General features: G+C 63.8%; 55 protein-coding genes and 1 pseudogene (2 of these 56 running past the window's edge). 35 read left to right on the top strand and 21 right to left on the bottom strand.

The genetic code is table 11. The annotated features are described in order from the left end of the window. Positions 1-579 carry the 3' portion of a TonB-dependent receptor gene (locus tag HWV67_RS22895; RefSeq protein WP_175652906.1) on the top strand. Its footprint begins 1530 nt before the window's first position, so 579 of the gene's 2109 nt are visible here — the last part of the coding sequence; the start codon falls outside the window, past its left edge; the stop codon is at positions 577-579. 62 nt (positions 580-641) lie between these two features. Here HWV67_RS22895 and HWV67_RS22900 read toward each other — a convergent pair whose 3' ends face one another. The 3 genes from HWV67_RS22900 to HWV67_RS22910 form a co-directional block, all read right to left on the bottom strand. After that, positions 642-842 carry a hypothetical protein gene (locus HWV67_RS22900; RefSeq protein WP_110972025.1) on the bottom strand — a complete coding sequence of 67 codons (201 nt, stop codon included), beginning with the start codon at positions 840-842 and terminating at the stop codon, positions 642-644. Positions 843-1034: 192 nt separating this feature from the next. Beyond that, positions 1035-2144, bottom strand: coding sequence for an agmatine deiminase (gene aguA / locus HWV67_RS22905; protein ID WP_175652907.1), 1110 nt, complete (start codon positions 2142-2144; stop codon positions 1035-1037). Positions 2145-2324: 180 nt separating this feature from the next. Next, positions 2325-5225: an aminotransferase gene (locus HWV67_RS22910; RefSeq protein WP_175652908.1), complete on the bottom strand. Its 2901-nt coding sequence runs from the start codon at positions 5223-5225 to the stop codon at positions 2325-2327. Between the two features lie 211 nt (positions 5226-5436). Here HWV67_RS22910 and rfbB point away from each other — a divergent pair, with 211 nt between their 5' ends. Genes rfbB through HWV67_RS22945 form a run of 7 tightly spaced genes read left to right on the top strand, consistent with a single transcriptional unit; the run spans position 5437 to position 12506 of the window. Continuing rightward, positions 5437-6519, top strand: a complete 1083-nt coding sequence (rfbB, locus tag HWV67_RS22915; protein WP_175652909.1) for a dTDP-glucose 4,6-dehydratase — start codon at positions 5437-5439, stop codon at positions 6517-6519. Beyond that, positions 6516-7397 (top strand): glucose-1-phosphate thymidylyltransferase RfbA, encoded by an 882-nt coding sequence (gene rfbA / locus HWV67_RS22920; RefSeq protein ID WP_175652910.1) that lies wholly within the window; start codon positions 6516-6518, stop codon positions 7395-7397. Before rfbB ends, rfbA begins: the two co-directional genes overlap by 4 nt. Next, positions 7394-7933: a dTDP-4-dehydrorhamnose 3,5-epimerase gene (gene rfbC / locus HWV67_RS22925; RefSeq protein ID WP_175652911.1), complete on the top strand. Its 540-nt coding sequence runs from the start codon at positions 7394-7396 to the stop codon at positions 7931-7933. The genes rfbA and rfbC overlap by 4 nt, the downstream gene beginning before the upstream one ends. Beyond that, on the top strand, positions 7930-8790 hold the full coding sequence (gene rfbD, locus HWV67_RS22930) for a dTDP-4-dehydrorhamnose reductase (protein WP_175652912.1): 861 nt from the start codon (positions 7930-7932) through the stop codon (positions 8788-8790). Before rfbC ends, rfbD begins: the two co-directional genes overlap by 4 nt. A gap of 37 nt (positions 8791-8827) precedes the next feature. Beyond that, entirely contained in the window at positions 8828-10642 is a 1815-nt protein-coding gene (locus HWV67_RS22935) for a sensor histidine kinase (protein WP_175652913.1), read from the top strand. Further along, a complete protein-coding gene (locus HWV67_RS22940) occupies positions 10639-12051 on the top strand; it encodes a sigma-54-dependent transcriptional regulator (RefSeq protein ID WP_175652914.1) in 1413 nt (470 codons plus the stop codon). Before HWV67_RS22935 ends, HWV67_RS22940 begins: the two co-directional genes overlap by 4 nt. Then, complete coding sequence (locus tag HWV67_RS22945; protein WP_175652915.1) at positions 12051-12506, top strand: YiiD C-terminal domain-containing protein; 456 nt, start codon at positions 12051-12053, stop codon at positions 12504-12506. Before HWV67_RS22940 ends, HWV67_RS22945 begins: the two co-directional genes overlap by 1 nt. On the opposite strand, the gene cysQ is transcribed toward HWV67_RS22945, so the two are convergent. Beyond that, complete coding sequence (gene cysQ / locus HWV67_RS22950; RefSeq protein ID WP_175652916.1) at positions 12495-13322, bottom strand: 3'(2'),5'-bisphosphate nucleotidase CysQ; 828 nt, start codon at positions 13320-13322, stop codon at positions 12495-12497. The two genes, HWV67_RS22945 and cysQ, sit on opposite strands and share 12 nt — an antisense overlap. Continuing rightward, complete coding sequence (gene nudE / locus HWV67_RS22955) at positions 13319-13885, bottom strand: ADP compounds hydrolase NudE (RefSeq protein ID WP_175652917.1); 567 nt, start codon at positions 13883-13885, stop codon at positions 13319-13321. The genes cysQ and nudE overlap by 4 nt, the downstream gene beginning before the upstream one ends. A gap of 73 nt (positions 13886-13958) precedes the next feature. Here nudE and yrfG point away from each other — a divergent pair, with 73 nt between their 5' ends. Further along, entirely contained in the window at positions 13959-14621 is a 663-nt protein-coding gene (gene yrfG / locus HWV67_RS22960) for a GMP/IMP nucleotidase (protein WP_095159494.1), read from the top strand. Positions 14622-14631: 10 nt separating this feature from the next. Here the strand turns inward: yrfG and lysM are convergent, their stop codons facing one another. Next, positions 14632-15072, bottom strand: a complete 441-nt coding sequence (lysM, locus tag HWV67_RS22965; protein WP_095159493.1) for a peptidoglycan-binding protein LysM — start codon at positions 15070-15072, stop codon at positions 14632-14634. A gap of 80 nt (positions 15073-15152) precedes the next feature. Between lysM and HWV67_RS22970 the strand changes: the two genes are divergently transcribed. From HWV67_RS22970 to HWV67_RS23030, 14 genes and pseudogenes are all read left to right on the top strand, one after another. Further along, positions 15153-16040: a LysR family transcriptional regulator gene (locus HWV67_RS22970; protein WP_175652918.1), complete on the top strand. Its 888-nt coding sequence runs from the start codon at positions 15153-15155 to the stop codon at positions 16038-16040. 94 nt (positions 16041-16134) lie between these two features. Then, complete coding sequence (gene fdhD, locus HWV67_RS22975; RefSeq protein WP_175652919.1) at positions 16135-16971, top strand: formate dehydrogenase accessory sulfurtransferase FdhD; 837 nt, start codon at positions 16135-16137, stop codon at positions 16969-16971. Further along, complete coding sequence (locus HWV67_RS22980) at positions 16968-19304, top strand: FdhF/YdeP family oxidoreductase (protein WP_175652920.1); 2337 nt, start codon at positions 16968-16970, stop codon at positions 19302-19304. The genes fdhD and HWV67_RS22980 overlap by 4 nt, the downstream gene beginning before the upstream one ends. A gap of 705 nt (positions 19305-20009) precedes the next feature. Then, positions 20010-20483, top strand: coding sequence for a YMGG-like glycine zipper-containing protein (locus HWV67_RS22985; protein WP_175652921.1), 474 nt, complete (start codon positions 20010-20012; stop codon positions 20481-20483). A 555-nt stretch (positions 20484-21038) separates the two neighbouring features. Further along, positions 21039-21905 (top strand): methyl-accepting chemotaxis protein, encoded by an 867-nt coding sequence (locus tag HWV67_RS22990; protein ID WP_256680191.1) that lies wholly within the window; start codon positions 21039-21041, stop codon positions 21903-21905. 17 nt (positions 21906-21922) lie between these two features. After that, positions 21923-22288, top strand: a complete 366-nt coding sequence (locus HWV67_RS22995; RefSeq protein ID WP_175652922.1) for a response regulator — start codon at positions 21923-21925, stop codon at positions 22286-22288. After that, entirely contained in the window at positions 22288-22596 is a 309-nt protein-coding gene (locus HWV67_RS23000; protein WP_175652923.1) for an STAS domain-containing protein, read from the top strand. The genes HWV67_RS22995 and HWV67_RS23000 overlap by 1 nt, the downstream gene beginning before the upstream one ends. 3 nt (positions 22597-22599) lie before the next feature. Next, complete coding sequence (locus HWV67_RS23005) at positions 22600-24651, top strand: chemotaxis protein CheA (RefSeq protein ID WP_175652924.1); 2052 nt, start codon at positions 22600-22602, stop codon at positions 24649-24651. Positions 24652-24659: 8 nt separating this feature from the next. Further along, positions 24660-25181: pseudogene (locus HWV67_RS32240) on the top strand (MCP four helix bundle domain-containing protein); the annotation flags it as partial. A 12-nt stretch (positions 25182-25193) separates the two neighbouring features. Further along, positions 25194-26264, top strand: coding sequence for a methyl-accepting chemotaxis protein (locus HWV67_RS32245; RefSeq protein WP_444851805.1), 1071 nt, complete (start codon positions 25194-25196; stop codon positions 26262-26264). A gap of 11 nt (positions 26265-26275) precedes the next feature. After that, complete coding sequence (locus HWV67_RS23015; protein ID WP_095159483.1) at positions 26276-26779, top strand: chemotaxis protein CheW; 504 nt, start codon at positions 26276-26278, stop codon at positions 26777-26779. A gap of 1 nt (position 26780) precedes the next feature. Beyond that, on the top strand, positions 26781-27593 hold the full coding sequence (locus HWV67_RS23020) for a CheR family methyltransferase (protein ID WP_175652926.1): 813 nt from the start codon (positions 26781-26783) through the stop codon (positions 27591-27593). Then, entirely contained in the window at positions 27590-28657 is a 1068-nt protein-coding gene (locus tag HWV67_RS23025; RefSeq protein ID WP_175652927.1) for a protein-glutamate methylesterase/protein-glutamine glutaminase, read from the top strand. The genes HWV67_RS23020 and HWV67_RS23025 overlap by 4 nt, the downstream gene beginning before the upstream one ends. A gap of 154 nt (positions 28658-28811) precedes the next feature. Further along, entirely contained in the window at positions 28812-29468 is a 657-nt protein-coding gene (locus tag HWV67_RS23030; RefSeq protein WP_175652928.1) for a response regulator, read from the top strand. Between the two features lie 12 nt (positions 29469-29480). Here HWV67_RS23030 and HWV67_RS23035 read toward each other — a convergent pair whose 3' ends face one another. From HWV67_RS23035 to HWV67_RS23050, 4 genes are all read right to left on the bottom strand, one after another. Next, positions 29481-29906 carry an acyl-CoA thioesterase gene (locus HWV67_RS23035; protein ID WP_095159479.1) on the bottom strand — a complete coding sequence of 142 codons (426 nt, stop codon included), beginning with the start codon at positions 29904-29906 and terminating at the stop codon, positions 29481-29483. 116 nt (positions 29907-30022) lie between these two features. Next, positions 30023-31564, bottom strand: a complete 1542-nt coding sequence (locus HWV67_RS23040) for a phosphoenolpyruvate carboxykinase (RefSeq protein ID WP_110972051.1) — start codon at positions 31562-31564, stop codon at positions 30023-30025. Between the two features lie 179 nt (positions 31565-31743). Continuing rightward, a complete protein-coding gene (gene hslO / locus HWV67_RS23045; protein WP_175652929.1) occupies positions 31744-32646 on the bottom strand; it encodes an Hsp33 family molecular chaperone HslO in 903 nt (300 codons plus the stop codon). A 206-nt stretch (positions 32647-32852) separates the two neighbouring features. Next, complete coding sequence (locus HWV67_RS23050) at positions 32853-33251, bottom strand: RNA-binding S4 domain-containing protein (protein WP_175652930.1); 399 nt, start codon at positions 33249-33251, stop codon at positions 32853-32855. 108 nt (positions 33252-33359) lie between these two features. On the opposite strand from HWV67_RS23050, the gene rimB reads away from it, so the two are divergent. Together rimB and rimK are read left to right on the top strand one after the other, a co-directional pair. Next, on the top strand, positions 33360-33842 hold the full coding sequence (gene rimB / locus HWV67_RS23055) for a retropepsin-like aspartic endopeptidase RimB (RefSeq protein ID WP_175652931.1): 483 nt from the start codon (positions 33360-33362) through the stop codon (positions 33840-33842). Then, positions 33839-34744 (top strand): 30S ribosomal protein S6--L-glutamate ligase, encoded by a 906-nt coding sequence (rimK, locus tag HWV67_RS23060; protein ID WP_095159475.1) that lies wholly within the window; start codon positions 33839-33841, stop codon positions 34742-34744. Before rimB ends, rimK begins: the two co-directional genes overlap by 4 nt. Here rimK and HWV67_RS23065 read toward each other — a convergent pair. Beyond that, positions 34741-36054, bottom strand: coding sequence for an ATP-binding protein (locus HWV67_RS23065; RefSeq protein ID WP_095159474.1), 1314 nt, complete (start codon positions 36052-36054; stop codon positions 34741-34743). The two genes, rimK and HWV67_RS23065, sit on opposite strands and share 4 nt — an antisense overlap. Positions 36055-36180: 126 nt before the next feature. Then, positions 36181-36921 carry an osmolarity response regulator transcription factor OmpR gene (gene ompR, locus HWV67_RS23070; RefSeq protein WP_095159473.1) on the bottom strand — a complete coding sequence of 247 codons (741 nt, stop codon included), beginning with the start codon at positions 36919-36921 and terminating at the stop codon, positions 36181-36183. Positions 36922-37164: 243 nt separating this feature from the next. Between ompR and HWV67_RS23075 the strand changes: the two genes are divergently transcribed. The 4 genes from HWV67_RS23075 to HWV67_RS23090 all read left to right on the top strand — a co-directional run bounded on the left by HWV67_RS23075 (position 37165) and on the right by HWV67_RS23090 (position 42275). Then, positions 37165-39483 carry a Tex family protein gene (locus tag HWV67_RS23075; protein ID WP_175652932.1) on the top strand — a complete coding sequence of 773 codons (2319 nt, stop codon included), beginning with the start codon at positions 37165-37167 and terminating at the stop codon, positions 39481-39483. Then, positions 39483-39866 carry a PaaI family thioesterase gene (locus HWV67_RS23080; protein WP_075805926.1) on the top strand — a complete coding sequence of 128 codons (384 nt, stop codon included), beginning with the start codon at positions 39483-39485 and terminating at the stop codon, positions 39864-39866. Before HWV67_RS23075 ends, HWV67_RS23080 begins: the two co-directional genes overlap by 1 nt. A 197-nt stretch (positions 39867-40063) precedes the next feature. Continuing rightward, the gene (gshA, locus tag HWV67_RS23085; RefSeq protein ID WP_175652933.1) at positions 40064-41647 is read left to right on the top strand and encodes a glutamate--cysteine ligase; all 1584 of its coding nucleotides are present in this window, start codon (positions 40064-40066) and stop codon (positions 41645-41647) included. Between the two features lies 1 nt (position 41648). After that, on the top strand, positions 41649-42275 hold the full coding sequence (locus HWV67_RS23090; RefSeq protein ID WP_175652934.1) for a TetR/AcrR family transcriptional regulator: 627 nt from the start codon (positions 41649-41651) through the stop codon (positions 42273-42275). A gap of 85 nt (positions 42276-42360) precedes the next feature. Here HWV67_RS23090 and HWV67_RS23095 read toward each other — a convergent pair whose 3' ends face one another. From HWV67_RS23095 to ssuE, 6 genes are all read right to left on the bottom strand, one after another. After that, the gene (locus HWV67_RS23095; RefSeq protein WP_009400132.1) at positions 42361-42576 is read right to left on the bottom strand and encodes a TOBE domain-containing protein; all 216 of its coding nucleotides are present in this window, start codon (positions 42574-42576) and stop codon (positions 42361-42363) included. Between the two features lie 28 nt (positions 42577-42604). Continuing rightward, positions 42605-43417, bottom strand: a complete 813-nt coding sequence (gene ssuB, locus HWV67_RS23100) for an aliphatic sulfonates ABC transporter ATP-binding protein (protein WP_175652935.1) — start codon at positions 43415-43417, stop codon at positions 42605-42607. Then, on the bottom strand, positions 43414-44211 hold the full coding sequence (gene ssuC / locus HWV67_RS23105) for an aliphatic sulfonate ABC transporter permease SsuC (RefSeq protein WP_095159469.1): 798 nt from the start codon (positions 44209-44211) through the stop codon (positions 43414-43416). Before ssuC ends, ssuB begins: the two co-directional genes overlap by 4 nt. Before the next feature lie 10 nt (positions 44212-44221). Continuing rightward, the gene (gene ssuD / locus HWV67_RS23110) at positions 44222-45370 is read right to left on the bottom strand and encodes an FMNH2-dependent alkanesulfonate monooxygenase (protein WP_110972056.1); all 1149 of its coding nucleotides are present in this window, start codon (positions 45368-45370) and stop codon (positions 44222-44224) included. Positions 45371-45428: 58 nt separating this feature from the next. Beyond that, entirely contained in the window at positions 45429-46394 is a 966-nt protein-coding gene (locus tag HWV67_RS23115; protein WP_175652936.1) for a sulfonate ABC transporter substrate-binding protein, read from the bottom strand. A 98-nt stretch (positions 46395-46492) separates the two neighbouring features. Next, a complete protein-coding gene (gene ssuE, locus HWV67_RS23120; RefSeq protein WP_175652937.1) occupies positions 46493-47086 on the bottom strand; it encodes an NADPH-dependent FMN reductase in 594 nt (197 codons plus the stop codon). A gap of 312 nt (positions 47087-47398) precedes the next feature. On the opposite strand from ssuE, the gene ycaC reads away from it, so the two are divergent. Further along, positions 47399-48028 carry an isochorismate family cysteine hydrolase YcaC gene (gene ycaC / locus HWV67_RS23125; protein WP_175652878.1) on the top strand — a complete coding sequence of 210 codons (630 nt, stop codon included), beginning with the start codon at positions 47399-47401 and terminating at the stop codon, positions 48026-48028. A 187-nt stretch (positions 48029-48215) separates the two neighbouring features. Here the strand turns inward: ycaC and HWV67_RS23130 are convergent, their stop codons facing one another. Together HWV67_RS23130 and HWV67_RS23135 are read right to left on the bottom strand one after the other, a co-directional pair. Then, positions 48216-48854: a peroxiredoxin gene (locus HWV67_RS23130; RefSeq protein ID WP_095159464.1), complete on the bottom strand. Its 639-nt coding sequence runs from the start codon at positions 48852-48854 to the stop codon at positions 48216-48218. A gap of 170 nt (positions 48855-49024) precedes the next feature. Beyond that, positions 49025-50353, bottom strand: a complete 1329-nt coding sequence (locus HWV67_RS23135) for an OprD family porin (RefSeq protein ID WP_175652938.1) — start codon at positions 50351-50353, stop codon at positions 49025-49027. 344 nt (positions 50354-50697) lie between these two features. Between HWV67_RS23135 and tauA (HWV67_RS23140) the strand changes: the two genes are divergently transcribed. From tauA (HWV67_RS23140) to tauD, 5 genes are all read left to right on the top strand, one after another. Then, complete coding sequence (gene tauA, locus HWV67_RS23140) at positions 50698-51672, top strand: taurine ABC transporter substrate-binding protein (protein WP_175652939.1); 975 nt, start codon at positions 50698-50700, stop codon at positions 51670-51672. Between the two features lie 322 nt (positions 51673-51994). Further along, a complete protein-coding gene (gene tauA, locus HWV67_RS23145) occupies positions 51995-52972 on the top strand; it encodes a taurine ABC transporter substrate-binding protein (RefSeq protein WP_175652940.1) in 978 nt (325 codons plus the stop codon). 14 nt (positions 52973-52986) lie between these two features. Further along, positions 52987-53781 carry a taurine ABC transporter ATP-binding subunit gene (tauB, locus tag HWV67_RS23150; RefSeq protein ID WP_110971650.1) on the top strand — a complete coding sequence of 265 codons (795 nt, stop codon included), beginning with the start codon at positions 52987-52989 and terminating at the stop codon, positions 53779-53781. Then, positions 53778-54614, top strand: a complete 837-nt coding sequence (gene tauC / locus HWV67_RS23155) for a taurine ABC transporter permease TauC (RefSeq protein WP_175652941.1) — start codon at positions 53778-53780, stop codon at positions 54612-54614. Before tauB ends, tauC begins: the two co-directional genes overlap by 4 nt. A gap of 23 nt (positions 54615-54637) precedes the next feature. Continuing rightward, positions 54638-55471, top strand: a complete 834-nt coding sequence (gene tauD / locus HWV67_RS23160; protein WP_110971652.1) for a taurine dioxygenase — start codon at positions 54638-54640, stop codon at positions 55469-55471. 129 nt (positions 55472-55600) lie between these two features. Here the strand turns inward: tauD and HWV67_RS23165 are convergent, their stop codons facing one another. After that, positions 55601-55991, bottom strand: partial view of a sulfonate ABC transporter substrate-binding protein gene (locus tag HWV67_RS23165; protein ID WP_175652942.1) — the 3' portion only. Its footprint extends 533 nt past the window's final position; only the last 391 of its 924 coding nucleotides appear in the window; its start codon lies off the right edge, out of view; it ends in the stop codon at positions 55601-55603.

Raw genomic sequence — 55991 nt, forward strand, 5'->3', positions numbered from 1 at the left:
CCGGAGCACACCAAACAAAAGGAAGTCGGGGTCAAGAGCGACTGGCTGGACGAGCGCCTGAGCACCACCCTGGCGGTGTATGAACTGGAGCTGGCCAACCGTCGCAACCTCGATCCGCTGGACCGCAACCGGGTGATCCTCACCGGCCTGCAACGCTCGCGCGGTATCGAGCTGACCGCCAGCGGCAAGCTGGGTGGCAACTGGTACGTGCGTGGCGGTATTGGTGTGCAGGACGCCACCATCGTCGACGACAGCGAAGGCAACGCCGGCAACCGCATTGCCGATGTGGCCAAGCGCAATGCCAGCGTGTTCCTGACCTGGAAACCGGAAATGGGCTGGTACGCCGAGACCGGCCTGACCCTGGTCGGCCAGCGCTATGCCGATACCCGCAACACCATCGCCCTGCCGGGCTATGGCACCTGGGATGCCCTGGCCGGCTACCGCACCAAGGACTGGGACCTGCGCGCAGCGCTGAGCAATATTGCCGACAAGACCTATTACGCGTCGGGGACCAGCGCATCGCAGATCCAGTTTGGCGATCCGCGCAGCCTGGTGGTGACCGGGACTTACAGCTTCTGATCAATGAAAAAGGGCGGCACCGTTAACCGGTGCCGCCCTTTTCTCTTTCAACCGTCGTCCTATCAGCCGTGCCAGATACCCACCAGAGCATCGAGCTCCGCGTCGGTAATCAGGCCTGCTGGGTAGCGTTCTACCAGCATGCGCCGTGGATCGGTCTTCCTGACCCGGGTTGGTCCATTGTGTTTCAACCACCGCGCCAATACCTGAAGCGCTTCGTGGTTCATCACTGTCGGGTGCGAAGCCAACTCACGTGCTGCATTCATTTCACACGTACTCCCCCAGAGGCGTGAGCGGCTACCTTACTCAAGCTTTATGACAGATCCGTGCGGTGCATGACCGCCCGTCTACTTCATAACACCTGAATCAAATACAAGAGCTGTGCCATCCGGGGGTGCCGGCCGTCGTCCGGCCAATAAAAAAGCCCGTCACGGGACGGGCTTTTTTTTGACGTCAGATCAACGAGTTGCGGGTGCAGGCTGCTGCTGGGTCAGGCAGTGGATGTTGCCGCCGCCGAGCAGCAACTCGCGACCGGGCACCATGACCACTTTGTGATCCGGGAACAGGCGCGCCAGGATCGCTCTAGCTTCGGCATCCGCCGGATCGTTGAAGCTCGGGGCAATGATGCCGCCGTTGACGATCAGGAAGTTCACATAGGAACCGGCCAGGCGCGAGGACGGGCTGCGCTCCTGGCTGCCGGCGACCGGGTCGACGCCATCGCACTCTTCCTCGGTGGCGAACATCGGGCCCGGAATCGGCATTTTGTGCACCACGAACGTGCGCCCCTTGGCATCGCGCTGGCTTTCCAGCACCGCCATGGCCGCGCGGCAACGCGCGTAGTTGGGGTCATTGGAATCATCGGTCCAGGCCAGTAACACTTCGCCCGGGCTGACGTAACAGCAGAAGTTGTCGACGTGGCCGTCGGTCTCGTCGTTGTACAGGCCGTCCGGCAGCCAGACGATGGTGTCCACGGCGAGGTTCTCGCGCAGGATTTCTTCGATCTGCTCGCGGTTAAGGTGCGGGTTGCGGTTGGCGTTGAGCAGGCACTCTTCGGTGGTGATCAGGGTGCCTTCACCATCGACGTGGATCGAGCCGCCTTCGAGCACGAAGCCTTCGGTGACATAGCGCGCGTTGCGCTCGATACCGAGGATCTTGCCGGCCACTTGCTCGTCACGGTTCCAGGGGGCGTACAGACCGCCAAGGAAACCGCCCCAGGCGTTGAAGCCCCAATCGACGCCGCGCACATCGCCGTTGTCGTTGATGACGAAAGTCGGCCCGGTGTCGCGGACCCAGGCGTCGTCGTTGCTGATTTCCACCACGCGAATGTTCGGCTCATCGGCCAGGCGTGCGAGGGCGTTCTCGTATTGGCCGGCGGAAACGCCGACGGTCACCGGCTCGAAGCGGGCGATCGCCTTGGCCACGGCAACGTGGGCGGCCTGCGCCGGCTTGCCGCCCAGGCGCCAGTTGTCCGGACGCTCCGGCCAGATCATCCAGACCTGGGTTTGTGGCGCCCATTCGGCGGGCATGTGGAAGCCATCGGCACGGGGGGTAGAGGTCAAAGTCTTCATGGTCGAACCTGGGTTGTGCCCGGGGCGGGCCGGTGGTTGTACAGAAAGCATAGGTAATCAGTGATTATCTTTATAGCCGATAAATATCTGCATTAGAAGTGACAAATAAAATACTCCGATCAATAAAAAGCCGGTTAATTCGATAACAATCGAATTAACCGGCTTTTGGCGTTTCAACGTTTACAGGTCTTCCGACAGCACCTTGGCCACGCTATCGACAAAGAAATCCACGCTTTCGCGGGTCGTGCACATCGGCGGCTTGATCTTCAGGATGTTCAGGTAGTCGCCGGTCGGCTGCATGAAAATGCCCAGGTCACGCAGGCGATTGCACAGAGCGGCGGTTTCTTCGGTGGCCGGTTCCAGGGTTTGCGGATCGCGCACCAGTTCCAGGCCGAGGTAGAACCCGGACCCGTGCACCGCGCCCGCCAGCGGATATTCATCGATCAACGCCTGCAGGCGCGCCTTGAAGTAACCACCGACCTCCCGGGCTTTTTCCCACAGCCCTTCTTCCTCCATCACGTCGAGCACGGCCATGCCGATCCGGCAACTGACCGGGCTACCGCCTGCGGAGGAGAAGAAATAGCCCTCTGCTTCCAGCGCCTCGGCGATTTCCCGGCGAGTGATCACCGCGCCCAACGGCTGGCCGTTGCCCATGCCTTTGGCCATGGTGATGATGTCCGGCACCACGCCCTGCTCTTCGAAGCCCCAGAACCATTCACCCATGCGCCCATAACCGACCTGCACTTCGTCGGCGATGCACACCCCGCCGCGCTCGCGCACGCGGCTGTAAACCTGCTCCAGATAACCGGCTGGCAGCGGAATGCCACCCGCATTGCCGTACACCGGTTCGCAGATGAACCCGGCGAGCTGGCGGCCGGTGGCATCGACCTGCTCCAGAACGCTGTCCACATCGCTCACATAAACAGCCGTGCTGTCGGCGCCGCGGTACTTGCCACGATAGGTGTTCGGCGCCGTCACCGGGTGCACCCATTCCGGCCGCGTGCTCAGCGCCTGCGGGGTATCGGCGATAGAGGTGGACACCGCGTCGGCGGCCACCGACCAGCCGTGGTACGCCTCGAGCACGCTGAGCATGTCGCGCCCGCCGCTGTAGGCCCAGGCCAGACGAATGGCCAGGTCGTTGGCCTCGGTGCCGCTGTTGACCAGGAACACCCGGTCCATGCCCTTGGGCGCCAGCGCCAGCAGGCGTTCGGAAAACTCGGCGATGGCCGCGTAGTGGAAGCGCGAGTTGGTGTTGAGCAGCGACCATTGCCGCGCCGCCTCGCTGACCATGCGCGGGTGACCGTGGCCGAGCACCGCGACGTTGTTGAGCATGTCCAGGTAGGAGCGGCCTTGCAGGTCGATCAGGTAATTGCGCCAGCCGCGTTCGATCTGCGGCGGCTGCTGGTAATAGTGTTTCTGCGAGCGGGCGAAGCTGGCCTCGCGACGCGCCAGCAGGGCCTGGGCATCGCTCAGCGGTGCGGCATCGCAGTCGAAACCGAGCAGCGCCGCCGGCGACGGGCACAGCACCCGCCAAGCCTGCGCGCGGGACGGCACGACAAAGGCCGGCGGACGCAGCCCCGGCACCCGGCACAACTGCACCGTGACGATCTCGGCACTTTGCGCCAGTAACTGGCCTTGCTCGATCACCTGGCCATCGGCCGGACCCGCGTCGATCCCGGACAGCCAGAGCGTGACTTGCCCGCCTTCCAGACTGCCGCTACCCGCCGCGTCTTCACGCCAGGTGCCGGCAAACGGCGCCCGCAGTTCGCTGCCGGGCATCAGGTGCAGCTCGACGTGCAAGGCGAAGGTCTGCGGCTCTTGCGGGTTATCGATATGGGTACGCGACAGCCGGTACTCGCCATACAGCGACGCCGCCGGGGCCGGGTGCTGACGCAACAGTTGCAGATCGATACCCGGCGCCTCCCAGTTGCCGGCGCTGAAATGCTCGCTGAGCACGCCCAGATCGACCCGCGCCACCGCCTGCTCGCGCAAGGCCGGAAGCAGGTTTGCGCAAGCACTCAGGTCCGGCGCCGTCGGCGTGATCCCCGCCACCTGCAGAATCGCCGCCTCCATCAGGGCGAACGGCACGCTGTCGGCGACCTCGAAGATCTCCCACTCGTGCGCGAGATTTGCACGGCTGTATTGATTGTCCGGATCGATGCTCACCTGTTGCTCGCCACTGAGCACCAGCACCGCGGCGCGAGCGACGATCAGCGGCCAAAGAGCCTTGAGTTCGGCCTCGGTCAGCGGGTTGACCGCGTGATAGGCCGCGACTGCGGGGAGAATACGCAGCGGATCACCGTCGGCATGGTGCAGCAAGGCCGCGCAGGTCACCGACAGATCGGCGATGCGCCAGGTATGCAGCAAGTCGCCGAAATCGATCACGCCTTGCAGTTGCCATTGCCGGTCGGCATCGCGCTGCCAGACGGCGTTGTCGTCGGTGATGTCGAGGTGCACGGCCTGCATCGGCAGGTCCGCCTGAATCTCAGCCAGCGCCTGCTGCGCCTGGACGGCGGCGGACTGTACCCGCGCCTTGCGCGGCCCCTCGGCGAGCACCGGCAGCAGATGCGCGATCAGCGCCTGGGCATGTTGCGGGTCCCATTGCAGGGTGCGCGTCAGGCCTGGGTGGCTGAAGTCGGCCAGGGCCCGGTCGACCCGCGCGCACAGGGCGCCCAGTTCGGCCATCAGCCGTGGTTCCATGTGTTTGAGGCGGGTCAGCGTCTGCCCATCGATGTAGTCCAGCAGCCGCGCCCGTACGCTTTGACCCTCGATATCCAGCGACAACAACTGCTCGCCCGAGGCCGCCACCTGCACCGCCGGCACCGGCACACCACGCTCGCGCAGGTAGCCGAGGGCCGCGTGCTGGGCCTCCAGTTCCTGCGCCGAGTAACTGCCGTGGCAGACTTTCAGCACATAGCGGCCCTGGCCGGTGTCGAGGCGAAAGTTCAGGTCCTGCTGGCTGCCCAGCGCCTGCAAGGTGCCCGCCAGCCCGTAGTGCTGATCGAGCAGGACGCGAGCCTGTTGCTCGCTGAGGGTGGGGCACGGTTGGCTTGCGCGGTGGATAAGGGTGCTGAGGGGCATCGCGGGGACCTCGGTTTTTTTGCGTTATATCGCCATTCGCACTGCCATTACGCAAGTGGGGTGGTTAAAATTCCGCACAAATTACGAGGGTGTCGTTGAATAAACCGCAACAAAACGGTTATCCAGCGCAATCTGCTTGCACCGCTCCGCGCGTGCACACAAGCTGTGCACCTTTTGCTTAATGTCAGTTATGGAAGAAAGGCAGCCCGACATGCGTATTCTCATCACCGGTGGAGCCGGTTTCATCGGCTCGGCGCTGGTGCGCCACCTGATCAACAACACCGACCACGAAGTGCTCAACCTGGACAAGTTGACCTACGCCGGCAACCTGGAATCGTTGAACAGCATCGCGACCAACACCCGCTACGAGTTCGTCCAGGCCGACATCGTCGACCAGGCCGCCGTCAGCGCCATTCTCGAGCGCTTCCAGCCGCACGCGATCATGCACCTGGCCGCTGAATCCCATGTCGACCGTTCCATCGACGGTCCATCGGACTTCATCCAGACCAACATCGTCGGCACCTACAGCCTGCTGGAAGCCGCCCGCGCCTACTGGTCGAAACTGCCAGCCGGCGAGCGTGAAGCGTTCCGCTTCCACCACATCTCCACCGACGAAGTGTACGGCGACCTGCACGGTGTCGATGACCTGTTCACCGAAACCACGCCTTACGCGCCAAGCTCGCCGTACTCGGCCAGCAAGGCCGCGTCCGACCACCTGGTCCGCGCCTGGAACCGTACCTACGGCCTGCCGGTGCTGCTGACCAACTGCTCGAACAACTACGGCCCGTTCCACTTCCCGGAAAAACTCATTCCGCTGGTGATCCTCAATGCCCTGGCGGGCAAGCCGCTGCCGGTCTATGGCAATGGCCTGCAAGTCCGCGACTGGCTGTTTGTCGAAGATCACGCCCGCGCCCTGTTCAAGGTCGTGAGCGAAGGTGTGGTTGGCGAGACCTACAACATCGGCGGCCACAACGAACAGAAGAACATCGATGTCGTGCGCGGCATCTGCGCCCTGCTCGAAGAGCTGGCGCCGCAACGTCCGGAAGGCGTTGCCAACTATGCCGACCTGATCACCTTCGTCCAGGACCGTCCTGGCCACGATCAGCGCTACGCCATCGACGCCGGCAAGATCGAACGCGAACTGGGCTGGGTTCCCGAAGAAACCTTCGAAACCGGCCTGCGCAAGACCGTCCAGTGGTATCTGGATAACCTGGAATGGTGCCGCCACGTACAGGATGGCAGCTATCAAGGGCAGCGCCTGGGCACCTCTGACTTCAAGGACCTGATTGCATGACCAAAGGTATCGTCCTGGCGGGCGGCTCCGGCACCCGCCTGCACCCCATCACCCTCGGTGTGTCCAAACAACTGCTGCCGATCTACGACAAACCGATGATCTACTACCCGATCTCGGTCCTGATGCTGGCTGGCATTCGCGAAATCCTGCTGATCTCCACCCCGCAGGATCTGCCGCAATACCGCCAGTTGCTGGGCGACGGCAGCCAGTTCGGCGTTGAGATCAGCTACGCCGAGCAACCGTCTCCGGACGGCCTGGCCCAAGCGTTCCTGATCGGTGAAGAGTTCATCGGTGACGACTCGGTATGCCTGGTACTGGGCGACAACATCTTCCACGGTCAGGGCTTCACGCCGCAGTTGCTCAAGGCTGCCAGCCATCCGAGCGGCGCTACGGTGTTCGGTTACTGGGTCAAGGACCCTGAGCGTTTCGGCGTGGTGGAATACGACGCCGAAGGCCGCGCCCTGTCGATCGAGGAAAAACCGGCCCAGCCGAAATCCAGCTACGCCGTCACCGGCCTGTACTTCTACGATAACGACGTCGTGAAGATCGCCAAGGCGGTCAAGCCATCGCCACGCGGTGAACTGGAAATCACCGACGTCAACAACGCCTACCTCAAGCGTGGTGATTTGCGCGTCGAGCGTCTTGGCCGCGGGTTTGCCTGGCTTGACACCGGTACTCACGACAGTCTGTTGGAAGCATCCCAGTACGTTCAGACCATTGAGCATCGCCAAGGCCTGAAAGTCGCCTGCCTTGAAGAAATTGCCTATCAGCAAGGCTGGATCACGAACGAGCAGTTGACCCGCCGCGCCGAAGCCTTGAGCAAAACCGGCTATGGTCAGTACCTCTATGGACTGATGAGAAAAGCAAAAGGAACGTGACCGCCAGTACGCTTCCTGAAGTTCTGATCATTGAGCCGAAAGTCTTCGGAGATGCACGAGGGTTTTTCTACGAAAGCTTCAACGAGCGTGAGTTCGCCGAGAAAACCGGTGTAAACGCTCACTTCGTTCAGGACAATCACTCGAAATCTCAAAAGGGCGTACTGCGCGGTCTGCATTACCAACTCGAACACACCCAAGGCAAGGTCGTGCGCGTCACGGCCGGCGAGGTGCTGGATGTCGCCGTCGATATCCGTCGCAGCTCGCCGAGCTTCGGGCGCTGGACCAGCATCCACCTTTCGGCGCAGAACAACCGCCAGTTGTGGATTCCGCCGGGCTTCGCCCACGGTTTCTACGTGCTGAGCGACTACGCCGAGTTCCTGTACAAGACCACCGATTATTACGTTCCCAGCGCCGAACGCTGCATCCGCTGGAACGACCCCACCCTGGCCATCGACTGGGAACTGGACGGCGAGCCACAACTCTCGCCCAAGGACCAGAACGGCAAGCTGCTGCACGACGCGGACCTGTTCCCGTGAACATCCTCGTCATTGGCCGTAATGGCCAGGTCGCCCAGGCCCTCCAGCACGCGCTGGGCAAGCTGGGCCAGTTGCACGTCCTCGGCAGCGACCAGCTCGACCTCGCGCACCCGGAACGCATCGCCGAACAGGTTCGCGCCATCGCTCCCGACCTGATCATCAACGCCGCCGCGCACACGGCGGTGGACCAGGCCGAGAACGAGCCGGAGCTGGCCTTCGCGATCAACGCCACGGCGCCCGGTATCCTCGCTGAAGAAGCCGCGCGCCTCGGCGTTCCGCTGATCCACTACTCCACCGACTACGTCTTCGACGGCAGCAAGACCGGGCCTTACACCGAAGACGACGTGCCGAACCCGCTGGGTGTCTACGGACACAGCAAGCTGGCCGGCGAACAGGCCATCGCCGCGGTGGGTGGGCAGCACCTGATCCTGCGTACCAGTTGGGTCTACTCGACCCACGGCCGCAACTTCCTGCTGACCATGCAGCGCCTGCTGCAAGAGAAGCCGGAACTGCGCATCGTCGCCGACCAGATCGGCGCGCCGACCTGGGCCGGGACCATCGCCGACAGCACCCGTCAGTTGATCGAGCGCTGGCAAGCCGGCCAGGCCGGCGCCTGGGGCGTCTACCACCTGACCGCGCAGGGTGAAACCTCGTGGTTCGGTTTTGCCCAGGCGATCGGCGAGCAGCTCAAGGCCCAGGGCAAGCCCTGCGCCAACCTGCTGCCGATTCCGTCCAGCGAGTACCCGACCCCGGCACGCCGGCCGTTGAACTCGCGCCTCGATTGCAGCCGCCTGCAACGCGAGTGGAACGTCAGTCAGCCCGACTGGCATCAGGCGCTGATCGACTGCCTGAAGTAGCGCATAATGCGCCAGATCTTTCTGGCGCTTTGTTGCGATGACCATGACCCCCAGCACTCCCCGCCGTCCCCGCTGGCGCAGCCTGGCCCTGTTGGCCCTGTGTCTGGCGCCGTTGCTCTGGCCGCTCAAGCACCTGGCCGAACACTATTATCAGGAAGAGCTGGCCAGCCAGAACCGCCAGACCCTCGACCTCTATGTCGCCAACCTGCTGGGCATCCTGCACCGCTACGAAGCCCTGCCGCAGATCCTCGGCGATTTGCCGACCCTGCGTGCCGTCCTGGCCGATCCGTTTCGCCTGGAATACCTGACCAACGCCAACCGCCGGCTCAAGGAAATCAGCAGCCAGACCGGCGCCGAAGTGATCTACCTGATGGACGCCAAGGGCAACACCCTGGCCGCCTCCAACTGGGACAAGAAAGACAGCTTCATCGGCCGCAATTTCGCCTTCCGCCCGTACTTCAGCGAAGCCACGGCCGGGCGCCTGGGGCGCTTCTTCGGCCAGGGCACCACCTCGGCCAAGCGCGGCTACTTCTTCGGCGCGCCCGTGTGGCAAGGCGAGCAAGTCATCGGTGTGCTGGTGGTCAAGGTCGACCTGGACCACACCGAAACCCTCTGGGGCAAGACCCCCGAGCAATTGCTGCTGACCGACAGCAACGGCGTGGTGGTACTGACCTCGCGCCCTGACTGGCGCTTCCGCTCCACCCGTCCGCTGACCGACGAAGAACGTCAGGCGATCACCGCCATCCAGCCCTATCCGACCCAGGATCCCAAGCCGCTGAACCTCAACCCCCAGGCCTGGCTCGTACAAACCCGGCCTATCCCGGAGACCGGCTGGGAAGTGAACATCCTCGCCCCACGGGCGCTGGTGGACCGCTCGGTGAGCACGGTGCTGGCGGTCGGCGGCGCCACCCTGCTGGCGGTGATGCTGCTGGTCGGGCTGGTCATGCAGCGGCGCCGGCATTACATGGACCGCATCGACTTCGAAGCCCGCGCCCGTCACGACTCGGAAAAGCGCGTGGCCGACCGCACCGCCGACCTTGAAGGCCTCAACAGCCGCCTGAAAAGCGAAGTACTGGAGCGTGAACAGGCCCAGCAAGAAGCCGCCCGCGCCCAGGACGAACTGGTCCAGGCCGGCAAGCTGTCGGTGCTCGGCACCATGTCGGCGAGCATCAGCCACGAACTCAACCAGCCGCTGGCGGCCATCCGCAGCTACGCGGAGAACGCCGAAGTGCTGCTCGACCACCAGCGCATTGACGACGCCCGCGGCAACCTCAAGCTGATCAACGAACTGACCGGGCGCATGGCCTCGATCATTGCCCACCTGCGCGCCTTCGCCCGCCGCGACCGCCACGCGCCGGAAAGCGTGGCCCTGCAACCGGCGCTGGACGACGCCCTGGCGCTGTTGGCCAAACGCCGCCGGGCCATGGCCGTCGAGCTGATCCGCGACCTGCCCGAAGCCACGTTCTGGGTGCAGGCCGGTGAAACCCGCCTGCGCCAGGTGCTCGGCAACCTGCTGGCCAACGCCCTCGACGCCCTGACCGAAAAGGCCAATCCCCGCAAACTGTGGATAAGTGCCGAGCGGCGCGAAGACTACGTCTACCTGACCATTCGCGACAACGGCCCGGGCTTCACCAGCCAGGCCATGGCCCGTGCCCGCGAACCGTTTTTCACCACCAAGACCCGCACCCAGGGCCTTGGCCTGGGCCTGGCGATCTGCGACACGCTGATGCGCGCGCTGGGCGGTGAGTTGCTGCTGGCCAACCACCCCGAGGGCGGCGCGCTGCTGACCCTGCAACTGCGCGTGGCCAAGCCCGGCGCCAATCTCAAGACTTCGGAGGACCACTCGGCATGACCACCGAGACGCTGATCGACAGCCGCATCCAGGTAATCCTGGTCGACGACGACCCGCACCTGCGCCAGGCCCTGAGCCAGACCCTCGACCTCGCCGGCCTGCGCGTGCTGCCGCTGAGCGACGCCCAGGGCCTGGCCCAACGCATCGAAGCCGACTGGCCGGGCGTGGTGGTCAGCGATATCCGCATGCCCGGCATCGACGGCCTGCAACTGCTGGAACAACTGCACGGCCAGGACCCGGAACTACCGGTGCTGCTGATCACCGGCCACGGCGACGTACCGCTGGCGGTGCAGGCGATGCGCGCCGGCGCCTATGACTTCCTCGAAAAGCCTTTCGCCAGCGACGCCCTGCTCGACAGCGTACGCCGCGCCCTGGCCCTGCGCCGCCTGGTGCTGGACAACCGCAGCCTGCGCCTGGCCCTGAGCGACCGCCACGAACTCAGCGCGCGGCTGGTCGGCCAGTCGGCGCCGATCCTGCGCCTGCGCGAACAGATCGGCGCCCTCGCCGCGACCCGCGCCGACGTGCTGATCCTCGGTGAAACCGGCGCCGGCAAGGAAGTCGTGGCCCGCGCCCTGCACGACCTGTCCAGCCGCCGCGACGGTCCTTTCGTGGCGATCAACGCCGGCGCCCTGGCCGAATCGGTGGTGGAAAGCGAACTGTTCGGCCACGAGCCCGGCGCCTTCACCGGCGCGCAGAAACGCCGCATCGGCAAGTTCGAATTCGCCAACGGCGGCACGCTGTTCCTCGACGAAATCGAAAGCATGAGCCTGGATGTCCAGGTCAAATTGCTGCGCATGCTGCAGGAGCGCGTGCTGGAACGCCTCGGCGGCAACCAGCAGATCCCGCTGGATATCCGCGTCATCGCCGCGACCAAGGAAGACCTGCGCCAGGCCGCCGATCAGGGCCGCTTCCGCGCCGACCTCTACTACCGGCTCAACGTCGCGCCGCTGCGCATTCCGCCGTTGCGCGAGCGTGGCGACGACGTGCTGGTGCTGTTCCAGCACTTCGCCGATGCCGCCAGCGAGCGCCACGACCTGCCGCCGCACGCCTTGCAGCCGGCGCAGCGGGCGATGCTGCTGCGCCACGGCTGGCCGGGCAATGTGCGCGAGCTGCAGAACGCCGCCGAACGCTTCGCCCTTGGCCTTGAGCTGGCGCTGGATGGCCAGGCCGAAAGCGCCGCCGCGCCACTGGACCTGCCACCGGCCAACGGCAACCTCAGCGAACAGGTCGAGCATTTCGAACGCTCGCTGATCGCCGCAGAACTGGCGCGCACCCACAACTCCATGCGCAGCCTCGCCGAAGCCCTCGGCATCCCGCGCAAGACCCTGCACGACAAGCTGCGCAAACACGACCTGAGCTTCGCCGACAGCAACGCCAGCGCCGCTGACGATCTGGAGGAAACCCGCTGATGAGCAGCGACAGCCACTACCTGGAAAGCGTCCTGCACCAGGACATCCCGCTGACCCGCGACATGGGCCTCAAGGTCCTCGACTGGCAACAGCAACGCCTGCGCCTGCAATTACCGCTGGATGCCAACGTCAACCACAAGAGCACCATGTTCGGCGGCAGCCTGTACTGCGGCGCGGTGCTGGCGGGCTGGGGCTGGTTGCACCTGCGCTTGCGCGAGGCGGGGATCGATGACGGGCATATCGTCATCCAGGAAGGCCGGATCAACTATCCACTGCCGGTGACCGGCGCGGCCGTCGCGGTGTGCGAGGCGCCGGAGGAGAAGGTCTGGCAGCGTTTCGTCAGCACCTATCAGCGCTATGGCCGGGCGCGCCTGAGTCTGCACACCCAGGTGTTCAACGAAAACAGTGAAGCGCCCGCCGTGGCGTTCGACGGGCAGTACGTCTTACATCGCTGACGCCAGTGCCAGCAGCTTGCCGCGCCACGGCGCGGCGGCGGGCAGGCCGAGGAAGAACGGGTTGAGCAGCGATTCGCGCGGTGGATAAACGAAGGCATCGCCGTCCAGGCCGAGCACTTCACCGCCCGCCCCTTCCAGCACCCCTTGCGCGGCTGCGGTGTCCCACTGCGAGGTCGGCGCCAGCCGCGGATAACAATCGGCGGCACCTTCAGCCAGCAGGCAGAATTTCAGCGAGCTGCCGATATTGGCCAGCTCCAACTCACCCAGCGCTTCACCGAGACCGGCCAGCAAACGCTCCTGCTCCGGGCTGGAATGGCGGCGGCTGGCAACCACGGTGAACGACTCGCCCGCAGGCGGAGCCAGTCGCACCTGGTTCGGCTGTACGCTGCCGTCAGCTTCCGCGCGCCAGGCGCCGAGGCCCTGGCCGCCGTAGTAGCAACGGCCATTGACCGGCATCGCCACCACGCCGAAGACCACCCGGCCCGCTTCGATCAGGGCGATATTCACGGTGAACTCGTCGGTCCCGGCGATGAACTCCTTGGTGCCGTCCAGCGGGTCCACCAGCCACCAGCGCTGCCAGCTTTTGCGTTGTTCCAGAGCGATGTCGCAGTCTTCCTCGGACAGCACCGGAATCTCCGGCGCCAGCGCCTGCAAGCCGGCGGCGATGACGTGGTGCGCGGCGAGGTCGGCGGCGGTAACCGGCGATTCATCAGCCTTGGCGGTGACCGCGACGTTCGCTCGCCAGAACGGCAGGATCGCGGTGCCGGCGCGGCGCGCCAGTTCCACCACGTGGGGCATCAGCTCAAGGTCGTTCATGGCTGGAACACTCCACGCTGGGTCAGCAGGTCGCGCACCAGATAGAGCGCCGCCAGCGCCCGGCCTTCGGAAAACTGTGGATGCTGGGCCAACGCCGACAGCTCGCGCAGGCTGACGCGATCGACACGCATCGGCTCCGGTTCATCGCCCGGGAGGTGTTCTTCATAGAGGTCGGTGGCCAGGACCACCTGGATCTTCTGACTCATGTAGCCAGGAGACAGCGACAGCTCGGTGAGGTGTTCAAGCTGATGGGCGCCGAAGCCGGCTTCTTCCTTCAACTCGCGGTTGGCGGCCGCCAGCACGTCCTCGCCCGGCTCGATCAGGCCCTTGGGCAGGGACAGCTCGTATTCGTCGGTGCCGCCGCAGTATTCCTCCACCAGCACGGCGTGCTCGCTGTCGAGCATCGCCACGATCATTACCGCGCCGTAGCCGTTGCCGCGCCCGACCAACCGTTCGTAGGTGCGCTCGGTGCCGTTGGAGAAGCGCAATTGCACGGCTTCGACACGGAACAGGCGGCTGCTGGCGACGATCTCGCGGGAAAGGACGGTGGGTTTCTGGCGCATGAGGGGGCGGCTCCTTGGCGGTAACGGGTTACTATACCGCCCACGATAGCCTGACCGAACGAGAATATTTCACATGCCTGCCCTCGCCTGGCGCGACATCGATACGGTCCTGTTGGACATGGACGGCACCTTGCTGGACCTCCACTACGACAACCACTTCTGGATGGAGCTGCTGCCCCAGCGCTATGCCGAGCATCACGGCATCAGCCGGGCCATGGCCGAGCTGGAAATCCAGCCGCTGTTCGAGCGCAACGCCGGGTCGCTGAACTGGTATTGCCTGGACTTCTGGACCGCAGAACTCAAGCTGCCGATCCGCGAGTTGAAGCAGGAAACCGCCAACCTGATCGCCCTGCGCCCGGACGCCGACACCTTCCTCGCCGCCCTGCGCGACGCCGGCAAGCGGGTGATCCTGATCACCAACGCGCACCGTGACTCACTGTCGCTGAAACTGGAGCGAGTAGCCCTGGCGCCCTACTTCGAGCGCATGATCAGCTCCCACGACTACGGCTTCCCCAAGGAAAACCAGCAGTTCTGGACCGCCTTGCAAGCAGACACCGGCTTCGATCCGGCGCGCAGCCTGTTCATCGACGACACCCTGGCGATCCTGCGCAGTGCCCGCACCTTCGGCGTCGCTCACCTGCTCGCCGTGCGCCAGCCAGACAGCCGCAAGCCTGCGCGCGATACCGAAGAGTTCGCGGCGCAGGAGGATTACCGGGTTCTGTTGGAAGGACTGTGAATCTGCGGGCTTACTCAGGAATACGCAGCGTCTGCCCCGGATAGATCTTGTCCGGGTGGCTCAACAGCGGCTTGTTGGCCTCGAAGATCTTGTTGTACAGGTTGGCGTTGCCGTAGACGGTCAGGGAGATGGCGCTGAGGGTGTCGCCCTTTTTCACCACCACGAAGCGGGAAGCAGCGACAACCTGCCCGGTCACCGTGAGTTGATCATCGACGGAGGCCACGCCGGCAATATTGCCCAGCGCCAGCAGGATCTTCTCCTTCTCTTCCTGACTGCTCACCTCGCCCTTCACCGTGACCTTGTCACCGTCCACCGTGGTCTCGATGTTCGGGTTGCCCAGCCCGACCTTGGCCACGTGATCCTTGAGTTGCTCGCTGGCATTGGCGTTACCCGGCGTCAGCAGGTCGATAAGTTTCTCGCCCGCCTCTTTCACGAAACTGAAAATGCTCATGCCACTCTCCTAGTGATGAATCTCGGAGCAGGGAGTCTAGGTCAGGTTAGAATGCTTCGCCCGCCAACCCCGAGACGACGATGGACATCAAACAGCTCAAGTTCCTCATCGCCCTGGATGAAACCCGTCATTTCGGCCAGGCCGCCGCGCTTTGCCACGTGACCCAGCCGACCCTGTCGATGCGCCTGCGCAACCTCGAGCGCGAGCTGGGGCTGGAATTGGTCAATCGCGGACAGCGCTTCGAAGGCTTCACCGCCCAGGGCGAGCGGATCCTGGCGTGGGCACGCTCGGTGCTCGCCGCCTACGACGGGCTGCAAGCCGAAGCCGCCGCCTGTCGCGGGCATCTCGCCGGCACGCTGCGGCTGGGGATGGTGCCGCTGTCGAGCTTCGATCCGCTGCCGCTGTTGCAGCGCCTGCACCGTCAGCACCCGGACCTGAGTTTCGAACTCAGTGCCCTCAGCTCCGAACAGATCCTCGAACAGCTCACCAGCAATCGTCTCGACCTGGGCCTGTCCTACCTGGAAAAACTCGATCACGACCGCTTCGAAGCGCTGCCGCTGGGCGAGTCGCGCATGGGCCTGCTGTACGACCCGGCGCACTTCCGTTTCGACGAACAGCCGCTGCACTGGGAAGCGCTGGCCGAGTTGCCGCTGGGCCTGCTCACTGCGGGCATGCACTTTCGCCAGTCGGTGGACCACAACTTCCACAGCCGCGGCCTGAACCCGCGCCTGCTGTTGCAGACCGATGCCGTCCATCAGTTGATCCAGGCCGTGCACGGCGGCCTGTGTTGCGCGGTGATGCCGTTGGGCACCGGGCTGGAAGCGGTCACCGGCAAACTGCGCCTGCACCCCATCGAAGCGGCCTGCACCCTGGCCCCGCTGGGCCTGATCATGCGCCGCACGGCGCCGCGCTCGGCACTGGCCGAAGCCTGCATGGCCGAATACCGCAAATTGCTCGAAGAGGCATGATCGACGGCCTCTATGGAGGCATCAGCAGAAGCGATTAGACGATACCCGAGCGTGGGCCTAGGCTTAAGACTGATTAGCCTGCGGGTATCTAATAATGAGCAGCAAACCCCCGGCCTGTGCGGCTTCCACGCTTCTGGACGCCCCAGCCGCCAGCGTGCGTTACGACTACAGCCAGCTCGAAGACAACGCTCCCGCCAGCGCCGACCTCGCCGAAGAGGTAGCCCTGGCCATCGCCTTCAACGGCATCAGCCAGGCGGTCATGCTGGTAAGCCCCACCGATCTGGAAGACTTCGTCGTCGGTTTCAGCATCGGCAGCGGCATCGTCGAGCACATCGACGACATCTATGACGTGAAACTCGCCGGCAGCGGCTCTGCCCTGCACGCGCAGGTGGAAATCGCCAGCCGCGCCTTCTGGAACCTCAAGACCCAACGCCGGCAGATGGCCGGCACCAGCGGCTGCGGCCTGTGCGGCGTGGAAGCCGTGGAACAGGCGCTGCCCGACCTCAAGGCCCTGCCCGGCGCGCCATTGCCGCCCGCCGAGTGGCTGGCCGGCCTGCGCCAGCGCATCAACACCTTCCAGCCGCTGGGCCAGCACTGCGGCGCGGTGCATGCCGCGCTGTTCATGGATGCCCACGGTGAATTGCTGATGGGCCGCGAAGACATCGGCCGGCACAACGCCCTCGACAAACTGATCGGCGCCCTGCTGCGCCAGCGCATCGACACCACCGGCGGCCTCGCGGTGGTCACCAGCCGCTGCAGCCTGGAACTGATCCAGAAAGTCCTGCGCGCCGGCATCCAGACCCTGGTCAGCCTGTCCTCGCCCACCGGCCTGGCGCTGCAATGGGCCCGCCGCCACAACCTGAACCTCATCCACCTGCCACAACACAGTGCGCCGAGGGTCTACAGCCCTGCACGGGAGAATCGATCGTGAGCCTGCATCATCAAGCCGACCAGAAACCCGTCCCGCGCTACAAACCCTACAACGGCGCTGCCGGTGGCTGGGGCGCGCTGCGCAGTGTGGCGCAGGCGTGGATTGGCAGCGACAACGCGCTGAAGAACATCCGCGCCCTGCTCAAGACCAACCAGAACGGCGGCTTCGACTGCCCTGGCTGCGCCTGGGGCGACTCGCCGGAAAGCGGCATGGTCAAGTTCTGCGAGAACGGCGCCAAGGCGGTGAACTGGGAGGCGACCAAGCGCCGCGTCGACAAGTCGTTCTTCGCCCGCCACAGCATCAGCTCGCTGCTGAGCCAGAGCGACTACTGGCTCGAATACCAGGGCCGACTGACCGAGCCGATGGCCTATGACCCGGCCAGCGACCGCTACAAACCGATTTCCTGGGATGAGGCCTTCGCCGTCATCGCCCGCCACCTCAACGCGCTGGAAAGCCCTGACCAGGCCGAGTTCTACACCTCGGGCCGGGCCAGCAACGAAGCCGCCTATCTGTACCAGTTGTTCGTTCGTGCCTTTGGCACCAACAACTTCCCGGACTGCTCGAACATGTGCCACGAAGCCAGCGGCGTGGCCTTGGGCCAGAGCGTCGGCGTCGGCAAGGGCACCGTGACCTTCGATGATTTCGAACACGCCGATGCGCTGTTCGTCTGGGGCCAGAACCCCGGCACCAACCACCCGCGGATGCTCGAACCCCTGCGCGAAGCGGTGAAACGCGGCGCCCAGGTGGTCTGCGTCAACCCGCTCAAAGAGCGCGGCCTGGAACGCTTCCAGCACCCGCAGCACCCGATCGAGATGCTCACCAACGGCGACCGCCCGACCAACACCGCCTACTTCCGCCCGGCCTTGGGCGGCGACATGGCGATGATGCGCGGCATGGCCAAGTTCCTTCTGCAGTGGGAGCGCGAAGCCCAGGCCAGCGGCGCCGAACCGGTGTTCGACCACGCCTTTATCGCCGAGCACACCGCCACGGTGGACGATTACCTGGCGGCGGTAGACGCCACCTCGTGGGAACAGATCGTGTCGCAGTCAGGGCTGCCCCTGGCCGATATCGAACAGGCCGCGCGCATGTACGCGCGGGCCAAGAAGGTCATCATGTGCTGGGCCATGGGCATCACCCAGCACCGCCATTCGGTGGCGACCATCCAGGAAATCGCCAACCTCATGCTGCTGCGCGGCAACCTCGGCCAGCCGGGCGCCGGCCTGTGCCCGGTGCGCGGTCACAGCAACGTGCAGGGCGACCGCACCATGGGCATCAACGAGCGCCCGCCGGTGACCTTGCTGGACTCGCTGGAGCGTCATTTCGGCTTCAAGGTGCCGCGCCACAACGGCCACAACACCGTCGAAGCCATCCACGCCATGCTCGAAGGCAAGGCCAGGGTCTTTATCGGTCTGGGCGGCAACTTCGCCCAGGCCACGCCCGACACCGACCGCACCGCCCAGGCCCTGCGCAACTGCGACCTGACCGTGCAGATCAGCACCAAGCTCAACCGCAGCCACCTGATTCACGGCAAGGAAGCGCTGATCCTGCCGTGCCTCGGCCGCACCGACATCGACCAGCAGGGCGAAGGCCCGCAGGCGGTGACCGTGGAAGACTCGTTCAGCATGGTCCACGCCTCCAACGGCCAGTTGCAGCCGCTGTCGCGGCAGATGCGCTCCGAGCCGGCGGTGGTCGCCGGGATCGCCGCAGCAACCCTCGGCAGCCACCCAGTGGACTGGAACTGGCTGATCGCCGACTACGCGCGCATCCGCGACCTGATCGCCCAGACCATTCCCGGTTTCGACCAGTTCAACGAACGGCTGCTCAACCCCGGTGGCTTCTACCTGGGCAACAGTGCCGGGCAGCGCATCTGGAAGACCGCCACCGGCAAGGCCAACTTCAAGGCCAATCGCCTGCCCGACGACCTGCTGCACGAAGGCGTGCGCGCCACTGGCCAGGTGCCGGACCTGATCATGCAATCGATGCGCTCCCACGATCAGTACAACACCACCATCTACGGCCTCGATGACCGCTACCGTGGGGTCAGGGGCCAGCGTGACGTACTGTTCGCCAACGAAGCCGACATCATCCGCCTGGGCTTCAACCCGGGCGACAAGGCCGATATCGTCTCGCTGTGGGGCGACGGGCTGGAGCGCCGGGTCAAGCGCTTCACCCTGCTGGCGTTCGACATCCCGGCGGGTCAGGCAGCGGCGTACTACCCGGAAGTGAACCCGCTGGTGCCGCTGGAAAGCGTAGGGGATGGGAGCCATACACCGACGTCGAAGTTTGTGGCGATTCAGTTGCAGCGGGCCAGCGCGGAAGCGCGGATTATCTGATCCCCCTTTGTGGCCCTATCACTGCGGTATCTCTTGGTTCTATGAAGCACATGAGGCGTCAGTCTGGATACCGTGTAATGGCGACCAGGCGCTAGCCGGCAGTTTTTCAGCGCTCTCAAGATCGAGCGCCGCCCGCGCGGCGCATCGCGAGCAAGCTCGCTCCTACATCGGTTGCAACGTGCCATAGCCTGTGGGATCGGCGTTGCCAGCCTTGGCGCATGGCTGGAAAGTGCAGTGGGGGCTGAGGCATCAGCCCCGAAACCGAGTCGAACCACCAAGGCGGTCAACCATGGCCTGACAGGCATGGGTACGTTGCAACCGATGTAGGAGCGAGCTTGCTCGCGATGCGCCGCGCGGGCGGCGCTCGATCTTGAGAGCGCTAGAAAACTTCCGGCTAGAGCCTGGTCGCCATTACTCGGTCTTTTGACAAGCGCCTTCCAACCACCACATAACCGAAAGATGTATAGATACCCATGCAGCGATAACGCCCCAAAAGGCCACCACCCAACACCCATAAAAAAAGGCCCTGACATCACTGTCAGGGCCCCATTCAAGTAGCGTATGACCCACCAAAACACGATAAGTTTCACCCAGAAAACAACAACTTAGAAATATGTGTTGCAGTCGTGTTACTCGTCGGATTTACGTTGTCAGCCACACCTCAAGGAACGCAGGATCGCCGCGTCATCCCTTTGAGGCTCTCGTATGAAGTACTCCTCGATTCTCATGTTGTCCCTCAGCCTGCTCAGTGGCGTTGCCAGTGCAGGCGGCACCACCGAAGCCGGTATTGGCGGCGCATTGGGTGGGGTATTGGGCTCGGTGGTCGGTCAGTCGCTCGGTGGCAGCACCGGCTCGGCGATCGGCGCAGGCCTCGGTGGCGCGGCCGGTAGTGCCGTCGGCGCCGACAAGCGCAGCCGTGGCGAAGCCGCCATCGGCGGTGCCCTGGGCGCAGCAGGCGGCAACGTGGTCGGCCGCAGCATGGGCGGCAACACCGGCAGCCTGATCGGCGCAGCAGCCGGCGGTGGCGCGGGCGGTGCGCTGGGCAACTACATGGGCAACAAGGCCGATGAAGACGACCGTCGCTACAACGACCGCGGCCGTGGCTACGATCGCCGCTATGTGCATGACCGCGGTCATCACTACGGCCATCGCAAGCACAAGCGCAACTGGCGCCATTGATTGACGCCTGCGTATTCCGCCTCCCCCCGGGGGCGGGATACGGAAAGCCCCCACAGTCCTTGCACCATTGGCTTATCAAGCCAAACGCCATCACACTTTTGGCTTACGCCATACACCTACGTTTCCTACCCTCTCCTAAGCCACGCCGGAATCTGCCGCTGCGCGGGCCCTAAAGCGTTTCAGCCAATAATCCTGTCCACGCGGTCAGCGCGTACCCCACCTGTTTTTCCAAGGCACGCTCGTGACTGACCAGTCGGATTAAGGGGCGTCCCGATTTTGACGTCAAATGACTACCGCTACCATGCGAAGCCTTCAAAAGGACAGTAGGCGTAAGGGATGCGGATGTACTTGGGAATCGGGATAGGAATCGCCCTCTGCGCCGGTGGCATGTTCTTCGGCCAGCCCTGGGCGAACATCGTCGGGCTACTGTTGATCGCCCTGGCCGCCACGTTTTGGGGGCCGCGCAAGATCGTCTCGCCAACCCCGTCCCACTTTGACCAACACCTCCCCCTCGAACAACCACCGCATCCGCTGGAGCAACTGCTGCCGGTGGTGATGCCGTCCTGGACCGACAGCCTGCAACAGAGCCGCCGCCTCCTTTCGGACAACATCGGCGGGCTGCTCGGACGCTTCACCGACATCAGCCAGCGCCTGCAGGCCAGCCTCGACCAGAGCGAAGACGTGCTGACCAGCGGCGGCCTCGGTGAAAACCTGCGCGACGCCAACCAGCGCCTGCAAGGGGTGACCGAAGCCTTCGCCGCCAGCAGCCGCCGCCAGCAGGAATTCCTCGCCACCATCGGCCACCTCGGCAGCTACACCGGCGAATTGCAGCAGATGGCCCGCCACGTCCAGGAAATCGCCAGCCAGACCAACCTGCTGGCGCTCAACGCCGCCATCGAAGCCGCCCGCGCCGGTGAATTCGGCCGCGGCTTCGCAGTGGTCGCCGACGAGGTGCGCAAGCTGTCCCGCCTGTCCGCTGAAACCGGCCGGTCGATGGACAGCAAGGTCGGCGAGATCAACCAGGCGATCCAGTCCAGCATCGAAGCTGCCAACGAACTGAGCACCGAAGAACAGCAAAACCTGGCCCGCCTTGAACAGGTGCTGAGCGAAGTCATCAGCGGCCTGGGCGACAACCTCGATGCCCTCGATGCCGCCTCGCGCAACCTGCAGGGCAACGCCCGTTCGACCCAGGACGACATCCACGCGGTGATGGTCGCCCTGCAGTTCCAGGACCGTGCCGACCAGATGCTCGACCACCTCCAGACCGATTTGCTGCAACTGCTCGACGCCGTCGAGCGCCGCGACCAGCGCCTGCACGATGCCCAGGCGTGGCTCGCCCGCCTGCGCGAGCGCTTCACCACCAGTGAAGAACGCGCCGGCCACAGCCAGGCCGCCACCACCAGCGACGTCACCTTTTTCTAACTGCCGAGGGCCCTGACATGGCCAAGACCATCCTGATCGTCGATGACTCCGCCTCAATGCGCCAACTGGTAAAGATCAGCCTCAATGGCACCGGCCACCAGATCATCGAAGCGTGCGACGGGCGCGACGCCCTGAGCAAGCTGAACGGGCAAAAGATCAACCTGATCATCAGCGACGTGAACATGCCCAACCTCGATGGCATCGGCCTGGTCAAGGCGGTCAAGGCCAAGCCCGAATACCGCTTCACGCCGATCATGATGCTCACCACCGAAAGCGAGCAGGCCAAGAAAGCCGAGGGCCAGGCCGCAGGCGCCAAGGCCTGGATCGTCAAACCGTTCCAGCCGCAGCAACTGCTGGCGGCCGTCGAAAAGCTGATCGGCTGATGGCGACCCTCACGCTGCATCCGGCCAGCGACCGGGAACCCGCACAGCTGAGCATGCAGGGTGACCTGACCATCTACGAAGCGAGCGAGACGCAACAGGCGATGCTCGCCCTGCTGCCCGACGACCCCGGCCCCTGGACCCTCGACCTGAGCGGCCTGGACGAACTCGACAGCGCCGGCGTCCAGGTGCTGCTGGCCTTGCAGAAGACCCTGGTCCAGGGCGCGCGGGTTACCGCGCTGTCCGACGGGGCCCTCGCGCTGGTCGAGTTGCTGCGCCTCGAAGCCCTGTACCCGGCGAGCAAGGAGTGAGCGATGTTCGATAGCGATCAATGGAGCCAACTGCTCGAAGGCTTCCTCGAAGAAGCCCGCGACCTGCTCAAGGAAGCCGAAGACAACCTGCTGCGCCTGGAACAGACCAGCGACGACGCCGAGGCAATCAACGCACTGTTCCGCGCCGTGCACACCCTCAAGGGCTCGGCGGGGATCTTTTCGCTTGATCCGCTGGTGTCGCTGGCGCACCAACTGGAAAACCAGTTGATGGGCGTGCGTGACGGGCAGCGCAGCCTCAACCCGGCGCTGGTCTCGCTGATGCTTGAGTGCATGGACGAGCTCAACGGCATGGTCGAAAGCATCGACCCGCACCTCGCCACCCTCGCCCCGCACACGCCGCGCCAGGCGCAATTGTTGCTGGCGCTCGGCGGTGTCGCCACGGAAGGCGGCGAGCCGTCCGCCAGCCAAACGGCCCAGGACGCGGGCGAGATCAACGAGTGGTTCCTGTCGATCCGCTTCGACAACGAGCTGCTGCGCAACGGTTTCGAGCCGAGCAGTTTCCTGCGCTACCTCGACCGGCTGGGCAAGGTCACCTCGCTGCAAACCCTTGCCTGGGCCGTGCCGGACCTCCACGAACTGGATGCCGAAGCCTGCTACCTCGGCTTCGAACTGACCCTGATCAGCGCCGCCAGCCGCGAAGAACTGGAAGATGTCTTTGCCCTGGCCGAAGGCTTCTGCACCTTGCGCCTGCAAGTCCAGGAGGGCGCCGACAGCCCCGCCGCAGAACCTGTTGTCGCCCCGACGCAAACGTTAGCGCCCGCTCCACAAGCAGCGGAACCGTCGGTGGCGCCGGCCGCCAGCCAAGAGCCACGCAATGGCCACGGCAGCAGCATGGTCAAGGTCGCCGCACACAAGCTCGACGAGTTGATCAACCTGGTTGGCGAGCTGGTGATCAGCACCGCCGGAGCACAGATGCAATCGCTGCGCAGCGGCTCCACCGCCTGCATCGAAAGCGTCCAGGCGGTGCAGCAGCACGTCGAACAGATTCGCGAGCTGGCGCTGAAACTGCGCATGGTGGAAATCGGCGAAACCTTCAACCGCTTCCACCGCGTTGTACGCGACGTCAGCCAGGCACTGAACAAGAAGATCCAGCTCACCCTGTCCGGCAGCGAAACCGAACTGGACAAAACCCTCATCGACCGCATCGCAGACCCGCTGGTGCACCTGGTGCGCAACGCCATCGACCACGGCATTGAGCCCTCCAGCGAACGCCGCGCCGCCGGCAAGCCGGAACAGGGCAGCCTGCGCCTGAACGCCTATCACGACTCCGGGATGATCGTGCTGGAAGTCAGCGATGACGGACGCGGCCTGAACACCGAGCGCATCCGCGAAAAAGCCATTGCCCGCGGCATGCTCGACGCCGACGCGCAACTGAGCGATCAGGACATTCACCTGCTGATCTTCGAGCCGGGCTTTTCCACGGCCGATGCGGTGTCCAACCTGTCCGGTCGCGGGGTCGGCATGGACGTGGTGCGCAGCGCCATCGATGAGCTGCGCGGGATCATCGAGATCGAGTCGCAGCCAGGCAAAGGCTGCACCTTCCGTATCCGCCTGCCGCTGACCCTGGCGATCATCGACGGCTTTCTGGTCAGCGTCGGTGGCGACCACTTCGTCATCCCGCTGGACATGGTCACCGAGTGCATGGAAGAGCGCACAGACGCCCTCGATGCCAGCGGCCACCTCAACCTGCGGGGCAAGCCGCTGCCCAGCGTCGATCTTGGCCGGCACTTCGGCCTGCGCGGTGATCCGCGCGTGCGCCGCAACATCGTCGTGGTCAGCCAGGGCCGGCAACAGGCCGGGCTGATCGTCGAGCAGTTGCTGGGCGAATTGCAGACCGTGATCAAACCCCTGGGGCAGATGTTCCAGCACCTGTCCGGCATCAGCGGCTCGACCATCCTCGGCTCCGGCCAGGTCGCGCTGATCCTCGATATTCCCAGCCTGTTCCGCCACTTGCAGCAACGCGCCGAGAGCGAACCGCGCCTCGCCACGTCACCGAGCATGCTCAGCCCCTTTGGAGAGTCACCATGCAAATGATCAACAACATGAAGATAGGTGTGCGCCTGACCCTGGGCTTTCTGCTGGTGGTCGCGCTGACCGCGATCATCGGCTTCATCGGCATCCGCAACCTGAGTCAGGTCAACGACCTCTCCGACCGCATGTACGACGTCGATGTGGTGGGCCTGACGACCTTGCAGGAAGCCAACATCCAGTTGCTCATGGCCAACCGCGCGGTGCGCCGCAGCCTGATGTCGGTCACGACCGAAGAGCGTGACGACTCGGCCCGCGTCGCCCGTGAGGCGATGGACAAGACCCGCGAACTGCTGACCCGCTCGCGGCAGTACTTCCTGACCCGCGAAGGCCAGATGCAGGTCGAAGCCATCGACGGCCCGCTGCAGAAGTACATCGCGGCGGCCAATCAGGTGCTGACCGTGCATCAACAATCCGGCGCGCTGCAGCCGATGACCGAGACACTGGCGCTGATGCCGGGCAACACCGAAGCGGCCAACGAAGTCGATCGCCTGCTCGGCGACGCCAGCACCGCCAAGCAGGCCCGCGCAGGCGAGGCCAATGCCGCGATCACCGAGATCGCCGAAAACTCGCGCTTCCAGATGATCATCCTGGTGGTGGTCGCCACGCTGCTCGGCATGCTGGTCGGCGTGCTGGTTACCCGCAGCATCACCCGGCCGCTGCTCGGCGCGGTGCAGGCGGCCGACCGCATGGCCGCTGGCGATCTCAGCCAGGACCTGCAAGTCGACCGCAAGGATGAAACCGGCCGCCTGCTGGGCGCGATGCAGAACATGACCGAGCGTCTGCGCAGCATCCTCGGCGATGTGCGCAGCTCCGCCGACGCGCTGTCGTCGGCCTCGGAACAGGTCAGCTCGACCTCCCAGTCCCTGAGCCAGGCAGCCAACGAACAGGCCGCCAGCGTCGAGCAGACCAGCGCCTCGGTGGAAGAGATGTCCGCCTCCATCGCGCAGAACACCGAAAGCGCCAAGATCACCGACGGCATCGCCGGCAAGGCCGCCAACGACGCCGTGCAAGGCGGCGGCGCAGTGGGCGACACCGTGCTGGCAATGAAACAGATCGCCGACAAGATCGGCATCATCGACGACATCGCCTACCAGACCAACCTGCTCGCCCTCAACGCCGCCATCGAGGCCGCCCGCGCTGGCGATCACGGCAAGGGCTTCGCGGTGGTCGCCGCCGAGGTGCGCAAGCTCGCCGAGCGCAGCCAGGTGGCCGCGCAGGAAATCGGACAAGTGGCCTCCAGCAGCGTGCGACTGGCCGAACAGGCCGGGCAACTGCTGGGCGAAATCGTGCCGAATATCCAGCGCACCTCCGACCTGGTCCAGGAAATCACCGCGGCTTCGCAGGAGCAGAGCAGCGCCGCCGGGCAGATCAACATCGCCATGGGTCAGATGAACCAGATCACCCAGCAGAACGCCTCGGCCTCCGAGGAGCTGGCGGCCACCGCCGAGGAAATGAATGCCCAGGCCAGCCAGTTGCAGGAACTGATCGGTTATTTCCGCTTCGAACAAGGCAGTGCACCGCTGCGCGCCACGCGGGCCGGCGACAGCCTGCCGGCACCGGTGCGCTCCGGCCCCAAGGCCCTGATCGATGAAGGCCAGTTCGTCAGCTTCACTTGAGCGAGGTGCCCATGAACCAGCCACAACGAATCGAGGCGCAAGCCGACGCCATCCAGCACCTGAGCTTTCGCGTGCGCGAGGCCGGCTACGCGCTGCCCATCGATCTGGTGCGGGAAATCATCGAGTACGCCGAAGTCACCCGCGTACCGATGATGCCGAGCTACATCCACGGCGTGATCAATCTGCGCGGCAACGTGGTGCCGGTGCTGGACCTGGCTGCGCGTTTCGGCCTGAGCCTGACCGAGCCCGGCAACCGCACCTGCATCGTGATCATCGAACTGGCGCTGGACGCCGGCCTGCAACGCATCGGCCTGGTGGTGGACGAGGTGGACGAAGTGCTGGAGATCGACCCGCGGCAGATCATGCCGCCACCGGCCTTCGGCACCGCGATCCGCTCGGACTTCATCGCCGGCATGGCGCAGCACGCCCAGGAGTTCCTGATCATCCTGAACATGCTGCAAGTGCTGTCGCTGGATGACATCCGTCACCTCAGCCAGGCATCGAAGGTCCACTGACATGTCCGCCATGCCTTCGCTGCCGGTACTCGGCGAGCAGAACTTCCGCCAGTTGCAGCAATTGATGCAGGACGCATCGGGCATCCACCTGTCCAGCAACAAACGCTCACTGGTGGCCGGGCGCCTGTTGAAGCGCCTGCGCCACTTCGACCTCGACAGCTACGACGACTACCTGAACCGCCTGACGCACCCGCAATACGCCAGGGAGCGGCGCCTGGTGGTCGATCTGCTGACCACCAACGAGACCTACTTCTTCCGCGAGTTCGCCCACTTCGAATTCCTCGGCCAGTGGCTCAAGGGCCGCGGTGGTCCGCTGCGCCTGTGGAGCGCCGCCTGCTCGTCGGGCGAAGAGCCTTACAGCCTGGCCATGACCGCCGCCGAACATACCCGCGGCAACGAGTGGTCGATCCTCGCCAGCGACCTCAGCCTGAGCATGCTCGGCCTGGCCGAACAGGGCATCTACGACATGGCCCAGGCCCGCTACTTTCCTGACGGCTGGCTGCACCGCCACTGCCTCTGCGGCGTGGAGGACATGGAGGGCCGCATGCGCGTGCAAGGGTGGCTGCGGGCCAAGGTGCAACTGCGCGAGATCAACGTGGTGCAGCCGCTGCCGGAATCGATCGGCCAGTTCGACGTGATCTTCCTGCGCAACCTGCTGATCTACTTCGACAGCGAGCAGAAGCAGCGCATCGTTCGCAACCTGAGCGACAAACTACGCCCGGGTGGCCTGCTGTTCATCGGCCACGCCGAAAGCATTCACGGCTTCAACCTGCCGCTGCGTCCGGTAAGGCCTTCGGTGTTCGAACGCCTATGACCGAGCGTGGCAGACCGATTCGTGTATTTATCGTCGATGACTCGGCCCTGGTTCGCCAGGTGCTCAGCCAGTTCCTCGGCAATCATCCAGGCATCCAGGTGATCGGCATGGCCGCCGACCCGATCTACGCGATCAACAAGATGCGCCGAGACTGGCCCGACGTGCTGGTGCTGGACGTGGAAATGCCGCGCATGGACGGCCTGACTTTCCTGCGCCAGATCATGGCCGAGCGACCGACGCCCACCATCATTTGCTCGACCCTCACCGAAGCCGGCACCGACCTCAACCTGGAGGCGCTGGCGGCGGGCGCGGTGGGCGTGTTCACCAAGGCGAAGCTGGGTTTGCGCCAGAGCCTGGAGAATCTTGCCGGCACCCTGGTGCGCTGCATCGAGGACGCGGCGAAGACCCGACCGGTCGCCCGGCACACGCTGCCGCCGCTGGAAAAAAAAGACCTGCCGCCCAGCCCCGCGCTGCGCCAAACCACCGACCGAATCGTTACACTTGGCTGCTCGACCGGCGGCACCCAGGCACTGGAATTCCTCTTGCGGCAATTGCCCCGCGATTGTCCGGGCCTGGTGATCGTTCAACACATGCCGGAGAAGTTCACCGCCGATTTTGCGCGCCGCCTCAACGGGCTGTGCCAGATCGAAGTGCGCGAGGCCAGGCACCTGGATCGCGTTCACTCCGGGCTGGCATTGCTGGCACCCGGAGGCCTGCATATGCAGCTCAAGCGCAGCGGTGCGCACTACCTGGTCGAAGTGCTCGACGGCCCCGCCGTCAACCGGCACAAGCCCTCGGTCGATGTCCTGTTCCGTTCCGCCGCTCGCCATGCCGGCAGCAATGCCCTGGGCATCATCATGACCGGCATGGGTGACGACGGAGCCCGTGGCCTGCTGGCCATGCGCGAACAGGGTGCCCACACCGTGGCCCAGGACGAGGCCAGTTGCGTGGTGTTCGGCATGCCCAAGGAAGCCATTCGCCTCGGCGCGGCCCAGACCATCGAGCCGCTGGATCGCCTGCCGACGCTGATCAACCAGTTCAGCGTCAGCCTTCGCAATGGCTGAGCATTCCCAGGACAGACCACCCCCACAGCCGCCTTTTTCGTGCCGCCGCTGAACGGCGCACGGCACGCAGGCATTTACCGCAAGGGAGCAACACAGCGCAGCGACGATTTGTTCCACACCAACGTCCAACCCTACGCGACACGGGCTCAAACCTATGCTTTGCCGTTTACTGATTGCCGACGACTCGCCCCTGTTCCGCGCAGGCCTGCGAGCGTTGCTCGAACAAAAACAAGAATACGCTGTGGTCGGAGAAGCAGGCGACGCGGTTACCACCCTCGAGCTGTCCGAACAGCTCAAGCCCGACATCATCCTGCTGGATATCGCCCTCGGCACGCTGACCGGCGAGGAGCTGCTGCGCGAGCTGTACCTGCGCGTGCCGGCTTGCACGGTGCTGATGTTGTCGTCGCGTTCGGAACTGGAATTCGTCATGCACTGCCTGCAACAGGGCGCCCACGGGTTCCTGCTGAAAAGCGCGACGGTGCAGGAGCTGGAGCTGGCGTTGCAGTCGCTGCGTGGCGGCGGGCAGTACCTGTCGTCGGCGGTGCTGCCGCTGGTGATCGGTCAGGCGGTGAAACAGAACCGCCGCCGCACCCAGGTCAGCACAGCGATGCAGCTCACCGCGCGGCAACTGGAGATCCTGCGGCTGATCGCCCGTGGCGAATCGACCCGCTCCATCGCCGACGGCCTGGGCCTCAGCGTGAAGACCGTCGAGGCGCACCGCTCGCAAATCATGCACCGGCTGCAGATTCACGACGTGCCGGGGCTGGTGTTGTTTGCCGTGCGCGAAGGGATTATCCGGCTCAACGACTGAGCCGCATGGCCTTCAGTTCAGCGAGAGCAGCGCCATCTTCAGTGTGTCGGGGAAGGTCGCAGGCGTGCCTGTGGCGCGCTCGATGAACACCTGCACCACCCGGCCAAGGGCATAGAGCTGCTTGCCGGCGTAGTCGAACAGGGCCACCTCGAACTCCACCGTGCTGCCGGCGATACGCTCGGCCCGGATACCCACCTGCAACAGATCGGTAAAGCCCGCCGAGGCGTAGAAATCGCAAGAGGAACTCACCACGAAAGCCACCACCTCGCCTTCCTGCGGATCGATTTCGCCGTGGGTGACGAGGTACGACTGGATCACGGTGTCGAAAAAGCTGTAGACCGCAGCGCTGGCGATCTGACCGTTGATGTCCGCGTCCTGCCAGCGGGTGGAGATGAATTCAGCGTGGGGGAAATGTTCAATCTGCAACGGATCGGACACGGGTGCTCTCCATGGAGTGAAGTGCCGATGCTGAAGGATTGTGTGGCTGATGGCCAATAAAAAAGCCCCGGCTCTCACGAGCCGGGGCTTTTTTTCAGTCTGCGGTCAGCAGCAACTTACAGTTGCGGACCAGCAGCCTTGATGGCATCGGAAACTTCGAATTTCTTGAAGTTCTCGATGAACAGCGAGGCCAAGCCTTTCGCAGCTTCGTCGTACGCAGCCTGGTCCGCCCAGGTGGTACGCGGGTTCAGCAGCTCGGTATCAACGCCTGGAACCGACTTCGGTACGTCCAGGTTGATGATGCCCAGGTGCTCGGTCTCAGCGCCGATCAGAGCACCGCTCTGGATGGCCGCGATCACCGCACGGGTGGTCGGGATGCTGAAACGCTTGCCGACGCCGTAGCCACCGCCGGTCCAGCCGGTGTTGACCAGGTAGACCTTGGAGCCGAAGCCCTTGATGCGCTTGATCAGCAGCTCAGCGTATTCGCCAGCCGGACGCGGGAAGAACGGTGCGCCGAAGCAGGTGGAGAAGGTCGACTTGATGCCGCCGCCCGAACCCATTTCGGTGGAACCGACCAGCGCGGTGTAGCCGGACAGGAAGTGATACGCAGCCTGCTCGTTGTTCAGGATCGACACTGGCGGCAGTACGCCGGTCAGGTCGCAGGTCAGGAAGATGACCGCGTTAGGCTCGCCGCCCAGGTTCTGCTCGGAACGCTTCTCGACGTGCTCCAGCGGGTACGCGGCGCGGCTGTTCTGGGTCAGGCTGCCATCGGCGTAGTCAGCGTGCTTGGCGTCGTCCAGAACGACGTTCTCCAGGACTGCGCCGTGCTTGATGGCTTTCCAGATGACCGGCTCGTTCTTCTCGGACAAGTCGATGCACTTGGCGTAGCAGCCGCCTTCGATGTTGAAGACAACGCCTTCGCCCCAACCGTGCTCGTCGTCACCGATCAGGTAACGGCTTTCGTCGGCCGACAGGGTGGTCTTGCCAGTGCCCGACAGACCGAAGAACAGGGTCACGTCGCCCTCTTCGCCGATGTTGGCAGCGCAGTGCATTGGCAGCACGTCAGCGGCCGGCAGCAGGAAGTTCTGCACCGAGAACATGGCTTTCTTCATCTCACCGGCGTAACGCATGCCAGCGATCAGGACTTTTTTCTGTGCGAAGTTGAGGATGACGCACCCATCGGAGTTGGTGCCGTCACGCTCTGGAACGCATTCGAAGTTGGCAACGTTCAGGACCTGCCACTCTTCCCGGCCAGCAGGGTTGTACTGGGCCGGGTTGATGAACAGGCAACGACCGAACAGGTTCTGCCAGGCAGTCTGGGTGGTCATCTTGACGGCGAGGTAGTGATCCTCGGCAGCGCCTACGTGAACGTGGGAAACGAAGTGCTCCTGGGCGTTGTTGAACGCCTCGACGCGAGCCCACAGGGCATCGAACTTGTCGGCGGGGAACTTGCGGTTGATCGGGCCCCAGGCGATTGCGTCCTGGGTGCTCGGCTCTTCGACGATGAAACGGTCAACTGGCGAACGACCAGTGCGGTGACCGGTTTTCACGACCAGCGCGCCAGTATCGGCCAGTTCGCCTTCACCGCGTTTCAGCGCTTCTTGTACCAGCTCGTCGACACTCAGATCGGTGTACACGGCGTTATTGGCTTGCGTCATGAGATTCCCCATCCGGCCTGCGGCCGAGTGCTCCAAACGATTTGTAGTAGATTCTTACAAGCTACTACAGCGAAAAAAGTGGCCGGATTATGCCAGAAACGCCCAAAAAAAGTAGAGCCCTCCTGTCAGAACTGCGCCTTCGGCGGATTCGACAGGAGATTTCCCTGAGCAGAAACGTTTCAGTGACGAGTATCTGATGGCGCGTCCACACCACCGCCACCAAACAATTGCTCAACATCTGCAACATCGAAGCGATAGCGCTCGTTGCAGAACTGGCAATCGATCTCGATGTGACCGCCGTGCTCGACCACCAGCGCCCGCGCATCCTCCAGCCCGAGGCTGGTCAGTGCACTGCCGGAGCGCTCACGCGAGCAACTGCAACGGAAGCTCAGCGGCTGGACATCGAACACGCGCACGGCGTCTTCGTGGTAGAGGCGATGCAACAGGGTCTCGTTGTCCAGGCCCAGTTGCTCTTCGCGGCTCAAGGTGCCTGCCATCATGGTGACGTGCGCCCAGCTTTCGGCGCGCTCATCGGCGTCCGGCTGGCTCGCGACCGGCAGTTGCTGCAGCAGCAGGCCGCCCGCGCGGTGACCATCGGCGCTGAGCCAGAAGCGCGTGCCGAGCTGCTCGGACTTGACGAAGTAATTGGTGAAGCACTCCGACAGATCGGCACCGTCCAGATCGACAATGCCTTGGTAACGCTGGCCACGACGCGGGTCGACGGTGAGCGCAAGCATGCCGTTGGGCATCATGTCGTGCAGGCCGGCATCGTCGCTGATCGCGGCGCTGTCGTAGTGGGCGATGCCGCGCAGCTCACGCTCGCTGGAGCATTCGACCATCAGCAGCGAGACCGGGCCTTCGGAGCGCGCCTGGAGAATCAGCAGGCCGTCGAATTTCAGCGTGCCGACCAGCAGCGCCGCAGCGGCCATCAGTTCACCGAGCAGTTGCGCGACCGGCTGAGGGTAGGCGTGTTTGGCCAACACTTCGGCGTAGCTGTGCTCGAGCGAAACCAGTTCGCCGCGCACGTCGCGGTCGTCAAAGAGGAAGCGTTGGGTGAAATCGGTATCCGCAATATCGGGCATGGCTAAAGGCTTTCTTTGAAGAGGGAAAAGGACAAGGGGCCGGTTGGGCGCCGGTACCGCCACACCGCGCAGGCGTGATCGGTTTTGTCACGAAAGGCCGTTAGTTTATGGCCATTTCGCTCCCTGATCCAAGGACCGGGGGTTCTGCCCATTACTCTGGTGCCATCGGCTACCCGCTGACCAGTCCCCGTGCGACGAATGGCCGCTCAGCCCACCGAATCGTGGAATTGATGAATCTGCCGGCGCTGCTTCTTGGTCGGTCGCCCATCGGTGGCGACGCCCAAGGCACCGGCCTTGCGCAAATCGGCGGCCTTTTCGCGGCGGGCGATGCTTTCTTCGGTCTCGGCATACAGCGCCTGTGCTTCGGGCGCCCCACGGCGAACCACAGAGAGCGCCTTGACCACTATGGTGCGCTCGTCAAAGCCGGTGCGCAGCACGAATTCCTCACCGACACGTGGCTCCTTGCCAGGCTTGCAGCGTTCGCCGCGACAGTGCACCTTGCCGCCTTCGATCGCGGCCTTGGCCAGGGCGCGGGTTTTGTAGAAACGAGCGGCCCAGAGCCACTTGTCCAGACGAACCTTGTCGTCTTCCGGTTGTTGTGCCATTGCACTGCTCCGATTCATAGCGGTCATGGAACTGTACTACCGTAACTGGCGGATGCAAAAAGTCCGCAGCCTGCTTACAGTTCACCGACTTTTTCCGGGTTGTGCATCGTGAAGACATTTGATCATTTGAGCGTTATCGGTTTGCGCGAGTGGGTGGCCCTGCCAGACCTCGGCCTGGCCGGCCTGCGCGCCAAGATCGACACCGGCGCCAGCACCTCCAGCCTGCACGCCACCGAGGTCGAACCGTTCATGCGTGACGGCGAGCAATGGGTGCGTTTCAACGCCCATCTGGGTTCGGTCGTGCAGTTGCGCCACCGCCGCTGTGAAGCGCCACTGGTCACGATGAAGACCATCAAGAGCTCCAACGGCCAGGCCCAGGTCCGCTACGTGATCCGCACGCCACTGGCGCTCGGTGACCGGGTCTGGGAAGTCGAATTCACCCTGGCCTGTCGCAAGGCCATGCGTTACCGCCTGCTGCTCGGCTCCAAGGCACTGGTGCATGGCCAGCTGGTGGTCAACCCAGGCGTCAAATACGTTCAGGACAAGCCGGTGTTCCCGGCCACCATTACCCCTTCCACAGGTGTTGCATGAAGATCGCTGTGCTGTCGCGGAACCCGCGTCTGTATTCCACCCGTCGCCTGGTCGAAGCCGGCACGCAACGGGGCCATGAAATGGTGGTGGTCGACACCTTGCGCGCCTACATGAACATCGCCAGCCACAAGCCGCAGATCCACTATCGCGGCAAGCCGCTGGAAGGCTTCGACGCGGTGATCCCGCGTATCGGTGCCTCGGTGACGTTCTATGGCTGCGCCGTGCTGCGTCAGTTTGAAATGATGGGCGTGTTCCCGCTCAACGAATCCGTGGCCATCGCCCGCTCCCGGGACAAACTGCGCTCGCTGCAGTTGCTGTCGCGGCGCGGTATCGGCCTGCCGGTCACCGGCTTCGCCCACTCCCCCGACGACATCCCCGACCTGATCCAGATGGTCAACGGCGCCCCACTGGTGATCAAGGTGCTCGAAGGCACCCAGGGCATCGGCGTGGTGCTGTGCGAAACCACCAAGGCCGCCGAATCGGTCATCGAGGCGTTCATGGGCCTGAAGCAGAACATCATGGTCCAGGAATACATCAAGGAAGCCGGCGGCGCCGATATCCGCTGCTTCGTGGTCGGCGACAAGGTCATCGCCTCGATGAAGCGTCAGGCCAAGCCGGGCGAATTCCGCTCCAACCTGCACCGCGGCGGCACCGCCAGCCTGATCAAGGTCACGCCCGAAGAGCGCATGACCGCGATCCGCGCCGCCAAGGTCATGGGCCTGAGCGTCGCCGGTGTGGATATCCTGCGGTCCAATCACGGCCCGCTGGTGATGGAGGTGAATTCCTCACCGGGCCTGGAAGGCATCGAGGTCACCACCGGCAAGGACGTTGCCGGGATGATCATCGAGCATTTGGAAAAGAACGGCGGGCCAAATCTGACCCGCACCAAAGGGAAGGGTTAAACAGCGTCCCGAGGCAGCAGAAGCCCCAGCGGCAAGCGCACTCGGGCTTCGATGCCGCCGCCCGAACGGTTGCGCAACTCGACGTTGCCGCCGTGCTGGGCGGCGATCCGCTTGACGATCGCCAGGCCCAGGCCGGTGCCCTTGCCACTCCGGGCACGGTCACCGCGAATGAACGGGTTGAAGATCGCTTCCAGCTCGCCGGGATCGATCCCGGCGCCACGGTCCAGCACGCTCAGCACCACGTAGGGCGCGCTGGTGTCGCCGGAAACGTAGGCCGCCACTTCGACGCCCTGCCCGGCATGGTGCAGGGCGTTGCCGATCAGGTTGTTCAACAGGCGCTTCATCGATACCCGGCGTAGCGGAAACGGCGGGATCGGCTCAAGGCACAGGCGCACCTGCTCCTCAGGCTGATTGAACGGCGCGACCACCTCGCGGACCAGATCGCTCAGGTCCACCTCCTCCACCGGCTCGTCCCGACCGTCGCGAATGAAGGCGAGGAACTGATCGAGGATCGCATCCATGTCTTCAATGTCGCGGACCATATCGTCGGTCAGGTCGCTGTCATTGGCCATCAGCGACAGCGACAGCCGTAGCCGGGTCAGCGGCGTGCGCAGGTCATGGGAAACCCCGGCGAGCATCAGTTCACGCTCGCGCCCGGCCTGCTCGACGTCCTCGGCCATCTGGTTGAAGGCGCGATAGACCTCGGTCATCTCGCTGGGCGTATCGCTGACCGGCAAACGCACGCTGCGGCCCTGGCCCAGTTGCCGCGCGGCGAACACCAGGCGCTTGAGTGGCTGGTTCAGCTGACGCACGAAGATCCAGGCCGAGGCTGTGGAAAGCAGGCCGATGGCGAGAAACCAGCCAAGCACGTTCCAGATTTTCTGGCCACGCAACGGATGCGGGTAAAGCGGGACTTTCAGCCAGTCGTCGCCCAGGCTCGGCGCCCTCACCCACAACGCCGGCGGCGAGTGCACGCGCAGCCGGACTTCGGTGTCGGCGCCCAGCTCGGCCTGCATCTGGCGCTGGTAGATCTCGCTGTAAGGCCAGTGCTGTTCACCCTCGGGTACGCCGTTGCCGGTCACCCGTATCAGCCCGGCGGCCTCGGCGACCTTTTCCCGGTCCGACTCGTCCGCCGCCCAGTAGGCCCGCAGGGTCAGGGCGACGCCGTGGCTGTACTGGCGATCAACCAGCACATCCTCGTTCATCAGCAGATAGACCAGGGTGAGCGCCTTGGAGAACAGGACGACGATGAGCACCAGCCACAGGGTGCGGGCGAAAAAGCTTTGCGGGAACCACAGCGGGGTTTTCATGGACAACGGCTACACACTAGGCAGGCACGAGCGCGGCTCGCGGGCTTTACGGCTTTCGCTTCATGCAAAAGCAGGGCAACCCTGCGGTGGCCCTGCTGTTGATGACTCACTCCCTGAAACGAGGGGTCACTTGCCGGCATTACCGTCCGGCACGAACACATAACCGACGCCCCAGACCGTCTGGATGTAACGCGGCTTGGAAGGATCCGGCTCGATCATCCGGCGCAGGCGCGAGATCTGCACGTCGATGGAACGCTCCAGCGCATCCCATTCACGACCGCGGGCCAGGTTCATCAGCTTGTCGCGGGTCAGCGGCTCGCGAGCGTGCATGACCAAGGCCTTGAGCACCGCGAATTCGCCGGTGGTGAGCATGTGTACTTCTTCACCCCGCTTGAGTTCGCGGGTGGCCAGCGACAGCTCGTAGTCGCCGAACGTGACGGTTTCGTCTTCGCTGCCCGGAGCACCCGGTACCGAAGGCGTCTGCCGACGCAACACCGCCTTGACCCGCGCAACCAGCTCGTCGGGGTTGAACGGCTTGGCCAGGTAGTCGTCGGCGCCCAGTTCCAGGCCCTTGATCCGGCTCAGCTCGTCGCCCTTGGCGGTGAGCATGATGATCGGGACCTGATTGTTCGCCGCGCGCAGCCGGCGGCAGGCTGAAAGGCCGTCTTCACCGGGAAGCATCAGGTCGAGGACGACCAGGTTGAAGACTTCACGCGCCAGCAGGCGGTCCATCTGCTCGACGTTCGGTACAGCCCTCGCGCGGTAGCCTTTGCTGGTGAAGAATCGCTCCAGCAGGCTGCTCAGGCCCGGGTCGTCGTCGACGATGAGGATTTTTTCGCCTTCGGCTGTTTGTGCAGTGCTGCTCATGGGTCGCTCCTTTAATCTCGGCGCGCATTATGGCTTAGCCGCCATTTGACAGTGCCGTGTGCATTGTTAGCAGATTTTTCCCCATGTGCCAGCAGAACGGTCCTGCAAGCTGGCCAGCGGCTATCACCGCAAGCCCGGTGCGCTGGGTATAATGCGCCGCTTTTCACCGAGAGCCGCCTTGCTCCGGCGCCCCTGCGGCGCGGGCTCCGCGGCCCAAGCATTCACAATTTGTCAGGTGGTTTTATGGACAGCATCAACAGCCGCATCGCCGAAGAACTCGGCGTCCGCCCGCAACAGGTCGAGGCGGCCGTGGCTCTACTTGATGAAGGCTCCACGGTGCCTTTTATCGCCCGTTACCGCAAAGAAGTGACCGGCAGCCTGGATGACACCCAACTGCGCAACCTCGAAGAGCGCCTGCGCTACCTGCGCGAACTCGACGATCGCCGCGCCAGCATCCTGGCCAGCATCGAGGAACAGGGCAAGCTGACCCCCGAACTGGCCCGCGAAATCAAGCTGGCCGACACCAAGACCCGCCTCGAAGACCTCTATCTCCCGTACAAGCAGAAGCGCCGCACCAAGGGCCAGATCGCCCTGGAAGCCGGCCTCGGCGAGCTGGCCGACGGTCTGCTGAACGACCCGCAACTGTCCCCGGAAACCGAAGCCGCGCGCTTCGTCGATGCCGAAAAGGGTGTTGCCGACGTCAAGGCCGCGCTGGAAGGCGCCAAGTACATCCTCATGGAGCGCTTCGCCGAAGACGCCAGCCTGCTGGAAAAACTGCGCACCTTCCTCACCCAGGAAGCCACCCTCAGCGCCCGCCTGGTGGCCGGCAAGCAAGAGGAAGGCGCCAAGTTCCGCGACTATTTCGAACACGACGAACAGCTCAAGAGCGTGCCGTCGCACCGTGCCCTGGCGATTTTCCGCGGGCGCAACGAAGGCGTGCTGTCCGCTGCGCTGAAGGTCGGCGAAGAACTGCCGGGCACCCTGCACCCGTGCGAAATGATGATTTCCGAGCGTTTCGGCCTCGCTAACCAGGGCCGCCCAGCCGACAAGTGGTTGGCCGAAGTGGTGCGCTGGACCTGGAAGGTCAAGCTCTACAGCCATCTGGAAACCGACCTGTTCGGCGAACTGCGCGACAACGCCGAGGGCGAGGCAATCAACGTTTTCGCCCGTAACCTGCACGACCTGCTGCTCGCCGCTCCCGCCGGCCCGCGCGCGACCCTGGGCTTCGACCCGGGCCTGCGTACCGGCTGCAAGGTGGCCGTGGTCGACTCCACCGGCAAGCTGCTGGACTACACCACCGTGTACCCGCACGCACCGAAAAACGACTGGGACCGCACCATCGCCGTGATTGCCGCGCTGTGCGCCAAGCACTCGGTGGAACTGATCGCCATCGGCAACGGCACCGCCAGCCGTGAAAGCGACAAGCTGATCGCCGAACTGGTCAAGAAGTACCCTGCCCTCAAGATCACCAAGATCATGGTTTCCGAGGCCGGCGCCTCGGTGTATTCGGCGTCCGAGCTGGCCGCCCGTGAATTCCCTGATCTGGACGTGACGATCCGTGGTGCGGTGTCCATCGCCCGCCGTCTGCAGGATCCGCTGGCAGAGTTGGTGAAGATCGATCCGAAATCCATCGGTGTCGGCCAGTACCAGCACGACGTTTCGCAACTGAAACTGGCCCGTGGCCTGGACGCGGTGGTCGAGGACTGCGTGAACGCCGTCGGCGTCGACGTCAACACCGCCTCGGTGGCGCTGCTGGCGCGTATCTCCGGCCTCAACGCGACGCTGGCGCAGAACATCGTCAGCCACCGTGACGCCAACGGCGCCTTCAAGACCCGCGCGGCGCTGAAAAAAGTCAGCCGCCTGGGCGAAAAAACGTTCGAACAGGCCGCCGGCTTCCTGCGCGTGATGAACGGCGACAACCCGCTGGACGCCTCCGCAGTTCACCCGGAAGCCTACCCGCTGGTGCAGCGCATCGCCGCCGAGACCGACCGTGATATCCGCTCGCTGGTTGGCGACAGCGGTTTCCTCAAGCGTCTGGACCCGAAGAAATACACCGACGAAACCTTCGGTCTGCCTACCGTCACCGACATCCTCCAGGAACTAGACAAGCCGGGCCGCGACCCGCGTCCGGAGTTCAAGACCGCCGAGTTCCAGGAAGGCGTCGAAGACCTCAAGGACCTGGAACCGGGGATGATCCTCGAAGGCGTGGTCACCAACGTCACCAACTTCGGTGCCTTCGTCGATATCGGCGTGCACCAGGACGGCCTGGTGCACATCTCGGCGCTGTCCGAGAAGTTCATCAAGGACCCGCGTGAAGCGGTCAAGGCTGGCGACGTGGTCAAGGTCAAGGTCATGGAAGTGGACATCCCGCGCAAACGCGTAGGCCTGTCGATGCGCATGAGCGACACCCCGGGCGAGAAAGTCGATGGTGCCCGTGGCAGCCGTCCAGGTTCCGCGCCGCGCCAGCAAGGTGCGCCGGCACGGGTCAAGGAAACCCCGCCGCCTGCCAATAACGCCATGGCCTCGCTGTTCGCCAACGCCAAGCAGTTGAAGAAGAAGTAATGGACGCGCCTGAAGACATCGTTCAGAGCGCCTTCAGCCAGTTGCTGGGCTGCCGTCTGCAACGCCTTGAAGAAGGCGTTGCAGAGGTGGCCCTCGCGCTGGAGCCGCATTTGCGCAATCGCGGCGGCTTCCTGCATGGCGGCGCGATCTTCAGCCTGGTCGACATCGCCATGGGGCTGGCCTGCTCCAGCAGCCATGGCTTTGATCGGCGCAGCGTGACGCTGGAATGCAAGATCAACTACGTGCGGGCCGTGAGCGAGGGCGAGGTGCTGTGCATCGCCCGGGTGTTGCACGCCGGACGGCGCACGCTGGTGCTCGACGCCGACGTCTTCCAGGGCGACAAACTGGTGGCGAAGGCACAGGGAACCTTCGCCGCGCTGTAAAAACTTTGCCCGCCATTGCGCGGGCGCTTTTCCTACAGATCTAGCCGAAAACTCCCAATTTGCGGTACTTTCGGCAGTGCGCGGGCGCTGCCGATTCCCTGCGAAAACCAGGCGACAACGCCAGTTCCTCTGTCCACCCTTGTAGACCGTCACCTCCACCCCCATATTGCGGCGACTGACGTGTGAAGGAATCCATCTTGAGCGAACTTCTCAACCGCCGCCTGAGCCTGCTCGGCCAGGGCGACAACCTCTCTCTGCTCAAGCAGTGCCTGCACGGCATCGAGCGTGAATGCCTGCGCGTGACAGAGGACGGTCGTCTGGCCCAGACGCCGCACCCCGAGGCTCTGGGCGCCGCCCTGACCCACGAACAGATCACCACCGATTATTCCGAGTCGCTGCTGGAGTTCATCACGCCAGCGCTGGCCGATCCCGCGAAGACCCTCGAAAGCCTGGAAAACATCCATCGCTTCGCCTACAGCAAGCTCGGCAGCGAGTACCTGTGGAGTCCGTCGATGCCGTGCCCGTTGCCGGCCGAGGAAGATATCCCGATCGCCTGGTACGGCACCTCCAACATCGGTCAGCTCAAGTACGTCTACCGCAAGGGCCTGGCCCTGCGCTACGGCCGCACCATGCAGTGCATCGCCGGTATCCATTACAACTTCTCGCTGCCGGAAAAACTCTGGCCGTTGCTGCGCGAAGCCGAAGGCCATGAGGGCGACGACCGCGAGTTCCAGTCGTCGGCCTACATCGCCCTGATCCGCAATTTCCGTCGCTATAGCTGGCTGCTGATGTACCTGTTCGGTGCGTCGCCGGCGCTGGACGCCGGTTTCCTGCGCGGTCGCCCGCATCAACTGGAAGCCCTCGACGCCGACACCCTGTACCTGCCCTGGGCCACCAGCCTGCGCATGAGCGACCTGGGTTACCAGAGCAACGCCCAGGCCGGCCTGCCCCCTTGCTACAACGATCTGAACAGCTACCCCGACAGCCTGCGCCGCGCCGTGGCCACGCCGTATCCGCCGTATGTCGAAGTCGGCACACACCAGGATGGCGAGTGGGTGCAGCTCAACACCAACATCCTGCAGATCGAAAACGAGTACTACTCCAATATCCGCCCCAAGCGTGTGACCTACACCGGCGAGCGGCCGATCCAGGCGCTGATGTCCCGCGGTATCCAGTACATCGAAGTGCGCTGCCTGGACATCAACCCGTTCCTGCCGACCGGCGTCGAACTGCCGCAAGCGCGTTTCCTCGATGCGTTCCTGCTGTTCTGCGCGCTGGAAGAAAGCCCGCTGCTGGGCAATGGCGAGTGCGGCCAGTGCACCGACAACTTCCTCAATGTGGTCAAGCAGGGCCGCCGCCCTGGCCTGGAACTGCAACGCGACGGCCAACCGGTGACGCTGAAGGCGTGGGCCAGCGAGTTGCTGGAACGCATCGCGCCGTTGGCCGAACTGCTCGACCGTGCCCATGGCGGCGACGAGCACGCCCGTGCCCTGCACGTACAGACCGCCAAGGTCGACGATCCGTCGCTGACCCCATCGGCGCAGGTGCTGGCGAGCATGACCGAACACCAGGAAAGCTTCGCCCGCTTCTCCCTGCGCCAGAGCCAGCTGCATGCCGAGTTCCTGCGTAGCGAGCCGCTGCCGGCGGACGAGCAAGCGCGTTTCGAAGCGCTAGCGCGCAAGTCGCTGGAAGAACAGGCCGAGCTGGAGAAACAGGAAGTCGGCGACTTCGACCTGTTTGTCGGCGCCTACCAGGCCAGCATCCTGGCGATCAGCAACTGATATGAGTCGCGGTACCACACCTCGCAAACCCCGCGCCCGCAGCCAGGCGCGGATCGACTCGATCCTCGACGCGGCCCGCACCCTGCTGGCCAGCGAAGGTGTGGCCAGCCTGTCGATCTACAGCGTGGCGGAGCGGGCGCAGATCCCGCCTTCGTCCGTGTATCACTTCTTCGCCAGCGTCCCGGCGCTGCTCGAGGCCCTCACCGCAGACGTTCACAGCGCCTTCCGCGCCTGCCTGCAAGCGCCCATCGACCCGCAGACCCTGCACAGTTGGCGGGACCTCTCGCGGCTGGTGGAAATGCGCATGCTGGAGATCTACCACCAGGACGCCGCGGCGCGGCAGTTGATCCTGGCCCAGCATGGTTTGAGCGAAGTGACCCAGGCGGACCGTCAGCACGATATCGAGCTGGGCGACCTGATGCACAAGCTGTTCGAGGAGCATTTCCGTTTACCGGAGCTGCCGCGTGACGTGGACGTGTTCGCCCTGGCGATGGAACTGGGAGATCGGGTGTATGCCCGGTCGATGCAGTTGCACGGGCAGATCACGCCGCGAATGGCGGAGGAAGGGATGCGGGTGTTCGAGGCGTATCTGGGGCTTTATCTGCCGCCGTTTTTGCCTAAGCGTTAAGCAATCGCGAGCAAGCTCGCTCCTACAAGGGATCGGTGTTCCCAGTCTCTGTAGGAGCGAGCTTGCTCGCGATATGCCACACAAATCACAGCTTGGCGATGGACACCTCGGTGGATTTCACAAAGGCAATCACTTCGCTGCCAATGGTCAGTTCCAGTTCTTTTACCGAACGGGTGGTGATCACCGAAGTGACGATGCCCGAGGCGGTCTGTACGTCGATTTCCGACAGGACCGGACCTTCCAGGATTTCTTTGACGGTGCCCTTGAACTGGTTACGCACGTTGATCGCTTTGATAGTCATCTGCTTGCTTCCTTTGTAGGTTCTGAGGTCAATGAGCCCAGCGCAGTTGCGTAGGCAAGGGTGCTACGGGTTCGGGCTCGGGCGGGGTGCCCGGGACCGAAAGAACACGGTTCAATACTTCGGTTTCCAGCGCGGCCAGGCGGTGCGATCCACGCGCCCGCGGCCGTGGCAGGTCCACCAGCAGGTCAAGGCCGATTTCACCGTCCTCGATCAGGATCACCCGGTCGGCGACCGCTACCGCTTCGGCAACGTCGTGGGTGACCAGCAGCACGGTGAAGCCATGCTTGCGCCAGAGGTCTTCGATCAGTTGCTGCATTTCGATCCGGGTCAGGGCGTCCAGCGCCCCCAGCGGTTCGTCCAGCAGCAGCAGGCGTGGTTGGTGGATCAGCGCGCGGGCCAGGGCCACACGCTGTTTCTGTCCACCGGACAGCGCGGCCGGCCATTCATTGGCGCGGTCAGCCAGGCCGACGGCCTCCAGTGCCTTGCGGGCTTGTTCCTGCCAGTTGCCTTGCAGGCCCAGGCCAACGTTGTCGATCACCCGTTTCCAGGGCAGAAGGCGCGCTTCCTGGAACATCAACCGGGTGTCTTCGCGGGCATCGGCCAGCGGTGCGCTGCCCGCCAGCAATTGTCCGGCGGAAGGCTGGTCGAGACCGGCCAGCAGGCGCAGCAATGTGCTCTTGCCGCAGCCGCTGCGACCGACGATGGCGACGAACTGGCCGGCCGGAATGTGCAGGTCGATGTCACGCAGGACCTTGCGCTGTCCGAAGGTTTTCTCGACGTTGCGTACGGCCAGCGGAATACCGCGAAGCAGCCGTGGCGGTTGCTCCTTGAGAATGGTCATGCGCCGTCTCCCTTGCTCGGTTGATAGGCCGGGTGCCAGCGCAACCAGACGCGCTCCAGGCCACGGGCAGCGAGGTCGGCAAGCTTGCCGAGCACCGCGTAGAGAACGATGGCCAGGACCACCACATCGGTTTGCAGGAATTCACGGGCATTCATTGCCAGGTAGCCAATGCCGGCGTTGGCCGAAATGGTCTCGGCCACGATCAGGGTCAGCCACATGAAGCCCAGGGCAAAGCGCACACCCACCAGGATCGATGGCAGCGCACCCGGCAGAATCACCTGACGGAACAGCGAGAAACCGCTGAGGCCGTAGCTGCGGGCCATTTCCACCAGCGCCGGATCGACGTTGCGAATGCCGTGGTACGTGTTCAGGTAGATCGGGAACAGGGTGCCGAGGGCCACCAGGAAAATCTTCGCCGACTCATCGATGCCGAACCACAGGATCACCAGCGGGATCAGCGCCAGATGCGGCACGTTGCGGATCATCTGCACCGAGCTGTCGAGCAGGCGCTCGCCCCAACGCGACAGGCCGGTGATAAAGCCCAGCGCCAGGCCAATGCTGCCGCCGATAACGAAGCCGAGGCCAGCACGCCAGCCGCTGATCGCCAGGTGGGTCCAGATCTCGCCGCTGCGCACCAGTTCGACACCGGCGGTGATCACCGCGCTTGGTGCCGGCAGGATGCGCGTCGACAGCCAACCGGCGCTGACCGCCAGTTGCCAGATCGCCAGCAGCGCGATCGGCAAGGCCCAGGGGGCCAGGCGCTGCGTCCACGGGGTGGAAGAAGAACGACTCATGCTGCGATCCTCAACGCTGTGCCGCGGCTTTGGGCAGGATGTCGTTGGCGACCATCTCGCCGAACGGGCTGACGAAGCCCCGCTCTTGCGGCAGCGACGGGCGCTCGATATCCAGATGCGGGAACAGCAGTTCGGCGACGCGGTACGACTCTTCCAGGTGCGGGTAGCCAGAGAAGATGAAGGTGTCGATGCCCAGGTCAGCGTATTCCTTGACCCGTGCCGCCACAGTCGGACCGTCGCCGACCAGCGCAGTACCAGCACCGCCACGCACCAGGCCGACGCCGGCCCACAGGTTCGGGCTGACTTCGAGGTTGTCGCGGTTGCCGCCATGCAGCGCGGCCATGCGTTGCTGGCCTACGGAGTCGAAACGCGCCAGGGAGGCCTGGGCACGGGTGATGGTGTCGTCGTCCAGATGCGAAATCAGACGCTCGGCGGCTTTCCAGGCCTCATCGTTGGTTTCCCGCACGATCACATGCAGACGGATGCCGAAGCGCACGGTGCGGCCCAGTTTGGCGGCCTTGGCACGGACTTCCGCGATCTTCTCGGCAACTGCGGCGGGCGGCTCGCCCCAGGTCAGGTACAGCTCGACCTGTTCGGCAGCCAGATCCTGGGCAGCCTCGGACGAACCACCGAAATACAGCGGCGGACGCGGTTGTTGAACCGGTGGGTAGAGCAGCTTGGCGCCTTTGACCTGGATGTGCTTGCCGTCGTAATCGACCGTCTCGCCTTCCAGCACCCGACGCCAGATGCGGGTGAACTCCACGGAAGCCTGATAACGCTCTTCATGGCTGAGGAACAGGCCGTCGCCGGACAGTTCTTCAGGGTCGCCACCGGTCACCAGGTTGAACAGCGCACGCCCGCCGGACAGCCGGTCGAGGGTTGCTGCCTGACGCGCCGCCACGGTTGGCGAAATGATCCCCGGGCGCAGGGCCACCAGGAATTTCAGCCGCTGGGTCACCGGGATCAGCGATGCCGCCACCAGCCAGGAGTCCTCGCAGGAACGCCCGGTGGGGATCAGCACGCCGCCGAAGCCCAGGCGATCCGCTGCCTGTGCGACCTGCTGCAGATAACCGTGATCGACAGCGCGAGCGCCTTCGGCGGTGCCAAGGTAATGGCCGTCGCCATGGGTCGGTAGAAACCAGAAAACGTTGAGGCTCATTGGAGTTGTCTCCTAAGGGTGGCTCAGACCGGGGCGGCGCCCCGGCGCGGGCAAAACGTCAAGGCGCCGTAGCGACCTTGGCCGGTGGCGTCCAGATCACGTCTTTGATGCTCAGCGGCTTTGGAATCAGCTTGAGGGTCGCGAAGGTGTCGGCGATCTTCTGTTGCGCGGCGACTACTTCCGGGGTCAGGAACTGCGCACCGTAGCCCTGGCGTTTCACCGAGGTCAGGGTGATGTCGGCCGGCAGGCCGAGCAGCGGCGCGACCTGATCGGTCACTTCCTGCGGGTTGGCCTTGGACCACTCGCCAACGGCACGAACCTCGTCCACCAGCGCGCTGATCACTTCCGGATGCTGTTGTGCGTAAGGCTTGGTCGCCAGGTAGAACTGGTGGTTGTCGACAATGCCTTTGCCGTCACGCAGGGTGCGGGCTTGAAGTTGCTGTTCGGCGGCAGCCTGGTACGGGTCCCAGATAACCCAGGCATCGACACTGCCACGCTCGAAGGCGGCACGGGCGTCGGCGGGCGGCAGGAATACCGGCTGGATATCGGTGTACTTGAGGCCGGCGTCTTCCAGGGCGCGGACCAGCAGGTAGTGCACGTTGGAGCCTTTGTTCAGGACGACTTTCTTGCCCTTCAGGTCCTTGACCGACTGGATGGTCGAACCCTTCGGCACCAGGATCGCTTCGCTGTGCGGGGCTGGCGGCTCGTAGGCAACGTAGAGCAGGTCGGCACCGGCGGCCTGGGCGAACACGGGCGGGGTTTCGCCGGTCACGCCGAAGTCGATCGAACCGACGTTGAGGCCTTCCAGCAGCTGCGGGCCGCCGGGGAATTCAGTCCATTGCACCTGCACGCCCTGGGCGGCGAGACGCTTTTCCAGCGTGCCCTTGGCCTTGAGCAGCACCAGAGTGCCGTATTTCTGATAACCGATACGCAGGGTTTCGGCTTGAGCTTGAGTAATGGCGCCGAAGGACACAGCCGCAGCAAACAGAGCGACCAGGCCACGACGCAAAATGACAGTGCGCATTGCGCTCTCCTATTTGCGGTTGGGTTGTTGGCTGCACCTGCTTGCCTCGTTATCGGGCGAGTAAGGTGGGGGTAATGCGATGAATCCGGTGTCGCGGCTCAGATACTCCAGCGGGCGCTGAGCAGGCGTTCGTTCAGGACGCCAGGCGCCACGGGCCGTGGCCGACGGGCCAGGGCGCTATGAAACGTGTCGAGCGATTCGTTCAGGCGCTGCTCCAGGGCAGGCGCCAGGTGGGCCGGGCTGTTGCCCTGGCCGTAGGCGATCTGGCTGTCGTCGGCGAAGATCCCTTGCAGGGTCTCCTGCGCCTTGAGGGCCGAGAGCACCGGCTTGAGTGCGTAGTCCACCGCCAGCATGTGGGCGATGCTGCCACCGGTGGCGATCGGCAAGACCACCTTGTGGTGCAGAGCGCGTTCGGGCAGCAGGTCGAGCAGGGTTTTCAGCGCGCCGGAATAGGACGCCTTGTAGACCGGGGTAGCGACGATCAGGCCGTCAGCCTGTTCCACCAACTGCTGGAAGTGCTGCACGTGCGGGCTGTCGAAGCGAGCGTGAAGCAGGTCCTCGGCCGGGAAGTCCCGTACCTGGAACGTCACCACTTCCACACCCTGGCCTTGCAGCCAGTCCCGGGAGCGATCGAGCAGCACACCGGAACGTGACCGCAGGCTGGGGCTACCACCAATAGAAACGACCAACATGGAAAGCGCTTCCTTAGAACTGTTCTGAAGGGCCGCGAGTTAGTGTGCTCGCTGGAATGGAGTGACCTTAACAGGTGGGTATATATATCGATAAATCATATTTTTTCATTTGTTTATGTGATTTAGAGATATGGGCTTTATGCCAGACCGCGGATTGTCACTGCTGTACCTGTGCAAACTCTATCGTTCTGAATAAGGAACGCTAAAGCCAATTTTCACTATCTACCGCACCAAGGGTTCTGAATTTAATCTTTTCCCATCAACGCGAAACACCACCCTTTACGAAGATCAGAACCTTTAGGAGCAACGACCATGACCGCATTCAAATACAACCGCCTGAACAAAGACGACGCCGCTGTCCTGCTGGTGGATCACCAGGCTGGCCTGCTGTCCCTGGTGCGCGATATCGAGCCGGACCGTTTCAAGAACAACGTCCTGGCCCTGGCGGATCTGGCCAAGTTCTTCAACCTCCCGACCATCCTCACCACCAGCTTCGAACAAGGCCCCAATGGCCCACTGGTGCCGGAACTGAAAGAACTGTTCCCGGACGCCCCGTACATCGCTCGCCCTGGTCAGATCAACGCCTGGGACAACGAGGACTTTGTGAAAGCGGTGAAGGCTACCGGCAAGAAGCAACTGATCATTGCGGGTGTGGTCACCGAGGTGTGCGTGGCGTTCCCGGCACTGTCGGCACTGGAAGAAGAATTTGAAGTGTTTGTGGTGACCGATGCTTCTGGCACCTTTAACGAGATGACTCGCGATGCCGCTTTGAACCGTGTGAGTTCGGCGGGCGCGCAACTGATGACCTGGTTCGGCGTGGCCTGTGAGCTGCACCGCGACTGGCGCAACGATGTCGAAGGTCTGGCGGCGCTGTGCTCGAATCACATTCCGGATTATCGGAATCTGATGACCAGCTATAACGCGCTGACTGCTGGCAAGTAAAAGCGGGGGCCGCTCTGCGGCCCTTCGCGAGCAAGCTCGCTCCCACAGGCGCTCAAGCTTTTGTGGGAGCGAGCTTGCTCGCGATGGCCTGCAAAGCAGGCCCAAATATTCACAGGCAAAAAAAAGGGCCGTCGAAACGGCCCGAAAATCCCTGCGATGGCTAAAGCACTACGATGAAAACGGTCTGTCAGCGGTTGGGCTGTGGGGTCAGGCGCAGGTATGGCTTGACCGCGCGGTAGCCCTTCGGAAAGCGGCGTTTGATTTCTTCTTCGTCCTTGAGCGACGGCACGATCACCACTTCATCACCGTCCTGCCAGTTGGCCGGGGTCGCAACCTTGTGGTTGTCGGTGAGCTGCAACGAATCGATCACCCGCAGGATTTCGTGGAAGTTGCGGCCGGTGCTGGCCGGGTAGGTGATGGTCAGACGGATCTTCTTGTTCGGATCGATCACGAACAGGGAACGCACCGTCAGGGTGTCGCTGGCGTTGGGGTGGATCAGGTCATAGAGGTCGGACACCTTGCGATCGGCATCGGCCAGGATCGGGAAGTTGACCGTGGTGTTCTGGGTTTCGTTGATGTCTTCGATCCAGCGGTGATGGGAATCGACCGGGTCGACGGACAGCGCGATAGCCTTGACGCCGCGCTCGGCGAACTGCTCTTTCAGCTTGGCGGTGAAGCCCAGTTCCGTAGTGCACACCGGGGTGAAGTCGGCCGGGTGCGAGAACAGCACGCCCCAGCTATCGCCGAGCCACTCGTGGAAGCGGATCTTGCCAGCGCTGGAATCCTGTTCGAAGTCGGGGGCGATATCGCCGAGTCTGAGGCTCATGGTGCGGCTCCTTGGGCTAAGTGCGTGATGGCTTCACTGTGCCTGTGGTTGCGCCGAATTAAAAAGAATAAATATTGATTTATTTAGACCTGAAAGAAATAACGAATTACAGACAAAACAACGCCCGCGCGGCATAAAGCCGGGCGGGCGTTGGTGTATCTCGCGGCGGGTTACAGCAGCGGGATGGAGTAGCTCAGGATCAGGCGGTTTTCGTCCTGGTCCTTGGTGTTGGCGATGTCACTGCGCCAGGTGGCGTTTTTCCACATGATGCCCAGGCCCTTCAGGGAGCCTTCCGGTACCACGTACGCCAGGGTAATGTCGCGTTCCCACTCGGTACGGTCGCCGATGGCGGCCTCAATGTTGTCGCCTTTCAGGTAGGTAACGCCAGCGGTAGCGCCAGCCAGGCCAACCTTGGCGAAGTCGTAGGCGTAGCGAGCCTGCCAGGTACGCTCGCCGGCACGGCCGAACTTCTGGATCTGCGAGTCAGTGATGGTGTAGTTGGACGAGCCATCACCCTGGTTCAGCCAAGGGAAGTCGCTGTCGCCACGGCTCTGCTGATAACCGCCACCGAAGGTGTGACCTGCGACGGTGTACAGGAACAGAGCACTCCACAGATCGTTGTCGACCTTACCTTTGGTGGTGGTGCCACCGTAATAGCCGGTTGTGTAATGGGTCGGATCGTTGCTGTTCGCACCGTCATCAGTGCTGTGGAAGTAACGGAAGTCCGACTTCAGAGTGCCCGGGCCGATTGCCCAGTTGTGTACCGCGCCCAGGAAGTGCTGTTTGTAGAAGTCTTCCAGGTTGCCGTAGTAGTACTGCAGCAGCAGGTCTTTGGTGACCTTGTAGTCGGCACCGGCATAGCGGAACTGATTGCTGAACTGACCGGTACGGGCGTTGTTGGCACCAGCGATGGACAGACCTTCGTTGTTGGTCGAGTTACGACCTTTGACGTGCTCGATCTGGCCGCCGATCAGGGTCAGGTCCTTGATCTCGTTCGAGGTGATCTGGCCACCCTCGAAGGTTTGCGGCAGCAGGCGACCGTCATTGTAGGAAATGACTGGCAGCTTCGGCAGCAGGGTGCCGTAACGCAGTTCGGTCTGGGAAACTTTTACCTTGGCAGCAGCGCCCAGGCTGGAGAAGTCATTGACGGCACGGCCGTCGCCTTCGGTCGGGAAGACCGAGCCGGCGTAAGAAGCGCTGGTCGGATTACCGTGGCGGCCTTTGCCCGAGTCCAGGCGAATGCCCAACAGACCGATCGCATCCACACCAAAGCCTACAGTGCCTTCGGTGAAACCGGAGGTGTAGTCGAGCTGGAAGCCTTGACCCCACTCTTCCTGGTAGTTGGACGTGGTGTTGGTGCCGTGGTTACGGTTGTCGGTGTTGATGTAGAAGTTACGCAGCTTCAACGTAGCTTTGCTGTCTTCAATAAAACCGGCAGCGCCTGCTTGCTGGGCCAGAACCCCAAGGGCCACGGCAAGAGTCAGGGTCGACTTCTTCATAGATGAATTGCTCCTCAGTTTGTTTCTAATTCTTGTGGTTCGTTGGCGGCAGGATCTGATGCCCTGCTAGCCGTCGGTGGGCGATTAGCACCAAAGGGTGACCACCAAGTCAATCGTAACTAGTCGTTTCGCGACTTTGGTCTAATGCGCCGCGCTGGGGTCGAAGGATAATGACAATTTGATAAATCGAAAAAGAATTATTTGTGTTTTTTTAAGATTTTTTCGGAATATCTCACAAAATTTTCACAAAGCATTCATACATAAGCTAATTACCAAAACGTATTTATATAAGCGCTCTTAGATCAATTAGTTTTATGGCTTTCCCCTCCCAGGAACCGGCCACCATGAAGCCCTCGCTCCCGCTCCAATTATTCACCGCCCTCGCCCTCACCGGCTTGACCCTGGTCAGCCACGCCGCCGGGATCACGGTCGGCTACCAGACCGGCATCGACCCCAGCAAAGTCCCCCAGGCGGACGGTGCCTACGAGCAGGCCATCGGCGAGAAAATCGACTGGCGACGCTTCAACAGCGGCCCGGAAGTGGTCACCGCGATCGCCTCGGGCGACGTGCAGATCGGCAACCTCGGTTCCAGCCCGCTGGCAGCGGCGGCGTCGCGCAAGCTGCCGATCGTCGCCTTTATCGTTTCGGCGCAGATCAACGCCGCCGAGGCGCTGGTGGTGCGCAACGGCAGCGGCATCAACAGCCCGCAGGACCTGGTGGGCAAAACCATCGCCACGCCGTTCGTATCCACCTCGCACTACAGCCTGCTCGGCGCGCTGAAGCACTGGAACCTCGATACCCGCCAGGTGAAAGTGGTGAACCTGCAACCCGCGGAAATTGCCGCGGCGTGGAAGCGTGGCGACATCGACGGCGCCTTCGTCTGGTCGCCCGCGCTGGGCGAGATCCGCAAGACCGGCAAGACCCTGACCGACGCCGCCGAAGTGGGTGGCTGGGGCGCGCCGACGTTCGAGGTGTGGGTCGCGCGCAAGGACTTCGCCGAGAAGCATCCGGACGTGGTCGCCAAGTTCGCCAAGGTCACTTTGCAGTCCTTCGCCGACTACACCGCCAACAAGGCGCAGTGGACGCCGGATTCGTTGCCGGTGCAGAAAATCGCCAAGCTGACGGGCGCCAACCCGGCGGACGTGCCTGAGCTGCTGGCCGGCTCCGCGTTCCCCGATGCCCAGGCACAACCGGCGCTGCTGCAAAGCCAGACGCCTGCTGCCATTGCCGAGACGGCGAAATTCCTCAAGGAGCAAGGCAAGGTGGAGACGGTGCTGCCGGATTATTCGCCGTTCGTGAGTGCGAAGTTCGTGCAGTAGCTTCGGTGGCCTCGCACCGGCCTTGCTCAAAATCTGAAAGATTGCTAACTCCCCTGTGGGAGCGGCTTCAGCCGCGAACGGCGGCGAAGCCGTCGTAAAACCTGAATCCCCGCTCAGACTGATACACCTGGGATACCGGTTTTGTGGGCGCTACGCGCCCAATCGCGGCTAAAGCCGCTCCCACAAGGTCCGGCACCCTCGTTCTACAGCCTCCCTTCCTTTGTCTCCTAAGCTAATTCGAAAAAGTTATTTATTTACGATTTCTTAGATCAATTAGTCTTTCACCACTTCCCACCCTATTCCGCCTGACCAGGAGTTCAACATGACCTTCTTCGCCCCACTGCGCCTGTTCTCCGCCCTGGCCCTGGCCGGTGCTGCATTTTTTGTCCAGGCTGCGGACCTTACCGTCGCCTACCAGACCACCGTCGACCCGGCCAAAGTCGCCCAGGTCGATGGCCGTTATGAGCAAGCCAGCAAGGCCAGCATCGACTGGCGCAAATTCGACAACGGCGCTGACGTGATCACCGCCGTAGCCTCCGGCGACGTGCAGATCGGCTACCTCGGTTCCAGCCCGCTGGCCGCCGCCGCTACGCGCAAACTGCCGGTGGAAACCTTTCTGATCGCCACCGAAATCGGCGCCGCTGAAGCCCTGGTCGCCCGCGATGGCGCCGGCATCAATTCGCCGCAGGATCTGGTCGGCAAGAAGATCGCCGTGCCGTTCGTGTCCACCGGTCACTACAGCCTGCTGGCCGCGCTGAAGCAGTGGAACATCGACCCGGCCAAGGTGCAGATCCTCAACCTCGCGCCACCGGCGATCACCGCTGCCTGGAAGCGCGGCGACATCGACGCCACCTACGTCTGGGACCCAGCGCTGGGCGTGGCCAAGGAAAACGGCAAGGTGCTGATCACCTCCGGCGAACTGGCGAAGAAAGGCGCACCGACCTTCGACGCCTGGATCGTGCGCAAGGACTTCGCCGCCAAGCACCCTGAAGTGGTCAAGGCCTTCGCCAAAGTGACCCTCGATGCCTACGCCGATTACCGCAAAGACCCGCAAGCCTGGCTCGCGGACAAGAGCAACGTCGACAAGCTGGTGAAGCTGTCCGGCGCCAAGGCCAGCGACATCCCGGCCCTGCTGCAAGGCAACGTGTTCCCGCTGGCCGCCGACCAGGTTGCCGCCCTCGGCGCGCCGACTACCAAGGCCATCACCGACACCGCCACCTTCCTCAAGGAACAAGGCAAGGTCGAAGCCGTGCTGCCGGATTACTCGCCGTACGTCAGCGCGTCGTTCATCACCAACTGAGTCACGGAGTCGTCATGGCCCTGTTACAACTGGAGCGCATCAGCGCACAGTACCCCGGCGCCGCCGAGCCTGTGCTGTCCGACATCTCACTGAGCCTGGGCCCGCAGCAATTGCTGGTGGCCCTCGGCCCGTCCGGCAGCGGCAAGACCTCGCTGCTCAACCTGATCGCCGGCTTCGTCAGCCCGAGCGCCGGGCGCATCACCCTCGACGGCGTGCCGGTGCAAGGGCCGAGCGCCGAGCGCGGCGTGGTGTTCCAGGATGACGCCCTGTTGCCCTGGCAGGATGTGCTGGCCAACGTCGGCTTCGGCCTGGAATTGGCCGGCGTGTCCCGTGCGAAGCGGGAGCAGAAGGCGCGGGAAATGCTCGCCTTGGTGGACCTCGCCGATTTCGCCGCGCGGCGCATCTGGCAGTTGTCCGGTGGCCAGAAACAGCGCGTCGGCCTGGCCCGCGCGCTGGCCGCCGATCCACGGGTGCTGCTGATGGACGAACCCTTCGGCGCACTCGATGCCTTCACCCGCGAACAGATGCAAGAGCTGCTGTTGCAAGTCTGGCAGCGCACCGCCAAACCGGTATTCCTGATTACCCACGATATCGAAGAAGCGGTGTTCCTCGCCACCGACCTGATCCTGCTGGCGCCCAACCCCGGCCGTGTGGTCGAGCGCCTGCACCTGGACTTCGGCCAACGCTATGCGGCCGGTGAATCGGCCCGCTCGATCAAGTCCGATCCACGCTTTATCGAAACCCGCGAGCACGTGCTGTCGCGAGTCTTCTCTCAACGCAGCGCCGCCGGGCGGCAGGAGTTCGCATGAGCAGTCTGGACCTGCCGGTGACGGCCAAACCTTCCATCGCTTCGCACCCGACCAAGGTGCGGCGCTCCCTGAGCACCCGCTGGATCAGCGGCCTGACCCTCGCCAGTCTGCTGCTGGTGTGGTGGCTGGTGACGGCCGCGGAATGGATCGAGCCGCTGTTCCTGCCCTCACCCGAAGCGGTGGCGGGCAAGGCCTGGCTGCTGCTGACCCAGGGCTACATGGAATCGACCTTGTGGCAGCACCTCGGTGCAAGCCTGAGCCGTATCGGCCTGGCCCTGGGTGCGGCGATTCTCACCGCGATCCCGGTCGGCATCGCCATCGGCAGCAACCGCATCGCCCGCGGCATTCTCGATCCGCTGATCGAGTTCTACCGCCCTATTCCACCGCTGGCGTACCTGCCGCTGATCGTGATCTGGTGCGGCATCGGCGAGCTGTCGAAAGTGCTGCTGATCTACCTCGCGATCTTCGCCCCGATCGCCATTGCCACCGCGACCGGCGTGCGCACCGTCGACCCGGCCAAGCTGCGCGCAGCGCTTTCGCTGGGCGCGAGCAAGGTGCAACTGATTCGCCACGTGATCCTGCCGAGCGCCTTGCCAGACATCCTCACCGGCGTGCGTATCGGCCTCGGTGTCGGCTGGTCGACCCTGGTCGCCGCCGAGCTGATCGCTGCCACCAGCGGCCTGGGTTTCATGGTCCAGTCGGCGGCGCAGTTCCTGGTCACTGACGTCGTCGTGCTGGGCATTCTGGTCATCGCCCTGATCGCCTTCGCCCTGGAAATGGGCCTGCGCGCCCTGCAACGCAAGCTGGTGCCCTGGCACGGCCAGAGCCACTGAATAACCGTATTAGTGAGACAGACATGAGCCTGATCATTACCCCGCTGAGCCCCGCGCTCGGAGCCCAAATCAGTGGCGTTGACCTGAGCCGCGACATCAGCGCCGAAGCACGCGATGCCATCGAGCAAGCGCTGCTGATCCACCAGGTGCTGTTCTTCCGCGAACAGCCGATCAACCCGCAGCAGCAGGCGAATTTCGCCGCGCAGTTCGGCGACCTGCATATTCATCCGATCTACCCCAACGTGCCGGAAACACCGCAGGTGCTGGTGCTCGACACCGCCGTCACCGACGTGCGCGACAACGCCATCTGGCACACCGACGTGACCTTCCTGCCGACCCCGGCACTGGGCGCGGTACTGGCCGCCAAACAGTTGCCGGCCTACGGCGGCGACACGTTGTGGGCCAGCGGTATTGCCGCGTTCGAAGCACTGTCGGCGCCGTTGAAAACCCTGCTGGACGGACTGACCGCGACCCACGACTTCACCAAGTCGTTCCCGCTGGCCCGCTTCGGTTCCACGCCGCAAGACCTGGAACGCTGGGAAGCCACCCGCCGCGCCAACCCGCCGCTGTCCCATCCGGTGATCCGCACGCATCCGGTGAGCGGGCGCAAATCGCTGTTCGTCAGCGACGGCTTTACCACCCGCATCAACGAACTGAGCGAAGCGGAAAGCGAGGCGTTGCTGAAATTCCTGTTCGCCCACGCGACCCGGCCTGAGTTCACCATTCGCTGGCGCTGGCAGGAAAACGACGTGGCGTTCTGGGATAACCGCGTGACCCAGCATTACGCGGTGGATGATTACCGGCCGGCGCGGCGGGTAATGCATCGGGCGACGATCCTGGGGGATGTGCCGTTTTGATGGGTTATCCACAGCCCATGGGCTGTGGATCGATCTGAGTGCTCTGCTGTTGGTGATGGCCTCATCGCCGGCAAGGCCGGCTCCCACAGGTTCTGTGACCAACCTGGTTCCTGTGGGAGAAACCCTGACTCAGGGCAGCGCCTTCCTCACATCCAGTTTCTTCGGCAACAAGCGGTTCTCATAGAACAGATCCGCCGTCGCCTGCTGTGCCTTGATCACCTCATCGGTAATCGGCAGCACCGGCGATGGCGGGCGGTTATCCACATAGTGGGCGACCACCGCTTCGGGCAAGCCCATCGAGTTGCTGAGCACCTTCAGGCTGGCGTCCCGTTCACTGCGGGTCAGGTCTTCGGCAGCGGTGAGCTGGTCCAGCAGGCTGTGGATAAACTCGCCGTTCTGCGCTGCATAGTCCCGCCGCGCGGTGTACACCGGACCGGACAATCCCAGCCCTTCGCCATCCGCCAGTTTGCGGCTGTGCCCTTCGCTCAACGCCAGCGAAACATACGGATCCCACACCGCC

It is taken from the genome of Pseudomonas sp. Marseille-P9899, assembly GCF_903166565.1.
In the GTDB taxonomy this organism is placed as follows: domain Bacteria; phylum Pseudomonadota; class Gammaproteobacteria; order Pseudomonadales; family Pseudomonadaceae; genus Aquipseudomonas; species Aquipseudomonas huaxiensis.

Excerpts from the sequence above, each read along its gene's own strand:
- HWV67_RS22900 (WP_110972025.1), bottom strand. The coding sequence starts at position 842 with ATGAATGCAGCACGTGAGTTGGCTTCGCACCCGACAGTGATGAACCAC.
- aguA (WP_175652907.1), bottom strand. The coding sequence starts at position 2,144 with ATGAAGACTTTGACCTCTACCCCCCGTGCCGATGGCTTCCACATGCCC.
- HWV67_RS22910 (WP_175652908.1), bottom strand. The coding sequence starts at position 5,225 with ATGCCCCTCAGCACCCTTATCCACCGCGCAAGCCAACCGTGCCCCACC.
- rfbB (WP_175652909.1), top strand. The coding sequence starts at position 5,437 with ATGCGTATTCTCATCACCGGTGGAGCCGGTTTCATCGGCTCGGCGCTG.
- rfbA (WP_175652910.1), top strand. The coding sequence starts at position 6,516 with ATGACCAAAGGTATCGTCCTGGCGGGCGGCTCCGGCACCCGCCTGCAC.
- HWV67_RS22935 (WP_175652913.1), top strand. The coding sequence starts at position 8,828 with ATGACCATGACCCCCAGCACTCCCCGCCGTCCCCGCTGGCGCAGCCTG.
- HWV67_RS22940 (WP_175652914.1), top strand. The coding sequence starts at position 10,639 with ATGACCACCGAGACGCTGATCGACAGCCGCATCCAGGTAATCCTGGTC.
- HWV67_RS22945 (WP_175652915.1), top strand. The coding sequence starts at position 12,051 with ATGAGCAGCGACAGCCACTACCTGGAAAGCGTCCTGCACCAGGACATC.
- cysQ (WP_175652916.1), bottom strand. The coding sequence starts at position 13,322 with ATGAACGACCTTGAGCTGATGCCCCACGTGGTGGAACTGGCGCGCCGC.
- nudE (WP_175652917.1), bottom strand. The coding sequence starts at position 13,885 with ATGCGCCAGAAACCCACCGTCCTTTCCCGCGAGATCGTCGCCAGCAGC.
- yrfG (WP_095159494.1), top strand. The coding sequence starts at position 13,959 with ATGCCTGCCCTCGCCTGGCGCGACATCGATACGGTCCTGTTGGACATG.
- lysM (WP_095159493.1), bottom strand. The coding sequence starts at position 15,072 with ATGAGCATTTTCAGTTTCGTGAAAGAGGCGGGCGAGAAACTTATCGAC.
- HWV67_RS22970 (WP_175652918.1), top strand. The coding sequence starts at position 15,153 with ATGGACATCAAACAGCTCAAGTTCCTCATCGCCCTGGATGAAACCCGT.
- fdhD (WP_175652919.1), top strand. The coding sequence starts at position 16,135 with ATGAGCAGCAAACCCCCGGCCTGTGCGGCTTCCACGCTTCTGGACGCC.
- HWV67_RS22985 (WP_175652921.1), top strand. The coding sequence starts at position 20,010 with ATGAAGTACTCCTCGATTCTCATGTTGTCCCTCAGCCTGCTCAGTGGC.
- HWV67_RS22990 (WP_256680191.1), top strand. The coding sequence starts at position 21,039 with ATGCCGTCCTGGACCGACAGCCTGCAACAGAGCCGCCGCCTCCTTTCG.
- HWV67_RS22995 (WP_175652922.1), top strand. The coding sequence starts at position 21,923 with ATGGCCAAGACCATCCTGATCGTCGATGACTCCGCCTCAATGCGCCAA.
- HWV67_RS23000 (WP_175652923.1), top strand. The coding sequence starts at position 22,288 with ATGGCGACCCTCACGCTGCATCCGGCCAGCGACCGGGAACCCGCACAG.
- HWV67_RS23005 (WP_175652924.1), top strand. The coding sequence starts at position 22,600 with ATGTTCGATAGCGATCAATGGAGCCAACTGCTCGAAGGCTTCCTCGAA.
- HWV67_RS23015 (WP_095159483.1), top strand. The coding sequence starts at position 26,276 with ATGAACCAGCCACAACGAATCGAGGCGCAAGCCGACGCCATCCAGCAC.
- HWV67_RS23020 (WP_175652926.1), top strand. The coding sequence starts at position 26,781 with ATGTCCGCCATGCCTTCGCTGCCGGTACTCGGCGAGCAGAACTTCCGC.
- HWV67_RS23025 (WP_175652927.1), top strand. The coding sequence starts at position 27,590 with ATGACCGAGCGTGGCAGACCGATTCGTGTATTTATCGTCGATGACTCG.
- HWV67_RS23030 (WP_175652928.1), top strand. The coding sequence starts at position 28,812 with ATGCTTTGCCGTTTACTGATTGCCGACGACTCGCCCCTGTTCCGCGCA.
- HWV67_RS23040 (WP_110972051.1), bottom strand. The coding sequence starts at position 31,564 with ATGACGCAAGCCAATAACGCCGTGTACACCGATCTGAGTGTCGACGAG.
- hslO (WP_175652929.1), bottom strand. The coding sequence starts at position 32,646 with ATGCCCGATATTGCGGATACCGATTTCACCCAACGCTTCCTCTTTGAC.
- HWV67_RS23050 (WP_175652930.1), bottom strand. The coding sequence starts at position 33,251 with ATGGCACAACAACCGGAAGACGACAAGGTTCGTCTGGACAAGTGGCTC.
- rimK (WP_095159475.1), top strand. The coding sequence starts at position 33,839 with ATGAAGATCGCTGTGCTGTCGCGGAACCCGCGTCTGTATTCCACCCGT.
- HWV67_RS23065 (WP_095159474.1), bottom strand. The coding sequence starts at position 36,054 with ATGAAAACCCCGCTGTGGTTCCCGCAAAGCTTTTTCGCCCGCACCCTG.
- ompR (WP_095159473.1), bottom strand. The coding sequence starts at position 36,921 with ATGAGCAGCACTGCACAAACAGCCGAAGGCGAAAAAATCCTCATCGTC.
- HWV67_RS23075 (WP_175652932.1), top strand. The coding sequence starts at position 37,165 with ATGGACAGCATCAACAGCCGCATCGCCGAAGAACTCGGCGTCCGCCCG.
- HWV67_RS23080 (WP_075805926.1), top strand. The coding sequence starts at position 39,483 with ATGGACGCGCCTGAAGACATCGTTCAGAGCGCCTTCAGCCAGTTGCTG.
- HWV67_RS23090 (WP_175652934.1), top strand. The coding sequence starts at position 41,649 with ATGAGTCGCGGTACCACACCTCGCAAACCCCGCGCCCGCAGCCAGGCG.
- HWV67_RS23095 (WP_009400132.1), bottom strand. The coding sequence starts at position 42,576 with ATGACTATCAAAGCGATCAACGTGCGTAACCAGTTCAAGGGCACCGTC.
- ssuB (WP_175652935.1), bottom strand. The coding sequence starts at position 43,417 with ATGACCATTCTCAAGGAGCAACCGCCACGGCTGCTTCGCGGTATTCCG.
- ssuC (WP_095159469.1), bottom strand. The coding sequence starts at position 44,211 with ATGAGTCGTTCTTCTTCCACCCCGTGGACGCAGCGCCTGGCCCCCTGG.
- ssuD (WP_110972056.1), bottom strand. The coding sequence starts at position 45,370 with ATGAGCCTCAACGTTTTCTGGTTTCTACCGACCCATGGCGACGGCCAT.
- HWV67_RS23115 (WP_175652936.1), bottom strand. The coding sequence starts at position 46,394 with ATGCGCACTGTCATTTTGCGTCGTGGCCTGGTCGCTCTGTTTGCTGCG.
- ssuE (WP_175652937.1), bottom strand. The coding sequence starts at position 47,086 with ATGTTGGTCGTTTCTATTGGTGGTAGCCCCAGCCTGCGGTCACGTTCC.
- ycaC (WP_175652878.1), top strand. The coding sequence starts at position 47,399 with ATGACCGCATTCAAATACAACCGCCTGAACAAAGACGACGCCGCTGTC.
- HWV67_RS23130 (WP_095159464.1), bottom strand. The coding sequence starts at position 48,854 with ATGAGCCTCAGACTCGGCGATATCGCCCCCGACTTCGAACAGGATTCC.
- HWV67_RS23135 (WP_175652938.1), bottom strand. The coding sequence starts at position 50,353 with ATGAAGAAGTCGACCCTGACTCTTGCCGTGGCCCTTGGGGTTCTGGCC.
- tauA (WP_175652939.1), top strand. The coding sequence starts at position 50,698 with ATGAAGCCCTCGCTCCCGCTCCAATTATTCACCGCCCTCGCCCTCACC.
- tauA (WP_175652940.1), top strand. The coding sequence starts at position 51,995 with ATGACCTTCTTCGCCCCACTGCGCCTGTTCTCCGCCCTGGCCCTGGCC.
- tauB (WP_110971650.1), top strand. The coding sequence starts at position 52,987 with ATGGCCCTGTTACAACTGGAGCGCATCAGCGCACAGTACCCCGGCGCC.
- tauC (WP_175652941.1), top strand. The coding sequence starts at position 53,778 with ATGAGCAGTCTGGACCTGCCGGTGACGGCCAAACCTTCCATCGCTTCG.
- tauD (WP_110971652.1), top strand. The coding sequence starts at position 54,638 with ATGAGCCTGATCATTACCCCGCTGAGCCCCGCGCTCGGAGCCCAAATC.